Source organism: Thermus neutrinimicus, assembly GCF_022760955.1.
Classification (GTDB): Bacteria; Deinococcota; Deinococci; order Deinococcales; family Thermaceae; genus Thermus; species Thermus neutrinimicus.
The window spans coordinates 1-42565 of sequence record NZ_JAKTNU010000016.1 but is presented as its reverse complement, the minus strand read 5'-3'; the positions used below and the strand labels follow the sequence as shown (position 1 = coordinate 42565).

The following is a 42565-nucleotide window of genomic DNA, read 5'->3' as shown; positions in this document are numbered from 1 at the left end:
TCTTGGCTAAAATGCAAGCGGAGTCGGTCCCCCAGTCTCAGATGTATTGACCGATTACAGTGCCTTGACCCTACCCCCGGGGGGGTGTATAATCCCAGGAACGACGCGCATACCTTTGCCTACACCAAACCCCAAGCGTAAAGAAGGAGCCCCAAGATGACCTGGAAGGAAGCCTACCCGGATATCCCCCTAGGCCAGGACGCCTGCGGCATCATCGCCATGGCGGAGAAAAGCGGCAAGCCCTCCCACCGGATCGTGCGGAGGACCCTGGAAAGCCTTTACCGCATGGCCCATCGGGCAGGGGCCATCCGGGGAGAAGGGGATGGGACAGGCATCCAGACCGATATCCCCCGGGAGCTATGGGCCCGCCGCCTGGAGGAGGCGGGGCTGGAGCCGGAGCTGGCCTTTAATCCCCGCTTCTTCGTGGGGCACTTTTTCCTGCCCAAGGGCGAGGCGGGGCGCCTGGAGGAGTTCTACGAGCTCCTGAGGCGGGAAGGCCAGCCCCTTGGGGTGCGCCCGGTTCTCTTTCGCCGGGGGGAGGTGGTGAGCGAGGTGCTGGGCCCTGTGGGCCGGCGCACGGAGCCCATCTTCCTCCAGGTGGTGGGGCTTAGCCCCGATGGGGACGGCCCCTTGTGGGAGCTTGGCTTGAGGCTCGAGGCCAGCTTCCCCGTCCATGTGGTCTCCCTTTCCACCTACAGCGTGGTCTACAAGGTGCGGGGGGCGGCGGAGCTTCTAAAGCGTTACTACCCCGAGCTTTCCCGGCCCGAGTTCAAGAGCACCATCGCCCTTGGGCATAACCGCTACTCCACCAACACCCTCTCCACCTTCGAGCAGGTCCAGCCCTTTGGCCTACTGGGCCACAATGGGGAGATCAACACCATCGAGCGCCTCAGGCGGGAGCTGGATTACCTGGGCATCCCCCGCACCGGGGGCTCGGACTCCCAGGACCTGAACCGCATGCTGGAGGGGCTCATCTACCGCTATGGGCTTTCCCTGCCCGAGGCCATGGACCTGGTCTTCCCCCCTGTGCTCGGGGAGGTGAAGGGGCTGGCTCCCGAGCTTCAGGACCTCTACCTGGCCCTGCGCCAGCGCTTTGGCCCCCTGGCCCAGGGGCCCGCCGCCATCGTGAGCCGCCACCGGGATGAGGCGGTCTTTGCCACCGACGCCATGGGCCTAAGGCCCCTTTGGCAGTTTGAAACGCCTTACGAGGTCGTTTTCTCCTCCGAACGGGGTGTTTTCAACGCCGAGGAGTTCGTGAGCGAGCCCAAGCCCTTGGCTCCCGGGGAGAAGGTCTACCTGCGCCTGACCCCGGAGGGCCCCCGGGTCCTGCCCTTTGACCGCCACCAGCGTCTGGTGTTGGAGCGCATTGCCGCCCGCACCCCGGTGGCGGGGTACCGGGTGCACCTTTCGGGACCCATCCGCCAGGCCCCGCCCTCCGTGGCCGGGGGGAGCGAACCCCAGGTGGAGGAGAAGCCCGCGCCGCCCCCCTTGGGCCTGGAGCGGGCCTTCGGCTGGGACCGGTGGGATGGGGCCTACCTCGAGGCCCTGGCCAGGACCGGCAACGAGCCCATCGGCTCCCTGGGCTACGACGGCCCCCTGGCAGCCTTGAACCCGGAGAAGCCCAACCTCTCCGAGTTCTTCAAGGAAACCGTGGCGGTGGTGACCAACCCGGCCATCGACCGGGAGCGGGAGATCGAGCACTTTTCCACCCGCACCCTTCTGGGCCGGCGTCCCCTTCCCGACGGGCGGGGTGGGGGAAGGGTGGAGGAGCTTCTTTTGCCCATAGTCCTGGAAGAGGACCAGGGCCTGGCGGAAAGCTTTGGCACCCTGACCCTAAGCGAGGTGAGGTCCCGCTTCCAGACCGCCACCCTTGTGCCCCAGTTCGCCGTGGAAGAGGGGCTTCTTTTGGGGCTTAAGCGCCTGGAGGAGGAGGCGGTTAAGGCGGTGGAGGAAGGGGCCGAGGTCCTCATCCTCTCCGACCGGGAGGCCTTCCAGGGGGGGATCTGGATCGATATCGGCCTGGCGGTGGCGGCGGTGAACCGGGCCCTCATGAAGCGGGATGCCGAGGGGATCGCCCTAAGGCGGCGCACCTCCATCCTGGTGCACTCCGGGGGGGTGAGGAACCTCCACGACGTGGCCTTCCTGTTGGGCCTGGGGGCGGAGGCGGTGGCTCCCTGGCTTCTTGAGGAGAAGGCCCGGGCCCTGGAGGGGAGGAAGGGGGTGGCGGGCGTCCTCGAGGCCCTGCGCAAGGGCCTGGAGAAGGTCATCTCCACCATGGGCATCCACGAGCTTCGGGGTTACGGGAAGATCTTCAGCGCCATCGGGCTTAAACCGGAGCTTGCCGAGTACTTCGGCACCCGGAACTTCCTGGGTTCGGAATCCGGAGGGTATGGCTTTTTGGAGCTGGAGCGCACCCTTTTGGAGCGGGAGGGCTTCTTCCGGGCGGAGAAGGTCATGCCCGCCAAGGACTTCCGCTTCAATCCCAGGATCTACAAGGCGGCTCAGGAGGTGGCCAGCGGCCAGGCCCCTTATAGCCACTTCCAGGAAAAGGTCCGCTCCCTGGAACGGGAAAGCCCGGTGGCGGCCAGGCAGCTTCTGGAGGTGCGCTTCCCCGAGAGGAGCGAGGTTTCCCCCGAGGAGGTGGACCTTTCCGTGGGGGGCCACTCCCTGCCCTTCCTCATCAGCGCCATGAGCTTCGGTTCCCAAGGGGAGGCCTCCTTCCGCGCCTATGTGGAGGCGGCCAAGCGCCTCAACATGCTCTGCATCAACGGGGAGGGTGGGGAGATCCCCGACATGCTGGGGAAGTACACCCACTGGCGCGGCCAGCAGGTGGCCTCGGGCCGGTTTGGCGTCCACGCCTACATGCTGAACTCCGCCACGGTCATCGAGATCAAGATCGGCCAGGGGGCCAAGCCGGGGGAGGGAGGGCACCTGCCGGGGAAGAAGGTGTCCCCCAAGGTGGCCGCCGCCCGTAACGCCGTGCCCGGGGTGGACCTCATCAGCCCTTCCAACAACCACGACCTCTACTCCATCGAGGACCTGGCCCAGCTCATCGAGGAGCTGAAGACGGTAAATCCCAAGGCCCTGGTCTCCGTGAAGGTGCCCGTCATCCCCGGGATCGGCACCATCGCCGTGGGGATCGCCAAGGCGGGGGCGGATGTCATCACCCTATCGGGGTTTGAGGGGGGAACGGGGGCGGCTAGGCTCCACGCCCTTAAGTACGCGGGGCTTCCCGTGGAGATCGGGGTGCGGCGGGCCCACCGGGCCTTGGTGCGGGCCGGGCTGCGCGACCGGGTGGAGATCTGGGCGGATGGCGGCCTTAAGACCGCCTACGATGTGCTCCGCATGGTCCTTTTGGGAGCGGACCGGGTGGGCATGGCCACCATGGCCATGGTGGCCATCGGCTGCACCATCTGCCGGGGATGCCAGCTGGATACCTGCCACGTGGGCATCACCACCCAGATCGAGACGGTGGAGGAGGCTTTGGCCCACGGGCTAAAGCGCTTCGTGCCCCAGGACCTGGACCGGGCGGTGGAACAGCTCACCCGCTTCTTTGAGGCCAAGGGGGAGGCCCTGCGCCAGCTGGTGGCCGCCTTGGGAGCCCGGTCCCTCAGGGAGCTTCGGGGCCGGGTGGACCTCCTCTACCAGCGGGACCATTTAGAGGAGCTGGATCTTTCCTACTTCTTCCTGCCCGTGGAGGAGCCCGAGTGGCTTAAGGACACCTCTGCCCATGTGCTCAGGAAGCCCCTAAACCAGCTCACCCGCACCATCACCGAGGTGGTTATGGGAGCCTATGGGCAGGGAAGCCGCAGGCTGGTCTTCCAGGAGGGGCCGGTCAACTCCACGGACCGGGCCCTAGGGGCTCACCTGGCAGGGGAGATCGCCAGAAGGCGCCTTTACGGCAAGGGCTTTGACGCCGAGGTGGAGCTCCGCTTCGACGCGGGAAGTGTGGCCGGGAATGGCCTGGCGGCCTTTAACCTCGAGGGCATGAAGGTGGTGGTGGAGGGGGGTGCCCAGGATGGGGTGGCCAAGAGCGCCTTCGGGGGAACCGTGGCTATCCTCAAGGGGCGGAACCCCTACGGGGCCTACGTGGATGGCTCCGTGGGCAAGAGCTTCGCCTATGGGGCCATCGGGGGCCTCCTCATCGTGGAGGGGGTGGCGGATAGCCGCTTCTGCATCCGGCTTTCCGGGGCGGACGTCATCCTGGGTGGGGAGCCGGAAAGGCCCCTGAGGGATGAGCTCGGCAACCTGGCCGCCCGGGCCCAGGCCAAGGGGTTTGCCTTTGAGTACATGACCCGGGGGCGGGCTTTGGTCCTGGGGGACCCTGGGCCCTGGATCTGCTCGGGTATGACCGGGGGGCGGGTCTACCTCCGCCACTGGCCGGAGATGGGCCTCACGGAGGAGGCCATGAAGCGCCGCCTGGCCAAGGGGGCCAAGGTGGCGGTGAAGCCCCTGGACCTGAGGGGGGTGGAGGATGTGCGGGAGCTTCTTTCCGCCTACATCCAGGTCCTCAAGGAGGCCAAGCGGGAGGAGAAGGCGGCCCGCCTGGAGAAGCTTTTGGAGGATCCCGCCCAGCACTTCCGCATGGTGGAGCCCGTGAGCCAGCAGGTGGAGCAGGGGGTGAGCACGGAGTAGGGCCCTTGGCCGCGCGCTCACCGGCCCTACCGTCCCGCTGAGCCTGGGGTCCTCCTTTCCTCCCCGGGCTCTGGACTTACTGGCCCTGGGAAGGTACATTTGTCCCGTGGACCCCGGGGCCCTTCTGAACCTCCTCAAGCGCCGCACCGGTTTCACCGAGGGGCATGCGGCCATGCTCCGGGAGCTGGGGGACCTCATGGTTCCCTTGGCTCCCGAGGTGGCCTTGGCCTTCTACGACTACCTGGGGCGGGACGAGGAGCTTGGGGGGATTCTTCATGCGGTACCCGGAAGGGTGGAACGGCTTTACGGCACCTTTGCCCGCTGGTATGCCGAGCTTTTCTCTGGCGCCTACGACCGGGCCTATGCGGAAGGGCGTAGGCGGATCGGACTGGTGCACGCCAGGCTTGGCATCGGCCCCCGGGCCATGATCCCTGCCATGGGCATCGTGCAGGAGCTCTCCCTCGAGCACCTGCGCACCGCCCTCCGTGGGCCGGAGGTCTACGGCGCGGTGGAGGCCTTTGAGAAGATCATTGCCATAGAGATCGCCCTTATTGAGGAAAGCTACCTCGAGGCCCTTGCCTTGGGTCTCTCCCTAGGCCACCGGGACCTGAAGGAAGCCTTGGCCCAAGGGGCGGCCGCCCTTTTGCAGGCAGGCCATTCCTAGGGTTCCCGGGCCAGGTCGTTGAAGCGCACGTGGGCGGCGTGGAACTGGAGCTCCACGGTGCCGGTGGGGCCGTTGCGCTGTTTGCCCACGATGATCTCCGCGATCCCCGCCTTTTCGGAGTGGGGGTTATAGTACTCGTCCCGGTAGATGAACATCACCAGGTCAGCGTCCTGCTCGATGCTGCCTGATTCCCTTAGATCCGACAGCATGGGCCGCTTGTTGGGCCTGGCTTCCACTGCCCGGGAAAGCTGGCTTAGAGCGATCACGGGCACGTTGAGCTCCCGGGCGAGGGCCTTGAGCCCTCGGGAGATGGCCGCGATCTCCTGTTGCCGGTTTTCCCCCTGCCTGCCGGCCCCGGGGCCGGACATGAGCTGGAGGTAATCGATGATGAGAAGGCCCACCTCGTGCTGGCTCCTGAGCCTTCTGGCCCGGGCCCTAAGCTCCATCAGGGTGAGGTCTGGGGTGTCGTCGATGTAGATGGGAGCCTCGGAAAGCCTTCCCGCCACGTCCACCAGGCGGGAGAAGTCCCGGTCCGTGAGCTGGCCCAGGCGTACCCGGTTCATGTCGATGCGGGCTTCCGAGCACATAAGGCGCAGGGTGAGCTGGGAAGCGGGCATCTCCAGGGAGTAGATGCCCACCCCTATGCCCTCCTTCAAGGCGGCGTTCTGGGCGATGGTGAGGGCGAAGGCGGTCTTTCCCATGGCGGGGCGGGCGGCGATGATGTTCAAGGAGCCCGGGGCCAGGGTGCCGATGAGCTGGTCCAGCTCTTTGAAGCCGGTACGGACCCCGGAAACCTCACCCTTGTTCTGGAAAAGGGATTCGATGTGCTCAAAGGTTTCGTGGACCAGCTCCCGTATGGGGCGGGCCTCGGTTTCCGTCTGGGTGAGGGCCACCTCGAGGATCTTCTTGCCCGCGGTGTCCAGGATCTCGTCCAGGCTGCCCGCTTCCTCGTAGGCCAGGCGCATGGCCTCGCCTGCCGCCTGGATGAGCTTTCTTAGGGTCCACTTCTCCGCCACGATGCGGGCGTAGTGCTCCGCGTAGGCGGCGGTGGGGGTGGCCTCGGAAAGCTGGACCAGGTAGCTTACCCCTCCCAGGGCTTCCAGTTCCCCTCGGCGGGAAAGCTCCTCCGCCAGGGTCACCAGGTCCACGGGCTTGCCCTGGGACCTCAGGGCCTGCATGGCGGCGTAGATCTTGCGGTGGCCCTCCGCGTAAAAGGCTTCGGGAGAGGGGAGGAGGCCTTCCAGCTCGTCCAGCACGTCTGAATCCAGGAGAATGGCCCCCAGGACGCTCTGTTCCGCCTCGAGGTTGTGGGGGGGAATACGGCCTTCCATACCCATAGGCCTTACCAGGCTACGCCCACCCCCCCGGGTTTTGCCAGGGGGCTATCCCTAAGGGAAGCCTTGGCTTCCCAAGGCCTGGGTGGCGGGGTCATCCCTCGCCATGGGTTTCTCACCTTTTTCCTTTAGGGTGGGGGTGTGCGGTGGCTTCTTGTCCTTGCCTGGGTGGTCCTTACCTCTTGCCGGAGCCAGGCTTTACCCGAGCCCCTTGCCAGCCTGGAAAGGGGCGTGACGGAAGAGGTGCGCCAGGTGGCCCTGGGAGGGGAAGGGTATGCCCGGATGCTTTCCGGCTGGCTTCTTGTGGGCCGGGAGGAGGTGCCCTTGGCGGAGCGGGCGGAGTACGCCTGGCGCTATGCCCTCTTCCTGGAGGGGGTGCGGGCCTTTGAGCCGGGCTGGGATGCGAAGGCCGCCTGGCGCAAGGCGGCTTCCCTCCTTCAGCAGGCCCAAGACCCCCGCGCCTTTTCCGCCTGGGAACGGCTCCTTCCGGAAAGGGAAGCCGTGGAGGCCCTCCTTTCCCTGGGGGAGGGGGAGAGGCTTTGGCTGGCCCTTTTCCGGGGAAGGGCCTACGAGGCTCTTTTGCAGGTCCTTCCCCTCGAGGCGCGTCCCGACCTTCGGGCCCAGGCGCTTTTCCGGTTAGGGCGCTATCGGGAGGCCTTGCCCTTTTACCAGGAGTGGGCCAAAGGGGACCCCAGGGGGTACCTGGGCCTGGGCTATACCCTTTGGCGGCTTGGGCGAAGGGGGGAGGCCTTGGAGGCCCTGGCCCGCTACCACCACCCGGAAAGCCGCTACGCCCAGGGGCGGATCCTGGAGGAGATGGGAAGGGTCCTCGAGGCGGTGGAGGCCTACCGGCAAAGCACCCCCCAAGGGGTCTGGCGGGCCAGTGGGCTTTTGGAACGGCAGGGGTTTAGGAGGGAAGCCCTGGCCCTCTATCTGGACCTGGCCCGGGGCACGAGCCCGTATGCGGACGACGCTGCCCTTAGGGCCTACTTTCTGGCGGGGGAGCTTGGCCTAGCCGAGTCCCGTAGAGAAGCCCTGGATCTGGTGCGGGGAGGCCTAGGCCTTCTCCTGGGGAAGGAGCCGCCCCCTCCGCCTCCGGCTCCCCCTTCCTCGCCGCCTCCCGAGGCTTCCCTTGTGGAGGCCCTGGCGGCTTCCGGAAAGGAGGCCTGGGCCCGGGGGGTGGTGCGGTATGCCCTTTGGCAAAGGCCTGAGGGCTGGCCGGCCCTGGTGCCCCTCCTCTACCGGCTGGGGGCTTATCGGGAGGGGATCCGCTTTGCCTGGCCCACCGCCTTGGCCTACCCCCGTCCTTACCGGGAATGGGTGGAGGGTTATGCCGGTAAGGAGGGCCTTGACCCCAACCTGCTTTACGCCCTCCTCCACGTGGAAAGCCGGTTTGACCCCCGGGCGGTGAGCCCCACAGGGGCCTTGGGCTTGGGCCAGTTCCTAAGGAGCACCTGGGGGGATGTGGCCCGCATGCTGGGGGAATCTCCCGCGGATCCCTTTGACCCCGAGGCCAGCATCCGCTATGCCGCCCGCTACCTGCGCTGGCTTCTGGGCAGGTGTGCCGCCTACGGGGGCTTAGAGCAGGTGGCCTGCGCCGTTACCGCCTACAACGGGGGCATCGGCTACACCCTAAGGGGCATCACCCGGGAGGGGGACCTTTACGCCTTCCTCCGCTTCCAGGAACGGGACGAGCCCCGGGAGTACCTGGCCCAGGTGCTCGCCGCCTACGCGGCCTACCGGGCTATTCCTTAGCCTGGCGCAGGCCCCTTTCCGTCCAGGCAATAAGGGGCTTGAGGGCGAAGGGGGCGAAGAGGGTGGTGAAGACCACCATGAAGAGGACGATGGCGTACTCCTCCTCGTTGACGGCCCCTGCCGCAAGCCCCAAGGCCGCCACGATCAATCCCACTTCTCCCCGGGGAGACATGCCCACTCCCACGGTGAGGGCAGAGCGCACCCCTTGGGTGAGGGCTCCTAGGAAGCCTCCCAGGACCTTACCCAGGATGGCGATGACCGTGACCACGCTGCCCGCCACCAGGGTGGCGGGAGAGATGAGGGCCGCGAGTTCCAGCCGTACCCCCACCATGGCGAAGAAGATGGGGGCCAGGAAGCTTTCTATGGCCAGCACGGGCTCTTCCAGCCGGTACTTCTCCCGCACCTCGGAAAGGAGCATCCCTCCCAGGAAGGCCCCCACGATGGGGGCCAGGCCAATGGAGGCGGCCAAGGCGGCCATGCCGATTCCCAAGGCCAGGGCGAAGCCCATGGGGCTCCCCATGGGGAGTTTTTCTAAGGGCAGGCGGGAGAAGAGGGGTGAGAGGGCCACGGCCAGGCCCACGAAGGCTACGGATAGGAGGATCAGCTGGAGGATGGCCCCCATCTGTACCTCCCCGGTCCTGGCTACCCCGTTCACCACCGCCAGGACGATAAGGCCCAGGACGTCGTCAATGACGGCCGCTCCCAGGATCACCCGGGCGTAGGGGCGGGAAAGGACCCCAAGCTCCTGTAGCACCCTGGCGGTGATGCCCACGCTGGTGGCCACCAAGGCGGTGCCCAAGAACAAGGAGGGCAGGGTGGCGAAGCCGATCTGGAGGCCGAAAAGGTATCCCCCGAGGAAGGGGAAAGCTACCCCCAGCACCGCCACCAAGAAGGCTTCCTTACCCACCGCGAGGATATCCTTAAGCCGGGTTTCCAGCCCCACCATGAAGAGGAGGAAGATGGCCCCGAGCTCGGCGATGAACTCCAGGATCTCTCCCTCGTGCACCCACCCCAGGATGGCGGGGCCCATGAGAACGCCCGCCAGTACCTCCCCGATGACCACAGGTTGGTTGAGGCGCTTGAAGAGGAAGGCCACCACTTGGGTGGCGAGGACGAGGTAAAAAACTTCTAGGATGTGCTGGGCTCCGTGCATCACCGCCTCCTCAGGATGAGCTTGAGGAAGTCGCTTCGGGTGAGGATGCCCACCACCCTATTGCCTTGGTCCACCACCGGCAGGTGGCGTACCTCGCTGGTGAGGAGGGTTTCCAAAGCCTTTCCCACCGAATCCTCGGGATGCAGCCGGGGGATATCCGTGCGCATAACCGCTTTTACCGGGGTTTTCTGGTAGCGCCGGTAGATATCCTCCAAAAAATCCCCGTCCACCCACTCCCCGAAAAGCTGCAGGGCTTCCACATCGGAGAAGGGGATGTTCTCGGGGTGGGGGAGGAGCTCTTCCACCTGGAGTAGCCCCAGCAGATGCCCCTCTTGGTCCACCACCGGAAGGCTACCATAGCGTTTCTCCAGGATGTACCGGGCGGCCTCCTCGAGGGTGGCCTCTGGCCCGATGGTGTCGGGGTTTGGGGTCATGAGTTCGTCTACCTTCATGGGCTAAAGTTTACCAGCGCCGCCACCTAGGGGCAAAGCGCCGGGCCATGAAGGCGCCGAAAAGGAACCCCCCCAGGTGGGCCCACCAGGCCACCCCAGGAAGGCCCAAAAGCCCCTGCAGGAGCTGAAGAAAGGCCCAGTATCCTATGTAGAACCCCGCGGGGAAGGTGACGAAGAGGGGGAAGATGAGGAGGATCACGGAGACCACGTAGGCCCTGGGAAAGAGGACATAATACGCCCCCAACACCGCCGAAACCGCCCCGCTGGCCCCGATCATGGGGATGGGGGAGCTGAGGGAGAAAAGCCCCTGCGCCAAGGCAGCGGCCAGCCCCCCCAGGAGGTAGAAAACGAGGAAGCGCCCGTGGCCCATGCGGTCCTCCACGTTGTCCCCGAAGACCCAGAGGAACCACATATTGGAGAGGATATGAAAAAAACCCCCGTGGAGGAACATGCTGGTAAGTAGGCGATACCCTTGCCCGAGGGGATCCTGGAAGAAGAGGGCAGGGACAAAGCCGTAGGCCTGGGCGGACCACTCCAGACCCACGGAGAGTTGCCACAGGAAGACCAGGGCGTTGGCTAACACCAGCCCCTTCACCACGAAGGCGGGCCTGCGGGCGTGGTTGATGTCGTAGAGGGGAAACACCTAAGGCCTCCCGTGTTCTTGGTGGCGGTAGGGTACGGGCACGTACTGGACGCTGGGCTTTCCCCCCTGGGCCTGGGGGTAGAGGTCCATGAGCTCGTAGACCTCGCGGGGCATCTCCGTGCTCACGGGAAGGCCCATCTCCCGGGCCTGGGCCACGTCTATGGGATAGTCGTGGGTCCAGGTGCCTTGGGAGAGGAGGGTGGCCACCTCCTCCGCTTTCTCCTCGGGCATGCGTTTGAGAAGCAGGTTTTTCACCGTGGCCTTCACCTGCTTGAGGGCCTTTTCCGCCACGTCCGCCAAGATCAGGGTCTGGTCGTCGATCTCCTGGATGGGCTTCCTCTCCAGCACCTTGAGGATGCTGGCCGCCGGATACTGGCCGAGCTGGGGGTCCACGGGGCCCAGGACGGCGTTTTCGTCCATGACGATCTCGTCGGCGGCCAGGGCGATAAGGGTTCCCCCGGACATGGCGTAATGGGGCACGAAGACGGTGACCTTGGCGGGGTGGCGCAAGAGGGCCTCGGCGATCTGCTCCGCCGCCAGGACCAGGCCCCCTGGGGTGTGGAGGATGAGGTCTATGGGCACGTTCTTGTCCGTGAGGCGGATGGCCCTCAGGACCTGCTCCGAGTCGTCGATGTTGATGAAGCGGCTGATGGGGATGCCCAAAAAGCTCACGGCTTCCTGGCGGTGGATGAGGGTGATGACCCGGCTTTGCCGCTTCCGCTCTAGCTCTGCGATCTTCCGGGCCCTGGCCCCGAGGAGCATCTGCTGCTGCAGATAGGGGGTGAGGGCGGAAAGGATAAAGAAGAGCCAGAAAAGCTGGAAGAAGATTTCCATGGGAAGAGCATATAGCAGGGAAAGAGCCTGGGCCAGGCCTAATGGGAGCGGGCGGGGCGGCGGGGCTTTGGGGCCTCGCGCAGAAGGAGCCGGCCAAGCTCAGGGGCGAAGCGAATGAGGAGGGCCCCCAAGGGGACGGATAGGAGCACCAAGAGCACCGCTACTTGGGCCACCAAGGGATAGCCTTGCGCCTGGGCCAGGGCACCCAGGACCAGGTTGAACTCTCCACGGGGTACCAGGTAAAGGGCGCTATAGAGCCGGCGCTTGCGGGAAAGCCCTGCCCGGGCACCCCCCAGGTAGTTAAGGGGAAGCTTGACCAAAAGGCCTAGAAGGGCCAGGATCACCACCGCCGGGGCCAGGCCTTGGAAAAGGTCCCGGGCGCTAGCCCCCACCACCAGGAAGAAAAGGGCCACCCCAAGGTCTCGCACCGGACCGAAGAGCCGTTCAAACCGCTCGCGAAGTCCCAAGGAGGCGGCCAGGCTTCCCGCCAAGAAGGCGCCAAGCCCCACCGAGGCCCCGGCCATCTGGAAAAGCAGGGCTGTCCCCGTGGTAAAGGCTGCCCCCAGGAGGAGGACCAGCTCGTCGGAGAGTCCCTCCATGACTTTCGCCAGGTGGGGGCCAAGGAGACGGGCCAAGCCCAGGTACACCACCGCCAGCAGTAGGCTGAGGAGGAAGCCGTGGAGCCCCTGGCCCCCCAGAAGGGCCAGGAGGACCAGGATCACCAGGTCCTCGAGGACGGAAACCCCCAGGACCACCTCGCTTTCGGGGTTGGCCGCCCGGCGCAGGTCGATGATCAGCTTGACGATCACCGCGCTGGAGCTTACGTAGATGGCCCCGGCCAGCAGGGCGGCGCCGCGGAGGTCTAGCCCTGCCAAAAGCCCCAGCAGGAAGCCCAAGGGTAGGGCTAAGGCATCGTAAAAACCCGCCTGGACAGCCTTTCCGGATAACCCCCTAAGCCGGTCGGGACCGAACTCCATCCCCACGGAGAAAAGGAGGAGGAGGAGGCCTAGAGAGGGTAGGGGTTCCAGGTCCTCTACGGGCAGGCGTTGCCCCACCAGCAACCCCGTGAGGAGGTAGATGGGCAGAGGGGGAAAGCCAAAGCGGTGGACCAAGGCTGCTCCCAGGGCTAAAAGCCCTGCGGCCAGGGCAAAGGCTTCCACGGAAGGGTGCATCAGAGGGTCCTCTTCAGGGCTTCCACCGCCTCGCGGTTTCCCGCCACCACCAGGGTGTCCCCTGTTTCCAGGAGGGTGTCGGGGCTGGGGTTAGGGATGAGGGGAGCCCCGGGGCGGTCCACAGCCAGGAGGTGGGCCCCAGGGGGCAGGGCGAGCTCCCCCACCCGCTTGCCCACCAGCTTGGATCCGGGAAGGACCTTGATCCACTCAATGACCTTCTGCCCAAGCTTGCTCTGGGTGTCCCCCACCGCCTCGGGGTGGAAGAGCACCCCAGCCAGGATGGCCCCAAGCTCCCGGGCCTCCTCGTCGGTGAGGTCCAGGGCCATGGTGGGCTCGTCCTCCTCCCCCGCCTCGAAGTACTGCACCTCCCGCTTGCCCGAGTGGTGGACCACGATGACGATTCGGTCGCCGCTTTGCACCGTGATGGTGTACTTCCGCCCCACGCCGGGAAGAACCGCTTCCTCCACCCTCATGGTCGCCTCCTGGGGGAAAACTGCACCGCCAGGGTCCGCCCGGCCACCAGGGCTAGGATGCCCAGGGTCCAGAAGAAAAGGTCCAAGCCCGAGAGCTTCTCGGCGAAAAGTAGGAGGAGAAGCTCCCGCAGGGCCAAGGCCACGCCGATCTCCAGGAGGACCTCGAGGCGCACCCTTTCCAACTCAAAGTACTCCACGAAGACCCGTACCAGCTCCAGAACGATGACCAGGCTCAGGACGTTGGTGACCAGCTCCTTAAGGCCCAGGCGCACCGTGGGCTCGCTCAAGGTGAGGCCCAGCTCCATGAAGGTGCGCCCCACCCCCACAAAGAGACCGATGAGAAGGGCCACCACCACCAGGTTGAAGACCAGGCGGGTGGCCCGGCGGTAGAGGGAAAGGAGTAGGTCCTGGCTCATTTCAGAGAAGGAGGTTAAATACCCGCTCCGCCCGCTCATGGTGTTCGGTCTGGGGGTTCTTAAGCCTAGGGTCTAGCTCCTTGAGAACCCGGGCGTAGGCCACCACCAAAGCTCCAGCCACCTCGGGAAGCAGGGTGCGGACGTCCTCGGAGATCTCCAGGTCCAAGGGAGGCAAGGAGGCTAGGGCGTCCAGCACGGGCTTGAGCTCCAAGGCGGAAGGCCCAGGGTTGGTGGGGCCTTTACCCCTCCTGCACGGGGATTTTCACAGGGGGCTCGGGCGGGCGCGTCTCCCGGGGGATTCGCACCTCCAGCACCCCTTTGCGCAGCTTGGCCTCGATACCTTCCTTCTTGGCGTCCTTGGGGAGGAGGTAGGAGCGGTAGATGCGCCCGTAGACGATCTCGGAAAGGTGCTTGGTGCGCTTTTCCTCCCTTTTTTCCCCTTCCACCACCAGCTGGTCCCCTTCCAGGCGCACCTCCAGGTTCTCGGGGCCCAGGCCCGGGACCTCCACCCGCAACAGGTAGTGGTCCTCGTGCTCGGAAAGCTCCGAGAGGGGCTCGAGGGTTTCGCCCTCCTCCTTGAAAACCTTCTCTAGGGCCTCCTCAAAGGCTTTGCGCACCCGGTTCCTACCGAAGGGCCAAAGTTTCTCCAGCATCTTAACCTCCTCTTAAGAAAGATGTGGGGCCCCGCCCTCAGGCGAGGCCCCAGGTACTTAGCGCACGTTCCCGGTTTCCAGTTTCCTTGCCCTCAGGTCCAGGAGGCTGTACTCGCCCTCGGAAAGGTCGCCCGGCACCACCACCCAGCTTGCCCCCAGCATCTCGTGCTTCTGGCCCCTGCCGGCGGTGATCACCAGGAGGGGGTTGTGGGTCTTCACCAGGTGGGCCACCTCGTGGGACCCCCCTTCCCCAAGGCCCTTGTGGTAGGGGTTGGTGTAGAAGAGGAAGATCTTGGGGTAGTCCTTAAGGTCCCAGAGGGTCTTCAAGTGGTACTCCGCCACCCAGGAGGGGTAGCGCAGGGCCTCCTCCTCCTCGGGCTCGCCGTCCTCGGCGATCTCCCCCCCGACGCCCGCCACCAGGTAGGGGCCCTTCCAGAAGGTGAAGGTCTCGTGGACGTTGCGCATCTCGGGCCGCACCAGCTCGATGTTAGCGGCCTCCCTGAGGTATTCCCAGATGGGGGCGTCCTGGGGGCCGGGGATGTAGGCGGTGGGGAGATGGGCCTCGGCGAGGATGCGGAAAAAGGCGGCGTAGTCGCGGCTTTTCGCCGTTTTGGGCATGAGGTTGCCCACCAGGGCGAGGGCGTCCGCCCCCGTTTCCGGGGCCAGCTTCACCAGCTTCTCCAGGGCCTCGAGGTCGCCCATGGGGTTAGAGGTGGCCAGGATGTACCGCGTGGTCCGCCGCATAGCTCACCTCCTATTCCACCTGCACCTGGATCTTCTTGGGCTTGCTTGCCTCGGCCTTGGGCACCGTGAGGTGGAGCACCCCGTGGCGGAAGCGGGCCTGAACCCGGGAGAGGTCAAAGGTGCTGGGCACGTTGAAGCTCCGGGCGAAGGTGCCGTAGGGGCCCTCGAGGCGGTGGTAGGCCACGCTTTCCCGCTTCTCAAAGGGCCGCTCCGCCTTCACGGACAAGACGCCTTCCTCGGCTACCACCTCCACCTTCTCCGGATCCACCCCGGGAAGGTAGACCAGCACGTGAAGGCCTGCCTCGTCCTCCATCACGTCCACCGGCGGGGCGTACACCCTGGGCCCCTGCTGGGGGGTGGCGCCGAAAGCCCTTGCCAAACGCTCCTGCAACTCCTCCAGCTCCCTAAAGGGATCAAACCGAACCATTCTCCTCACCTCCTTTCACCACCTCAGGAGCGCGGCCATACCCCCGCGCTCCAGAAGCTCTTTTTCCGCTTCGCCCCGTACGAACTCCAGCTTGGCGGCGTAGCCCGTGGCCAGCTCGGGCAGGACCACGGCCAGGGGTTTGGCCTCGGGGTTTTGGCAGTGGGCCAGGGCCCGGGCCTCGTCGGGGAAGAAGATCCCCTCGCAGGCGTACACGGTTTGGTCCAGGTGCCAGGGAAGCACCCAAAGCTCCACCCGGCCTTCCTGAACCCTTTCCAGGACTTCCGGGCCGAAGGCCACCTTGGGATAGGCTTCCTCCAGCTTCTTGAGTAGCTCTACCTCGCCCTTGCGCTCCATCTCCTCCAGGACAGGCTCCAGCCGCTTGAGTACCTGGCCGGGGCTGACCCCGGGATGGGGCAGGGAGGGAAGAAGGGCCACCACCTTTTCCTTAAGGCGTTTCGGCAGGTAGCCCAGGAAAAGCTTGGTGTGCTCCTCGGGGCCCATGAGGATGAGGCGGGTGAACCCGTGTTCCTCCGCAAGTTTCTCCAGCTCGTGGCTTAAGGTCTTGTAAAAACGTTCTTCCCAAGCGGCCAGGCGCTTGGCGAAGAGGTCCTGGCCTGCCCCGCCCCGGGAGATGCCCGCCAGGTTGAAGCGGCGCCCCGGGGCATCCAGGGAAAGCCGCCGCCAAGCCTCGGTGTCCAAGGCCAAGAAGGCGTCGCTCACCTCCTGGACTTCACCCAGGAAGATTTCAAAAACCCGCCAGCGCTCCTGGTCCAAATAGACCACCCCGTAGCGCTCGTACTCGTCCAGGGCGTAGATAAGGGGGAGGAGGAAGGGCTCGCCGTAGTGGGCCAGAGCCCCGTCCGTAAAGAAGCGGCTTTCCTTTTCCCCTAGGAAGGTGGTCTTAAGGCTGGAGACCAGGGGTAGCTCCACCTGGAGCAGGAGGGTTTCCAAGAGCTTGTCCTTGGCAAAGAAGACGGCGGTCTTGGCCTCTAGCACCTGGTTTTTCAGCACTTCCAGGACCTTGTCCGCCAGTTCCTGGGGCACGCCCAGGGCCTTCATGGCGTCCTTGGCCCTTAGGGCGTAGGCCCGGTTGGCGTTTTCCGGCTTGGCGGGGTTGATGTCCAGGTAGAGGGAGAGGATCGGTCCCTCTGCCATGGCCAGGGTCTCCTTCAGGCGCCGAATCTCTTCCTTTCCGATCATAAGCCACCTCCTAAGAGGGCCACGGCTTTGCGCACCGCTTCCTGGTTGAGCCTTTCCTCCTGGCCCAACCGGGTAAAGAGGGCCTCGAGGTCCGGCTCGGGGAAGGTGCTTTCCAGGTAGTAGGCCCGGTCAAACCCCTCCTCGGAAAGGAGGCGGAGAAGCGCCTCCCATCCCTCCTCCTCCACCTTGGGCATGGGGGGAAGGGAGGCCCCCAGGCGGCGCAGGGTTTCGGCGATGGCCTCGGCATGGGCCCGTTCCCTATGGGCCACCTCCTCCAGGAGGGCCCGGAGGTGGGGGTAGGGTATCCTTTCCGCCGCCCGCTCCGCCCGCAGGGCATCCAGAAGCTCATCCTGGTAGGCCTTTTGCAGGACTTCCACCACCCTCATGCCGCCTCCTTTCTCAGGCCTCAACCCGCTCGGAGGTGCGGAAGACCAGGCCTGCAGGACCCGTGTCCACCACCACGGTATCCCCCTCCTTCACCTCCCCGGCCAGGATCTTCACCGCCAGGGGGGTTTCCAGCTCCCGGGCGATCACCCGCTTCAGGGGCCTTGCCCCGAAGACGGGGTCATAGCCCCGCTCGGCCAGGTAGTCCTTGGCGGCCTCGGTGAGGGTGAGGGTGATGCGCTTTTCCGCCAAGCGGGCCCTGAGGCTTTGGAGCTGGATCTCCACGATCTCCCGGAGTTGCTCCCGGGTGAGGGGCCTGAAGACCACGATCTCATCCAGGCGGTTTAAGAACTCGGGGCGGAAGTGCTTTTGCAACACGGCGAAGACCTCCTCCCGGATGCGCTCGTAGGGCAAGCCCTTCTGGATGCCCTCGAGGATCAAGGGGCTTCCCAGGTTGGAGGTGAGGATGATCACCGTGTTGCGGAAGTCCACGGTGCGCCCGTGGGAGTCGGTGAGGCGGCCATCGTCCAGGATCTGCAGGAGGATGTTGAAGACGTCGGGGTGGGCCTTTTCGATCTCATCGAAGAGGATGACCGTGTAGGGACGGCGACGCACCGCCTCGGTGAGCTGCCCCCCCTCCTCGTAGCCCACGTAGCCGGGAGGAGCCCCGATGAGCCGGCTCACCGCGTGCTTTTCCATGTACTCCGTCATGTCGATGCGCACCATGGCCTCCTCGGTGTCAAAGAGGGTGGCGGCCAGGGTCTTGGCCAGCTCCGTCTTGCCCACCCCCGTGGGGCCCAGGAAGAGGAAGCTGCCGATGGGACGGTTCGGGTCCTTGAGGCCGGCCCGGGCCCGCCTGATGGCATCGGCCACGGCCCTAATGGCCTCCTCCTGCCCCACCACCCGCTTGTGGAGCTCCTCCTCAAGCCGGAGGAGCTTCTCCCTTTCCCCTTCCAGGAGCTTGGAGACGGGGATCCCGGTCCAGCGGGAGACGATCTCGGCGATGTCCTCCTCGGTCACCTCCAGGCGCACGAAGCGGGCGTTCTTGAGCCTCTCGGAGAGGGCCTCCACCTCGGCCTCGAGGCGGGGAAGCTCCCCGTAGCGGAGCTCCGCGGCCCGGTTCAGGTCGTACTGGCGCTCCGCCAGCTCGATCTCTCGCCGGACCTCGTCCAGGCGTTGCTGGGCCTCACGGAGTTTCTTCAAGACCTCCCGCTCCGCCTCCCACTCGGCCTTGAGCTTTTCGATCTCCTGGTTGAGGTGGGCAATCTCCCCCTCTATGGCCTTGAGCCTTTCTTGGGAGTCCGGGTCCTTCTCCTTCTTTAGGGCCTCCCGCTCGATCTCCAGCTGGAGCTTCTTCCGCTCCAAGGTGTCGATCTCCTCCGGGGCGCTCTCCAAGGCCATGCGCAGGCGGGCCGCCGCCTCGTCGATGAGGTCGATGGCCTTGTCGGGAAGGCGCCTTTCCGTGATGTAGCGGTGGGATAGGACCGCCGCCGCCACCAAAGCGGGGTCGGAGATCCTAACCCCGTGGTGCACCTCGTACTTCTCCTTGATGCCCCGGAGGATGGAGATGGTCTCCTCCACGCTGGGCTCGTCCACGAATACGGGCTGGAAGCGCCTTTCCAGGGCGGGATCCTTTTCGATCTCCCGGTACTCGTCCAGGGTGGTGGCGCCGATGAGCCGAAGCTCTCCCCGGGCTAGGGCTGGCTTCAGCATGTTGCCGGCGTCCACGGCCCCCTCGGCCTTGCCCGCCCCCACCACGGTGTGGAGCTCATCGATAAAGAGGATGATCTCCCCCTGGCTTTGCACCACCTCCTGGATCACCGCCTTCAGGCGCTCCTCAAACTCGCCCCGGTACTTGGCCCCGGCCAGGAGGGAGCCCATCTGCAAGGAGATGATGCGCTTGCCCTTGAGGCCTTCCGGCACATCCCCTTTGACGATGCGCTGGGCCAGCCCCTCCACGATGGCGGTCTTGCCCACCCCCGGTTCCCCGATGAGCACCGGGTTGTTCTTGGTGCGCCGAAGGAGGATCTGGACGGTGCGCCTGATCTCCTCATCCCGGCCAATAACGGGGTCCAGCTTGCCCTCAGCCGCCAGCTTGGTGAGGTCGATGCCGTATTGCTCCAGGGCGTTGTAGGTGCTTTCCGCGTGTTCCGTCTGCACGGTTTTACCTCCCCTAAGTTCCTGTAGAGCCTTCCTTAGGGAGCTTTCTTCGGGAATCCCCACCTGGAGGGAGGGCTCGGCCCTCGAGGCCTCCGCCAAGGCCAGGACCAGGGTGTCCAGGGCCAGGAAGCGGTCCTTGAGCTCCCCCATGAGGCCCTCGGCCCGGTCCAGGGCCCGGGCGAGCCTTTGGGAAAGGTACTGGCCCACCTCGGCCCCCTCCACCTTGGGCAGCCGCCCCAGTTCCCGCTCGGCACCTTCCCTGAGGGCCTTGGGGTTGGCCCCTGCCCTCTCCAGAAGCCGCCAGGCCAGGCCCGTGGGGTCCTTTAGGAGCACGGCCCAAAGATGGGGCAGGTCGATGGCCTGGTGCTTCATCTCCCGGGCCAGGACCTGGGCCTGGGCCAGGGCCTCGCGGGCAGCTTGGGTCCAGCGTTCCAGGTTCATACCCCTATTCCTCCCACTGACTTAATCATATCGCTTGATAATTTCAATGTCAAGAGAGTTGCGTAGACTAAATGCGCTTCCCCAACCCTACGTCCAGGGGAGGTTTGCTCGGCGGGGAGATGGCAACGCTCTTTGTCCTGATTATAGGGGAAAAGGGCGGGAGGGATGTCCCGGCCTTTGGCCTTGCTTGGGGTGGTTGGGAGGGGGAAAGTCCCTTGGAGGGCCTAGCGGCGTTCCAGGATCTCCACCACCAAGGCTGCCCCCACCAGGTTGGCCCCCAGGTCGCGGCGGATGCGTTCCGCCTTGGCCATGCGCAGGAGGTCTTCTTCCCGGAAGTACCAGACGCCTTCCACCTCCAAGGGCTCCACGAAGCCGATCTCCACGTAGGCCCGCACCACTCCCAGGGAAAGGCCGTAGTCCGCCAGGGCCTCCAGGGATAGATAGGGGCTACGCGCGAGCATGGCGCACCTCCTTGAGCTTCCGCCAAAGCCCCTCCTCCTCAGGCGTGAGGTCCTCGGGGATCACCACCCGCACCTCCAGGTAGAGGTCCCCCCGGCCATGGGGCCCGGGAAAGCCCTTCCCCTTAAGCCTTAGCCTCCTTCCCGCCTGGGTTTTGGGGGGAATGGTGACCTCCACGGGGCCTTCCAGGGTGGGGGCCCGCACCTTGCCACCCACCACGGCGATGGGGGCGGGAACGTCTAGGGTGGCGTGGAGGTCCTGGCCCTCGAGGCGGAAGACCGGGTGGGGCACAAGGCGCACGGAAAGGAGCAGGTCCCCCGGGGGCTCCCCAGGCCCTCCCAGGCCCGCCAGGCGGATGAGGCTTCCCTCCTGCACCCCCGGGGGGATCCTCACGGAAACCCGCCTTCCCCCCACCTCCACCACCTTTTCGCCTCCCCGGAAGGCCTCCTCGAGGGTGAGGGGAAGCTCGGCCCTGAGGTCGCGGCCTTTCCTTGGCCTCCTCCGCCCCATGCCCCCAAAGAGGCCGCCGCCGAAGAGCTCCTGGAAGAAATCGGAGAAGTCCTCCACCTCAAACCCGGAGAAGTCGTACCCCCCAGGGGGCGGGGGCGGGGGTGGGGTAGCGGTGCCGTAGGTGTCGTAGACCCGGCGCTTCTCCGGGTCGGAGAGGACGGCATAGGCCTCGTTGATCTCCTTGAAGCGCTCCTCGGCCTCGGGGCTTTTGTTCACGTCGGGGTGGTACTGGCGGGCCAGGCGCTTGTAGGCGCGCTTGATCTCCTCCTGCGTGGCGTTTCTCGGTACCCCCAGGATGGCGTAGTAGTCCTTCATGGCCTATTCCACGCCCTCCTCTTCCGGGCTTTTTTCCTCGCCCACGGCCACCCGGGCCGGGCGCACCAAGGCCTCGCCCAGGCGGAAGCCCCTTTGGAAGACCCGGGCCACCTTGCCGGGCTCCCCGGGGAGGAGGCCGATGGCCTCATGGTAGCGGGGGTCAAAGGCCTCCCCCTCCCCGGGCACCTCCTCGATGCCAAGGCCCGCCAGGATGCGGAAGAAGCCTTCCCGCACCGCCTTAACCCCCTTGAGGATGCTCTCCGGGTTGGCCTCGGCAAATTCCAAGGCCCGCTCCAGGTCGTCCAGGACAGGGAGAAGGGCCCTGACCGCCCTGAGGACCCCCTCCCGTTCCTTAAGCCTAAGCTCCTCCTCCACGCGCTTGCGGTAGTTGTCAAAGTCGGCGAGGAGGCGCAGGTACCGGTCCTTCAGGGCTCGGAGCTCCTCCTCCATGGCCAGCAGGCGTTCTGGGGCCAGGGCCTCCTCGCCCGCCCCCTGGAGGCCTTGCTCCACCTGGGCGGCCTGTTCCTTTGGGATTTCCTCGCGTTCCTTCTCCATGCTTCCTCCGAGAGGGTAAGGGGAAGCCCTTGCCCCGGCAGGGGCCAGGGCAGGGGGGTTTAGTCGGCGGGCTTGTAGTCGGCGTCGATCACGTCGTCAGGGCCACGGCTGGAACCCCCGGTGGTCCCGGCGGTGGCGGCCTTCTCGTAGGCCTCCACTGCCTTCAGAAGCTCCTCGGTGGCCGCCTTCAGCTCGGGGTCGGAGGCATCCCTCTCCGAAAGCTCCTTGGCCCGGGCGATGGCCGCCTCGAGGCGGGCCTTGGCCTCGGGGGTGCCTTGCTTTTCCTGGAGGATTCTCTCCGCCTGGACGCGGGTGGAGTCCAGGGTGTTCTTGAGCTCGGCGTGCTCGCGGCGGCGCCGGTCCTCCTCCGCGTGGCGCTGGGCCTCCTCGATCATCCGCTGGATCTCCTCCTCGGAGAGGGTGGTGGTGTTCTGGATGGTGATGGAGGCCTCCTTGCCCGTGGACTTCTCCTTGGCGGTCACGTGGAGGATGCCGTTGGCGTCGATGTCAAAGCACACCTCGATCTGGGGAACCCCCGCGGGCATGGGGGGGATGCCCTCGAGGCGGAAACGGCCTAGGCTCTTGTTGTCCGCAGCCATGGGGCGCTCGCCCTGGAGGACGTGGATCTCCACCGCGGTCTGGTTGTGCTCCGCGGTGGTGAAGATCTCGCACCGGCGGGTGGGAATGGTGGTGTTCCGGGGGATGAGGACGGTCATCACCCCGCCCTTGGTCTCCACCCCCAGGGAGAGGGGGGTGACGTCCAGGAGAACCACATCCCGCACCTCCCCCATGAGGACCCCTGCCTGGATGGCCGCCCCCATGGCCACCACCTCGTCGGGGTTCACGGAGCGGTTGGGCTCCTTGCCCAAGAGCTCCTTCACCACCCTCTGCACCGCGGGCACCCGGGTGGCCCCGCCCACCAGGATCACCTCGTCGATCTGGGCCGGGGTCAGGCCGGCGTCCTTCAGGGCCTGCTCCACCGGGCCCCTAAGGCGCTTCAGCAAGGGCTCGATGAGCTCCTCAAACTTGGCCCGGGTGAGCTTCTTCTCCAGGTGCAAGGGCGTCTTGCTGGCGGGGTCCAGGGCGATGAAGGGAAGGCTGATGGTGGTCTCGAAGGTGCTGGAAAGCTCGATCTTGGCCTTCTCCGCCGCCTCGATGAGGCGCTGGAGGGCCTGGCGGTCCGCCTTGAGGTCCACCCCGTACTCCCGCTTGAACTCCTCGGCCAGCCAGTTCACGATGGCGTGGTCCATGTCGCTGCCGCCCAGGTGGGTGTCCCCGGAGGTGGACTTCACCTCAAAGACCCCCTCGCCGATCTCCAGCACCGTCACGTCAAAGGTGCCGCCCCCCAGGTCAAAGACCAAGACGGTCTCGTTGCCCTTCTTGTCCAGGCCGTAGGCCAAAGCGGCGGCGGTGGGCTCGTTGATGATGCGCAGCACCTCGAGGCCCGCGATCCGCCCGGCGTTGGCCGTGGCCTCCCGCTGGGCGTTGTTGAAGTAGGCGGGCACGGTGATCACCGCCTTGGTGATCCTTTCCCCCAGCTTCTTGGAGGCGTCCTCCACCAGCTTGCGGAGGACCATGGCGCTGATCTCCTCGGGGGTGTAGAGCTTGCCCTTGATCTCCACCCGCACCCCGCCGTCAGGCCCGGGGACCACCTTGTAAGGGACCCGCTTGGCCTCCTCCTGGACCTCCTCAAAACGGCGGCCGATGAACCGCTTGATCTCAAAGACGGTGCCCTCGGGGTTCAGGACCGCCTGGCGCTTGGCCATGCGGCCCACCAGGGTTTCGCCGTCGCGGAAGGCCACCACGCTGGGGGTGGTCCTCTCGCCCTCCGCGTTCTCCAAGACCACGGGCTTGCCGCCCTCCATGATGGCGATCACGCTGTTGGTGGTGCCCAGGTCAATGCCCACTGCCTTAGCCATAGCTACACCTCTCATCCCAAGCATAGACCATGCCACATGGATAAGTCAAGAGAGTTGAGCATGTCTGTATCATGGTGCCCTGGGCTACCCGGATTTCCCTCAGGCCGTGTACCCTAAGAGAAGACATGTCCCGGCTTCCCTTGAATTTCCTGGTCTTTGTTTTGGGCCTGCTCCTCTTGGCCTGGGCCTTCAGCCTGGCGGGCACCGCGGGGAATCCCGGGGGCGGGGTGAACTACACCACCTTCCTCGAGGACCTGCAGGCGGGCCGGGTGAAGGAGGTGGTGGTGCGTGCCGGGGATACCCGCATCCAGGGCACCCTCACCGATGGCTCCACCTTCACCACCCACGCCGCCAGCCCCCCGGACAACCAGACCCTCGAAGCCTGGATGCGCAAGGGGGTCAACGTGCGGGTGGAGCCTCCCCCGGGTCAAAGCCCCTTGGGTTTCCTCTGGCCCCTCCTCCTGGTGGGCCTTCTGGTGGGCGCCCTCTTCTACTTCTCCCGTAGCGGGCGCGCCGGGCCTTCGGACTCCGCCTTCAGCTTCACCAAGAGCCGGGCCAAGGTGCTCACCGAGGCCCCCAAGGTGACCTTCAAGGATGTGGCTGGGGCGGAGGAGGCCAAGGAGGAGCTCAAGGAGATCGTGGAGTTCCTGAAGAACCCGGCCCGCTTCCACGAGATGGGGGCCAGGATTCCCAAGGGGGTCCTTTTGGTGGGCCCCCCGGGGGTGGGGAAGACCCATATCGCCCGGGCGGTGGCTGGGGAGGCCAAGGTGCCCTTCATCACCGCAAGCGGCTCCGACTTCGTGGAGATGTTCGTGGGGGTAGGGGCGGCCCGGGTGCGGGACCTCTTTGAGACCGCCAAGCGCCACGCCCCTTGCATCGTCTTCATCGACGAGATCGACGCCGTGGGCCGCCGGCGCGGGGCAGGGGTTGGGGGCGGCAACGACGAGAGGGAGCAGACCCTGAACCAGCTTTTGGTGGAGATGGATGGGTTCGAAAAGGATTCCACCATCATCGTCATGGCCGCCACCAACCGGCCCGATGTCCTGGACCCCGCCCTTTTGCGCCCGGGGCGCTTTGACCGCCAGGTGGCCATAGACGCTCCTGACGTGAGGGGCAGGGAGCAGATCCTCCGCATCCACGCCCGGGGCAAGCCCTTGGCCGAGGATGTGGACCTGGCCCTTTTGGCCAAGCGCACCCCGGGCTTCGTGGGGGCGGATCTGGAAAACCTCCTGAACGAGGCGGCCCTCCTGGCAGCCCGGGAAGGCCGGAAGAAGATCACCATGAAGGACCTCGAGGAGGCGGCCGACCGGGTGATGATGGGGCCAGCCAAGAAGAGCCTGGTCCTTACCCCCCGGGACCGCAGGATCACCGCCTACCACGAGGCGGGGCATGCCCTGGCTGCCCACTTCCTGGAGCACGCGGACGGAGTGCACAAGGTGACCATCGTGCCCAGGGGGCGGGCTTTGGGCTTCATGATGCCGAGGCGGGAGGACATGCTCCACTGGAGCCGGAAACGCCTCCTGGACCAGATCGCCGTGGCCTTGGCCGGGCGGGCGGCGGAGGAGCTCGTCTTTGAGGACGTGACCACGGGGGCGGAAAACGATTTCCGCCAGGCCACGGAGTTGGCCCGGCGCATGATCACCGAATGGGGCATGCACCCGGAGTTCGGGCCGGTGGCCTATGCCGTGCGGGAGGACACCTACCTGGGCGGCTACGACGTGCGCCAGTACTCTGAGGAAACCGCCAAGCGCATAGACGAGGCGGTGCGTGGCCTCATCGAGGAGCAGTACGGGCGGGTGAAGAACCTCCTCCAGGAGAAACGGGAGATCCTGGAGCGGGTGGCGGAAACCCTCTTGGAGCGGGAAACCCTCACCGCCGAGGAGTTCCAGAAGGTGGTGGAGGGCCTGCCCTTGGAGGAGGAGGAGGGCGCTCCCCAGGAGCGCCCGGAAAAGGAACCCCCCCGGGTGGTGCCCAAGGTCAAACCAGGGGGAGCCTTAGGCGGGGCCTGAGGAAAGGGATAAACCCGGGGGGCTTTAGCCCCCCGGGGGAAGGGAATAGCTTACTTCTTGACCTGTTCCTTGAGGGCCTTGCCCGGCTTGAAGGCGGGATACTGGGTGGCGGGGATCTTGATCTTCTCCTTGGTGCCGGGCTTCACGCCAGTGCGGGCCTTGCGCTTGCGCACCTCAAAGGTGCCGAAGCCGGTGAGCTGGACCTTGTTCCCCCCCGCGAGGGCTTCTTCCACCTTGGAGAGGAACGCGTCCACCGCCGCCTTCACGTCCTTCTTCTTGAGGCCCGTGGCGGCAGCCACCTGATCCACCAGATCCGCTTTGGTGACCGTTTTCTTTGCTGCCATTCTTCACCTCCCTCCTCTTTTCCCTTCCGCAAGGACTATAGCACGCTTGAATACAACCACGCAATACTCCGACCTATTTGTATACCTGTGTATAGTAATGTATGATAACGGAAGTATTGGCTCTAGCGGTACCGGGGTGGCAGAAGTTCCCTTACCCGGGCCTCTATCTCCCGGGTCAAGCTTTCCAGCTCCTGGTGGGTAAACCGGGAAAGCCTTGGAACCAGTATGGGTTTCCCGTAGATCACCCGGATGGGTCTGCGCAAACGGAATAGCTTTCGGCCCACGGGCCAGGCCTGGTCAGTGCCCACCACGGCCACCGGTACCACGGGACTGCCGGTGCGTAGGGCGATGGCCGCCACTCCGGTCTTGAAGGGCTGGAGTTTGCCCGTGCGGCTTCGGGTTCCTTCCGGGAAGATGCCGAAGGCCATGCCCCGCTCCAGGGCGCGGATGGCCCCCTTGATGGCGGAGAGGTCGCTTTGGCCCCGCTCCACGGGGATGGCGTAAAGCCGGGGTAGGAGCCAGGAGAGGAAGGGCAGGCGGAAGACCTCGGCCCGGGCCAGAAAGCTCACCGGGCGTCTCACCCCGGCCCCCACGGCGATGGGATCCAGGATGGAAAGGTGGTTGGCTGCCAGGATCACGGAACCCTCCCGGGGGACGTTTTCCGCTCCCTCCACCCGGTAGCCGAAAAGAAGGTGCAGGAGAGACCGGGCCAGGTACCAAGCGGCCCGGTAGACGGGGTTTGGTCGCTGGGCCTCCACGGGCTCCAGTTTACGGGTCCAGCCTGCGGAGGGCCTTGCCCGCCTCGAGGTGGGCCAGGCGCAGGGGTTCCGGCAGGCGGAAACGGGTGGGAAGTCCCTTCACGAAGGCCAAGGCCTCCTCCAGGCCCACCCGGTGGCCCGGGGAGATGAAAAGGGGCTTGACTCCCTGGCGGCTGCGGTAGGCGTAGCCCAGGGGGCGGCCTTCCGGGGAGAGAAGCCTTACCGCGCTGCCCGCCTCCTGGGGCAAGGGAGCCTCGAGGCGGCCGTGGAGCAGGCTCTTGGCCACCCCGATGCTGGGGAGGTCCAGGTGCACCCCCAGGTGGCTGGCGATGCCCAGGCCCCGGGGGTGGGCGATGCCCTGGCCATCCACCAAAAGGGCCTCGGGGGGATCGCCCAGGGCATGTATGGCCTGGAGATAGGCAGGGGCCTCCCGGAAGGAGAGGAAGCCGGGAATGTAGGGGAAAAGGGCTTCCTCGGGCACCACCCCCAACCCCACGGCCATAGGGCCCTTCTCCAGGTGGTAAAGCACCGCCACCGCCACCAGGGGCTTCCCCCTTTTGTGGGAAGCGTCTAGGGCGGCGATCCGCTGGACGCCTTGAAGGCTTCCCTCCAGGAGCACCCTTTCCGCCAGGCTCCTTTGCAGGGCCATGGCCGCCTGGAGGTCCTCCGGCTTAGGGAAGGGCGTCATGGGCGTTTAGGTGGCTTCCCGCAGGCGCTCCAGCACCTCGGGGTCGGAGGGGTCCACCCCGTAGAGGAGGGCCAGGTAGTAGGCGGTCCAGGCCAGCCGGTACCAGAGGGCCAGGGCCTGGGCCAGGCGGCCACCTGAGGGGGCAGGCACCTCGGCGATGGCGTCCACCCGGGTTTCCAGGATCTCCTTGGCCAGGCGTACCGCCTCCCCTTCCCCCAAAAGAAGGGCGGCCAAGGGGTCTCCTTGTTCGTGGCGCGCCTCGAGGCCCGTGAGGAAAAACTCCAGGGCGCTATGGGGTGGGGTGAGGGCCAGGCTTTTCCCGATGCGGGCAAAGAGGCTCTGCCCGGCCTCCTCTAGGGGGCGGTAAAAAGGGGCGTAGAGGAGGGGGATTCGCTCCACCAGGGTGTAGGCCAGGAACTTGGCGGGGTTCTCCTCGAGGGGGATCTCCGGGGTGAGGCGTTTTCGCTCCTCCAGTAGGGCCCTATCCACCTCCATGAGGGCTTCCTCCTGCCCCGTGGCCAGGAGGAGGAAGCGCAGGTAGCGGTAAGGGTTCAGGGGGCTAGGGTACAGGTAGACCTCCCCTCCGGGGCGGAGGCCCAGCCTGACCACCTGCACCCGTTCCGTCTCCGCCAGAAGGGAAAGGGCCGCGGCCTCTCCCAGGTCGTACCCGCCTTCCAGCACGAACAGGGTCCCCTCCTCCGTCCAGTCGGGGAGGCCGGAGAGCCCGGCGGCGAAGTGGCCCTCCCCATAGCCCAAGGCGGCGTAGGGCGCGGGGTAGGACCGGGTGGGCACGGGCCCCGAACCCACCAGGTCGCGAAGCTCCAGGGCCAGGCCTCGTCGGTCCGAAAGATAGGTTTCCTCGCGGTCCAGGTCGCGCATACCCCTTATGCTAACCCTGGTGCGGCCTTTTAGTCCCAGGCCGGTGCAGCGTCCCTGGGGGGGAGATGCCCTGGGCTTCGGCCCAGGGGTGGGAGAGGTGTGGCTGGCGGAGGAGCCCCTTCTCCTGAAGATCCTGGACCCAGCGGAATGGCTTTCCGTGCAGGTCCATCCGCCCCATGCCTACGCCCTAGAGAAGGAAGGGAGGCCGGGCAAATATGAGGCCTGGTACGTGCTCGCCCCAGGGGAGGTGGTCTACGGTTTCTCCCGGCGGGTGAGCCTCCAAGAGGTCAGGGATGCGGTGACCAGGGGGAACCTGGACCGAATCCTAAACCGGGTTCCCGTGGTCCCGGGCCAGGTGCTCTACCTGCCCGCCGGGGTGGTTCATGCCTTGGGCCCCGGGGTCCAGGTTTATGAGGTGCAGACGCCCTCGGACCTCACCTACCGGCTTTACGATTACGGCCGCCCCCGGGAGCTTCACCTGGAAAAGGCCCTCGAGGTGGCCATTCTGGAGCCCACCCCGTTACCTCCGGTCCAGCCCGAGCCGGTGGAAGGGGGAGAGCGCCTCCTCAGGACACCCTATTTCCACCTTTATCGCTATCCCTTGTGGGGAGTTCTTCACCTAAAGCCCCAGGCTCCCCTTCTCCTCACCCTCCTGGAAGGAGAGGCCCGGGTGGAGGGCATCCCCTTGGTGCCCCCGGCCACCTTCCTTTTGGAACCGGGAGAAGGGATCCGGGTGGAAGGGGAAGGGTTTTTCCTCGGGGCGAGCCCTAAAGGGTCCTAAGAAGGGCTTCCACCTTAGGGGAGGGTTTTTCCCCAAGCTCTTCCCAAAGCTTCTTCCGGTAATGCTCCAAAAACCTTCGGGCCCGGACCCGTTGCCCCCGGGATAGACAGGATTCCACCAGGGGGATGAGGGCTTCCTCGTCCAGGGGGTCCAGCTCCAAGAGTCGCTCCAGGAAGCGGGGCTCCCCCTTCCTGAGGAAAAGGGCTCGCACCCGATGGAAGACCTCCTCCCGCTTGTGGTCCAGATGGGGGTGGTCCAGGCCCGGGAAGAGGGGTTCCCGGTAAAGCTCCAAGACCCTTTCGGCCTCACCCCGTTCCAAGGCTTCCTCCAGGGCGAAGAGGTCCGCTTCCACCCGCATCAATCCCTCCTCCCCCAGGTAGGTGGGGACCCCCCAGGGTTCCAGGAGTTTGCGCAGGCGGGCAAGCCACACGTAAAGGTTGTTCAAGGCGGCTTCCTCGGAAAGGTCCGGCCAAAGGGCAAAGGCCACCTCCTCCCGGGGAAGGCCGAGGAGCAAGAGGGCGAAGACCTCCTTGGCCTTCCCCCTTAGCTCCACAGGCCCCAAGGGGTTTTGCACCCGGAAGCCTCCCATAACCTGGACCTTCAAGGGAGGTACCTCGGGGAGCCTCGAGGCGATGGCTTCCTTCCAGCCCAGGCGCAGGACCTGCAAAAGGGGATAGGCCCGGGAAAGCTCGGGCCGCTTGCGGGGAAGGCTTTCCAGGGGAAGGAGGCCGGGGAGGATGCCTTCCTTGGCGTCGGTGAGGGCGAGGAGGGCTTCCAAATCCCCCTCTTCTCCCAGGAGGCGGTAGCGGGCGGAGTACCAGAGGAGCCTTTCCTCCCGGCTTTCGGGATAGGGGGGAAGGAGGCTCGGATCCCTGAGCAGGAGGGCCCGGGTGAGGCTTGGGAAAAAGCCGGAAAGCCCCTCGAGGAGCCCTGGATCCCTCTTTAGCTCCGCCAGAAGGGCCCGTCCCCTTTCCACCAGGTAGGGTGTTTCCCACAGCTCCGCCTGGGCCACGTGGCGGGTAAGGGCCTCGGCATCCCCTTCCAGGTGGGCGAGGAGCATCCTGGCCTCCAGGGAGGCCAGGGGATGGCCGGGGGTTCGGGCCGCCCTTTCCAGGTGGGCGCGGGCCTTTTCCCTTTCCCCCAGGAGGAGGTAAAGCCAGCCCAGGTCCCTGAGGTGGCCCGGGATGTTCTGGGGCAGGTGTCCCTCCATGAGCCTTAAGGCTTCCTCCAGGGCCTGGATCCTTTCGCGGATGCTTCCCTGTAGTTCAAAGCGCAGGAGTGACAGGTTGGAAAGAGGGGCGATGCGGTAGGGGCTTTCCGGGGGCAGGTAGCGCAAGGCCTCCTCCAGGAGATGGGCGGCTTCCTCCGGCCTGCCCTCCGCAAAGGGTACCCGGGCCGCGTCGTTGAGGAAGCGCCCGGCCAGCTCCGGGCTTACCTGGGGGAGCAAGCCTAGGCCCTCTTCCAGGTAGACGCGGGCCCGGGAAAGGTCCTTCCCCAAAAGGGTTTCGGAGAAATAGTAGGCCAGGTGTCCTAAAGCAATGAGGGCCAGGGCCGGGTCCTCCTTGGCCCTCGAGGCCGCGAGCTCCTCCAAAAGGGATAGGCCCTCCCTCCTTCCGCACTGGGCCAGGGCCTCCCCCAGGCGCAAGTGGGCTCTGGGGCCTCCTTGACGGAGGAGGTCTTCCCACTCCAGGAGCCTTTCCGCGGGGATGGGGAGGGTAATGGGCTGTTCCAGGAGGTCCAGAAGCGCTTCCTCCAGGCCCACCTCCCAGTAGGCCTCGGCCAAAAGGGCAGGGGGAAGCCTCTTCCCTGCCTGGCGTACCGCCTGCCGCACCTCCTCGAGGAGGCTTCTTTTGGCCATCTCCTTGAGGAGGGGGTGAAGGCTGTAGCCCTCAGGCAGGCGCTTTAGAAGCCCTTTTTGGAAGAGGCTTTCCGTTTCCGGGCGGGCAAGGGCAAAGGGTAGGTGGGGCAGGGCCGCCAGCAGGAGACCTTCTTGGAACTCCTCTGGAGACAGGCTCTCCTCCAATCCCTGGATGAGGGCCGTGGGCTCGGGGGGGCTTCCCGTGAGGGCGGAAAGGAAAAGGGGAAGGGGCCATCCCCCTGTGGCCCGGTGGGCTTCCTCATAGCCCTCCTTGCCAGCGAAGAGGAGCCTGGCTTCCTCCAGGGTAAAGGCCAGGTCCACCGCCTTCAGGTGCACGAGCCTTCCCTCCGCCAAGAGCTTGGGGAGCTCGGGATAGGGGAGGGGTTTTCGGCTGGCCAGGACCAGGAGGCAGGGGAGGGTGCGGAGGAGGGGGGAGAGATCCTCCGTCCCCGCCAGGTCCTCCAGGATGACCAGGGTGGGTTCAGCCCGAAGGGCCTCCACCACCCCTCCCCAGGGCACCTCCTGGGGCAAGACCAGGGCCTTGGCCAGGAGGACCCGGGGTTCGCCCAGAAGGGTGCTGGCCCAGAGGGTGCGAAGGCCCAGTTGGGCGGCCAGCTGCCCGGCCAGGACGCTTTTTCCGTAGCCGGCGGGGGCCTCGAGGTAAACGGCAAAGCCAGGTTCTTCGGGTAGCAGTTCCAGGAGCCTTTTCCGTTCCAGATACACCGGGCTTTGCCACGCCAGGGCCATGCTTGGATTCCATTGTAATCGGGGATCGCCCTTGACCAAAGCCCCCCGTTCCCCCGAGACTGGGGGGCATGGACCGGCCTCACCTGGACCTAGGCCCCTGTGGTCCCTTGCGGGGAAGCGTGCGGGTTCCCGGGGATAAGTCCGTCACCCACCGGGGGCTCATGCTCCTGGCCCTGAGCCAGGGGGAGGGCAGGCTTTTCCATCCCCTGAAGGCTGGGGACACCCTGTCCACCGCCCGGGTCCTGAGGGCCTTGGGGGCGGAGATCCTCGAGGAGGGCCCCCACCTCCGGGTGCGGGGACAGGGGCTACGCTTGAAGGAGCCGGAGGATGTGCTGGACTGCGGCAACGCCGGGACCCTGATGCGCCTGATCCTGGGGATCCTTGCGGGGCAGGAGGGCCTTTTTGCGGTCCTGACGGGAGATGCTTCCTTGCGCCGCCGTCCCATGGGCCGGGTGGCCGAGCCCTTAAGGGCCATGGGGGCTTCCATAGAGGGAAGGGAAGGGGGGAGAAAGGCCCCCTTGGCGGTGCGGGGCAAGGGCTTAAAGGGGATTTCCTACACCCTTCCCGTTCCCAGCGCCCAGGTGAAAAGCGCCCTCCTCCTGGCAGGGCTTTTCGCCGAGGGGGTCACGGAGGTGGTGGAGCCCCTTCCCACCCGGGACCATACGGAAAGGCTCTTCCGCCACTTCGGGCTTCCCTTGGAAAGGGAGGGCCCGCGCATCCGCACCCAAAGGGCCGAGCCCTTTCCTGCCAAGGACCTCACCGTGCCTGGGGATTTCTCCTCCGCCGCCTTTTTCCTGGTGGCCGCCCTCCTCACCCCGGGTTCCGAGGTCACCGTGGAGGGCGTGGGCTTAAACCCCACCCGCACGGGCCTTCTCCAGGTGCTCCGGGAGATGGGGGCGGACCTGGAGTGGCAGGTGCTGGAGGGGGAGGCGGGGGAGCCCGTGGGCTGGATACGGGCCCGGTATAGCCCCCTAAAGGGGGTCTCCGTGGATCCGGGGCTGATCCCCCTCATGGTGGACGAGGTGCCCATCCTGGCCGCCGCTGCTTCCTGGGCAGAAGGGGAGACCCATATTCCAGGCCTTTCCGAGCTCAGGGTGAAGGAGTCCGACCGCATCGCCGCCATTGCCCATAATCTCAGGGCCCTGGGGGTTGGGGTGGAGGAGGGACCGGACTGGCTGAGGATTCAAGGGGGTGGGGTGAGGCCGGGGGAGGTGGAGCCCTTCCACGACCACCGCATCGCCATGGCCTTCGCCGTGGCAGCCTTGCCCGTGGGGGTTAGGGTTTGGGAGCCCCATTGGGCGGAGATCTCCTACCCCGGGTTTTTCCAGGACCTGAAGCGGCTATGCGGGGCATCGTGACCATTGACGGGCCCTCCGCCTCGGGAAAGAGCTCCGTGGCCCAAAAGGTGGCGGAGGCCTTGGGTGTGCCCTACCTGAGTAGCGGCCTCCTCTACCGCGCCGCCGCCTACCTGGCCCAGAGGGTGGGGGTGGACCCAGGGGATGAGGCGGGCATTCTGGCGCTTTTAGAAACTTTCCGGGTGCGTTTGCTCCCCGAGGCCCAGGGCAACCGGGTGGTGGCTGAGAGGGCAGGCGCTCTGGAGGACCTGACCCCAAACCTGCACACCCCCGAGGTGGACCGTGCGGTTTCCCAGGTGGCCCGCCACCCTGGGGTGCGGGCCTGGGTGAACGAAAGGCTTAGGGAGGTGCCCCCGCCCTTCGTGGCCGAGGGGCGGGATATGGGGACGGCGGTCTTTCCCCAGGCGCCCCACAAGTTCTACCTCACGGCCACCCCGGAGGTGCGGGCCAGGCGGCGCACCCTGGAGCGGCCTCAGGATTACGGGGAGGTGCTGAGGGAGCTCATCCGGCGGGACGAGCTGGACCGGGCCCAAAGCGCCCCGGCTCCCGAGGCCGTGGTGATCGATACCAGCGGGATGACCCTCGAGGAGGTGGTGGCCCGGGTGCTCTCCCACATCCAGGACTGACCATGGTTCCCGGAGCCAAGGAAAGGCCGGTACAGGAGTTTCTCAACGTCCTCCTCTTCCGCCCCTTGGCCCACCTGGTGGTCCTCCTCCTGTTCCGTACCCGCCTTAGGCCTCACCACCTGGTTTTCCTCCACACCATCCTGGTCCTCCTCGCCGCCCGGTTGATCCATCTGGGCCAGGATCTACCCGCAGCCCTTCTCCTCCAGCTAAAAACCATTTTGGATAACGCCGATGGCCAGCTGGCGCGCCTGAGGGGGGAGGTTACGGAGCTTGGGCGTTACCTGGACACGGAGCTGGACCTTCTGGGGAACCTCTTCCTCTTCCTGGCCTTGGGGGCGCGTACCGGGGCCTGGGAACTGGCCTTTGTAGCCTTTGGGGTTTTCACCCTGGTCCAGTCCTACGACTTCAATCTGGAAAGGCTGTACCGGGAAGCCCGGGGTCTTCCCCTACCCGCTGGGGAGGGGGATCCTCCCACGTCCCTTCTCGCCTTCCTGCGGGGGGTGTACCGCCTTTTCTTCCTCCCCCAGGATTGGGGTATCAGGGCCTTGGAGGGCTTTTTGCTTGGCCGGTTTCGCCTTGTGCCTGAGCGCTTTTGGGACGAATGGGCCTTGGCGGGGGTGGTGAACCTGGGCCTCACTAGCCAGCTTTTCTTCCTGGGGGTCTTTCTGCTTTACCAAAAGCCTGAGGCCTACCTCACCTTCGTGCTCCTTCAGGGCCTGTATCTTGTCCTTTGGTATCTATGGAGGGTTCTCCGCGCCATCCCATCCCCACGGTAGGGGCCTTGGTGGAGCAAGGGGGCAGGGTGCTTCTGGTGCGCACGGAGAAGTGGCGGGGGTTATGGGGGGTACCCGGGGGTAAGGTGGAGTGGGGGGAGAGCCTCGAGGAGGCCTTAAGGCGGGAGTTCTGGGAAGAGGTGGGGCTCGGCCTTAGGGAGGTGCGCTTCGCCCTGGTGCAGGAGGCCATCTATAGCCCGGAGTTTTACCAGCCCACCCACATGCTCCTCTTCAACTACTTTGCCCTAGGAGAAGGGGAGGTACGGCCGGGCGAGGAGATCCTGGAGTGGGCCTGGTTAAAGCCAGAAGAGGGCTTTGCCCTTCCGCTAAATAGCTTCACCCGGGTTTTGCTGGAAACCTACCTGGCGGCAAGGGGGAAGGGATGAGGGTTGCTTTGGTCACCGGGAGCGCCAAGGGCATTGGCCGGGCCATCCTCCTGGCCCTGGCCAAGGAGGGCTTTCACGTGGCGGTGCACTACCGCACCTCGGAGGGCCTGGCGGAGGCTACCCGCCTCGAGGCGGAGGCCCTGGGGGTCAAGGCCATCAAGGTGCGGGCTGACCTCACCCGGGAGGAGGAGGTCTTAGCCCTGGTGGAGGAAGTGCGCTACCACCTGGGGGGGGTTGGTGTCCTGGTGAACAACGTGGGGGACTACCTCTACAAGCCCATAGAGGAGGTTTCCCTGGAGGAGTGGCGGTGGATCCTGGACTCCAACCTCACCAGCACCTTCCTCCTCACCCAAAAGCTCCTTCCCCTCATGGTGGCCCAGGGGTATGGGCGCATTGTGAACCTGGGCTACGCCGGGGCCCAGAACCTCTTGGCCCGGCCCCACATCACCCCCTACGCCATCGCCAAAACCGGGGTGATTCTCTACACCAAGGCCATCGCCAAGCGCTTCGCCCAGGCGGGGATCACCGCCAACGTGGTGGCCCCGGGGGTGGCGGAAAACTCCGTGTCCAAACCCCTTCAGGAGATCCCCATGGCCCGCCTGGCCCTGCTTGAGGAGATCGCCCGGGCGGTGCTCTTCTTCGTGCGGGAGCCCTACGTGACCGGGCAGGTCCTGGAGGTGGCCGGGGGGTGGAACCTCTAAGGCCACCCTGGGTGTAGGCCCGGGGTTGATCTTTGGACCATGCATGAAAGGGGACACCCGAATGCCCATTGGGTTCCTGGGGATTATGCACCGAAACCTAACCCTTTAGCTTCCCCCAGAGCGGGTGCGCCTATACCCTCCCGGGAGGAGGTGCATGGGAGAGCCCCTTGAGTTTATGGGCACCAACGTCCTGCGCCCGGGGACGTATGGGGGGTAAGGGCGGAAAATCCTATCGCATGATAGCTTAGGGGCTATGGACGGGAACGCTCCCGACCCCAAGTACTGGGAAAAGATGCGCCTAGTGGCCGAGGTCTTAAAGGCGGTGGAAGGCCCCATCTACATCGCCACCCATGTGGACCCCGATGGGGACGCCATCGGCAGCTCCTTGGGACTATACCGGGCCTTAAAGGCCCTGGGGAAGGAGGCCCACTGGGTGGCCGAGCCCCCTAGGTTCCTGCGCTTTTTGCCCAAGGAGGAGGAGTACTCGGACCCCGTGGAAAAGCTTCCCGTGGGGGCCACCCTGGTGGCCCTGGATAGCGCCGAGCCCAGCCGGGTGGTGGGGGCGCCGGTGGAGGGGTTTGTGATCAACATCGACCATCACGGGACCAATCCCCGCTTTGGCCACATTGCGGTGGTGGATCCCTCTAAGGCGGCCACCGCCCAGATGGTGAAGGACCTCATAGATCTCCTGGGGGTGGAGTGGACGGCGGAGATTGCCACCCCCGTGCTCACCGGGATCCTCACCGACACCGGTAACTTCCGCTTCGCCAACACCACCCCCGAGGTCCTGCGGGTGGCGGCGGAGTTGGTGGGGTACGGGGTGAAGCTGGCCGAGCTTACGGATAGGCTTCAGTTCCGCCCCCCCTCCTACTTCCGCCTCATGGGGCAGGTGCTTTCCACCGTGGCCTTCCACTTCGGGGGGCTTCTCGTCACCGCCCACCTTCCCGAGGATGCCAAGCGGGACGAGGAGGACTCCGACGACTTCGTGGGCCTCATCCGTTACGTGGAGGGGAGTGTGGTCTCCGTCTTCCTGCGCAAACGGGAGGAGGGGGTTAAGGTGTCCATCCGTTCCCGGGGTGGGGTTTCCGCCCAGAACATCGCCGTGAGGCTCGGGGGTGGGGGGCATGTGCCCGCGGCTGGGGCTACCTTGAAGGGCGTTGACCTGGACCGGGCCTACGAGCAGGTCCTCGAGGCGGTGGCGGAGGAGCTTCGGCGGGCGGGCTACCTCTAAGGCCTAGGCGGGCGCCAAAGGAAGGCGGGGCCTCCCAGGCCCTCTGGGGTTACCTCCTCTCCAAGGCTCCCGGTAGACCTCCAGGGGGCTGGTTTCCCCGTCCACCAGCCAGCTTTCCGGTATGCCCCCTTGGGCGTAAAGGGCCAACCTCCTTCCCTCCGAGTCCCTGGTGGTATACGCCACCTCCTGCCCTCGGGCTCGGGGAAGGACTGGACGCAGAAGTCCTCGCGGGGCTTTGGGAGGGCGATGTCCGGTTGGGGAACCGGGTAGGGGTTGAGGAGGATGGGGTTCTGCACCGAGACGATGGCCCGGTCCCCGTAGAGCCTTTCCCAGGCCTTGGCCAGGTAGGATACCCGCCCCCCATGTCCGCTGCCGATGGGGGCCATCTCGTGAGCCTCCCCGTCTAGGAGTTCAAGCCGCACCCCTTCCGGCGCCTCCCTCAGGAGGGCTTCAAACTCCGCCTAGCGGATGCGGTGGCGGGTCATGTTCTCCCAGTTTACCGGGGCCTAGGCCCCGTACTTGAGAAGCCTTCCCGCATGGGCGAGGAGGAGGGGCATGAGCTCCACTCCCCTCAGCTGCCCTAGGCTTCCCTTTTGGGCCTCGGACTCGGTAAAGCGTCGGGCGGCGTCCTGGCGCAGGTGAGGGGCCTTGAGGAGGAGGGGCACGGGGTGCCAGGAGTGGGCCTTGAGGAGGGCGGGGGTGGAGTGGTCCCCGGTGAGGGCCAGGACGTCGGGCTTTAGGGCAAGGATTTCCGGAAGAAGGGCGTCAAAGCGCTCGATCTCCGCCACCTTACCCCAGAAGTCCCCGTCCTCGCCCTTGGCGTCGGTCTTCTTGAAGTGGAGGTAGAAGAAGTCGTACTGCTCCCAGTTTTCCCTCAGGGCCTTAAGCTTTCCCTCGTGGGCGTCCCCTTCCCCCTCCACGGGCAGGACCACCATGCCCACCAGGCTGGCCAGCCCCTTGTACATGGGGTAGCTGGCGATGGCCGCGGCCCTTACCCCGTAGACCTCCGCCATGCTGGGGAAGGAGGGCCGCCTCGAGGCCCCACGAAAAAGGGCTCCGTTGATCTTGGGTTCCCCCTTGAGCACCTCCTGGATGCGCTCCGAAAGGAGGTTTACGATCCGGGCGGTTTTCCTGGAGGCCTCGTCCAAGGCCTCGGCCCTTAAGGGAGGAAGCCCTACCTTCTGGGGGTCGGTGTCCGTGACCCCATCCCCCAATCCCTCCCCCCGGAGGACCACCAGAAAGCGGTGTTCGCTTTCCGTGTGGAAGTAGACCTCCACGTCCTCAATGCGGGGGATGGCCTCCTGCAGGCGGGCCACCGCCCGCTGGTTCTCCTGGGTGCTGGGACGGCCCGCCCGGCGGTCCAGGACCCTGCCCCCTGGCCCAAAGGTGGCGAAGTTCCCCCTCAGGGCCACATCCCCATCCCGGAAATCCACCCCGAGGCCCAGGGCGCTTAAGGCTCCCCGGCCCACCTGGTAGCGGAAGGGATCGTAGCCGAAAAGGGCCAGATGCCCGGGGCCGGAGCCCGGGGTAAGGCCGGGATAAACGGGGGTGAGAAGGCCTAGGGCGCTTTCCTCCGCCAAGCGGTCTAGGTTCGGGGTCTTGGCGGCCTCCAGCTCCGTGGCCCCCCCAGGTTCCAGGGGGAGCCCCCCCACTCCGTCCAGGACCACCAGGAGGATTTTGGCCTCGCTTTTTTGCTGTAGCTCTTTGAGCAAGGGGAAGAGGTCCATGCCGCCATTTTATGGGCAAAAGACCCCTGGCTTGCCCGGGGGCCAGGGGTCTTTGCAGGGCTATTGGGTTGCCCGGTCGGCGTCCACCAACCCGTGGCCAAAGAGTTGCCGGCTCCCTATGTCCTCGGCGGTGGCCTTCAGGTGGGCCCGCACCTGGCCAGGGGTCCAGTCCTTGTGGAGGGCCTTCACCAAACCGGCCACCGCGGCCACATGGGGGCTGGCCATGGAGGTACCGGCATACCAGGCGTAGCCGGGAAGGTTTTCATTGACGATGACGGAGGAAAGGATCAGGTGGTAGCGCCACCCGGGGGGGCGCTGGTTGCTGGGCCAGAAGCACCAGCTTCGGCCATTCTCGTCCAGACCGCAGTCACCCCCAGGCGCGGAAAGGTCCACGGCGGCCCCGTAATTGGAGTAGAAGGCCAGTATGTCCTGGCCGGGCACGGCATTTAGGGTTTCGTTGGTGGGGTAAGGGTACTGCCAAAGGGGAGTGGCGGTGCCCGTGGCGGAAACGGAGATCACCGTGGGCAGGTCGGAGGGGATGTGGACGATGTAGCCGTTGGCGTTTTGAGCGCTATTCCCCGCTGAGGCCACGATCACCGTGCCCATGCGGTTGGCGTACTTCATCACCCGGTCCCAGGCCACCATGGCAGCCACATCGTCCTTGTTGCGGGTGTCCAGGGTACCGCCCAGGCTCATGTTGATGACGTCGTAGCCCTTCTGGGCGGCGTCGATGATGGCCGCAAAGATGGGGCCGTCAAAGGCACCCACGTCGTCGTACTCCTCGTCGCCCTCGGTGAAGTGAATGCGGTCAAACACCTTGTAGGCGGCGATCCTCAGCCCCGGGGCCACCCCCACCACCCGGCCGCCGCCGAAGGCGGCAGCCACGGTTCCGGACACATGGGTGCCGTGGGCTTCGTAGAGGACCGAGGGGGCTGGGGTACAAAGGTTGTTGGGGTCAAAGTGGTCAAAGTCAATCCAGAGGGTGTACTTGGGGTAGCTGGGGGTGTTGTTGGGGCCCGCGGTTTCGTAGCAGTAGTTGGTGGCCACGAAGTCCACGATCTGGCCCACTAGGTCGGGGTGGTTGTCCATAACCCCGGTATCCAGCACCGCCACCGTGGCCCGGGCCTGGACCTCGAGGGGCACCCTCTGCCACACCACAGGAGCGCCGATCCGCCTGATGTCCCACTGGTACTTGTAGAGGTTGTCGGCGGCCGTGGGGGCCCCATAGGTTTCCTCTTGGAAAAGGATGCGTTCCGTCTTGGGCAGGGAGTAGTACCGCTCGGGGCCCACTGCCAGCACCTGGGGGTTCCTGGCCAGCCGGCTTACGGCTGCCCGGTCGGCCACCACCGTGAGGGCACCGATGGGCTCCAGGGTCTTAAGCACCCGGGCCCCGGCGGCTTGGGCCAAGGCCTGGGCGTTAGGGGGAAGGGTTTCTGACCGGAAGACCACCAGGTAGCGCTCCTGGGGCGAGGCGCCTTGCACGGAAAGGCTGGTGGTCCCGCTTGGAGCTTGCTGCTGGCAGGCGAATAGTCCTAGGGCCAAACTGGCTAAAAGCGCATACCCAACCCTACGCATACGCACCTCCTACTGATGCTCCCGTAGTCTATTCCTCCAGGTTGCCTTTGGCAAGTAAGATGGGCGGGTATGGCGAAGGAGAAGGGCCTAACCCCGCAAAGCCAAGATTTCAGCGAATGGTACCTCGAGGTCATCCAGAAGGCGGAGCTTGCCGATTACGGACCGGTCCGGGGCACCATCGTGGTGCGCCCCTACGGCTACGCCCTGTGGGAGAACATCCAGGGGGTTTTGGACCGCATGTTCAAGGAGACCGGCCACCAAAACGCCTACTTCCCCCTCTTCATCCCCATGAGTTTCCTGCAAAAGGAGGCGGAGCACGTGGAGGGGTTTTCTCCCGAGCTGGCCGTGGTCACCCATGCCGGGGGTGAGGAGCTGGAGGAGCCTTTGGCGGTGCGCCCCACCTCGGAAACCGTGATCGGGTACATGTGGTCCAAGTGGATCAAAAGCTATAGGGATCTGCCCCAGCTTCTCAACCAGTGGGGCAACGTGGTGCGCTGGGAGCTTCGTACCCGGCCCTTCCTACGCACCAGCGAGTTTTTGTGGCAGGAGGGGCACACCGCCCACGCCACCCGGGAGGAAGCCGAGGAAGAGGTGCGCAGGATGCTTTCCCTCTACGCTAAGCTGGCCCGGGAGTATGCGGCCATTCCCGTGGTGGAGGGCATGAAGACGGAAAAGGAGAAGTTTGCCGGGGCCGTCTACACCACCACCATCGAGGCCCTGATGCGGGACGGCAAGGCCCTGCAGTCGGGTACCAGCCACTACCTGGGGGAGAACTTTGCCCGGGCCTTTGACATCAAGTTCCAGGATAAAGACCTCCAGGTGAAGTACGTGCACACCACCAGCTGGGGGCTTTCCTGGCGCTTCATCGGGGCCATCATCATGACCCACGGGGATGACCAGGGGCTCATCCTGCCCCCCCGCCTGGCTCCCATCCAGGTGGTGATCGTGCCCATCTACCGGGAGGAAAGCCGGGAGAGGGTGCTGGAGGCGGCCTTTGACCTGAAGGGGCGCCTTCTTCAGGCGGGGCTTCGCGCGCACCTGGACGACCGGGACCAGTACACCCCCGGGTACAAGTTCCACGAGTGGGAGCTTAAGGGGGTCCCCTTCCGCATCGAGCTTGGGCCCAAGGACCTCGAGGCGGGAGAGGCGGTGTTGGCCAGCCGCCTGGGGGGAAAGGAACGCCTCCCTTTGGAGGGCCTCCCCGCCGTGCTACCCGAGAAGCTGGATGCCTTCCACCAGGCCCTTTACCAACGGGCTTTGGATTTCCGGGAGGCCCACACCCGCAAGGTGGATACCTACGAGGAGTTCAAGGAGGCGGTGCAAAGGGGCTTTGCCCTGGCCTTCCACTGTGGGGACCGGGCCTGCGAGAAGGCCATCCAGGAGGAAACCGCCGCCACCACCCGTTGCGTGCCCTTTGAGGCGGAGGCAGAGGAAGGGGTGTGCGTGCGCTGTGGGCGGAAGAGCGCCTACGGCAAGCGGGTGTTCTTTGCCAAAGCCTATTAGCGCCCATGAGGGTCCTGGGGCGGAGGGTTTACTGGCGCTGGTTCGGGGAGGTTTTCCTCGAGGGGGGGTTGAGGCTTCGCATGACCGGGGACGCGGCCAAATGGCTACGCCCCGGGGACCCGGTAAAGCTGGCCACGGAGTTCCGTGGATCCCTTCTGGATTTTGACGAGTACGCCCTTAAGGGGGCTTTCCCCGTGTGGCCCTTGTTTTCTAGGACATTGGACCATGTGAGGGAAAGCCCCTTAGGGGGTGAGGTCTACCGCTACCGCCTACGGGCGCGGGAGGCCATGTACGAAACCGATTTCGAGGCCATCGCCGAGTTGGAGCAGGGACACGCGACCTCTAGACTATACGGCCCTTTTCTGTTAGCATAAGGCACGAGGAGGGAACGGTGAAAAAAACCAAATCCCTGCCACCCCAGGTGAAGTTCCAGATAGCCCTGGAGGTTCTTAAGGGCGAGAAGAGTGCCGACAAGATAGCCTAACGGCTGGCGGAGATTGCTCGGGGCCCAAGATAGCCTGGCGGCTGACATGGCCTCCACCCCAACACCGTTTACAAATACCGCGGTCACGGGCGAAGCCCGTACCTTGCTGAGCTGTTGAGCAAGGGGGCATCTCTCTTCTCCGACGACACCCAGGAGAAGGAGTACGAGATGCTTTGCCCGGAGGGCAAACAGATGGGGGAGGATCCGGGAACTGGGTCAGCCCGTCAGGGCTATCTTGGGGTTGTCCTTCTGGCCGGGGACCGGGCTGACCTGAGGGCCTTCCTTCTCCGGGAGCGAACGCAAGAGCCCTTTGAACTCTAGAACCTACGCTTCGCGTGACGTACACCGACTTCACCCTCCTTCCCTACCGGGGGGGTAGGGTCAGGTTCTTGCCCATCCTGGGTCAGGCGCAGGCTACCTTGCCCACGCCACGAGGGTGGTTCTGGCCTGGGGGGTATATCCCTCCCCTACGGCGGCGGTGGACCGGGCGGCCCTGGAGGTGTGGGAGCGGGCCAAGGCCTACATCCAGGAGAGGAGGGGAGGCCTGCCGCGGGCCATTGTGCACCACGACCAGGGGGGAGCTTTCTTGAGCCACGAATGGGTGGGGCAGCTTTTGCTGGGGGATGGGCAGCGGGGGAACCCGGTGATGGAGTCGTTTTTCTCGCGGGGCAAGGTACGGGCTTTGCCCGTGACCAAGTGGGAGAACAGGGACCTGTTTTTGGCGGTTCCTTTGGGGTGCAGGGGCCCCAAAGCGGCCAAGGACCTGACGGAGCTGAGGGAGGTGATAAGTGCCCTCCCACTAAAAAACCACCTCTACTCCCCCTAACGCCCGCAAGGCCAAC

At 65.7% G+C, this 42565-nt stretch carries 39 protein-coding genes and 3 pseudogenes; 15 read left to right on the top strand and 27 right to left on the bottom strand.

From position 1 onward, the window contains the following. Nucleotides 1-156: 156 nt before the first annotated feature. Both L0C59_RS09305 and L0C59_RS09300 read left to right on the top strand, forming a co-directional pair. Nucleotides 157-4635, top strand: coding sequence for a glutamate synthase-related protein (locus tag L0C59_RS09305; RefSeq protein WP_243091085.1), 4479 nt, complete (start codon nt 157-159; stop codon nt 4633-4635). Nucleotides 4636-4741: 106 nt separating this feature from the next. Then, on the top strand, nt 4742-5299 hold the full coding sequence (locus L0C59_RS09300) for a protoglobin domain-containing protein (protein WP_243091084.1): 558 nt from the start codon (nt 4742-4744) through the stop codon (nt 5297-5299). Here L0C59_RS09300 and dnaB read toward each other — a convergent pair. Further along, nucleotides 5296-6630 carry a replicative DNA helicase gene (gene dnaB, locus L0C59_RS09295; protein WP_243091083.1) on the bottom strand — a complete coding sequence of 445 codons (1335 nt, stop codon included), beginning with the start codon at nt 6628-6630 and terminating at the stop codon, nt 5296-5298. The two genes, L0C59_RS09300 and dnaB, sit on opposite strands and share 4 nt — an antisense overlap. Before the next feature lie 144 nt (nt 6631-6774). Here dnaB and L0C59_RS09290 point away from each other — a divergent pair, with 144 nt between their 5' ends. Next, complete coding sequence (locus tag L0C59_RS09290; protein ID WP_243091082.1) at nt 6775-8388, top strand: transglycosylase SLT domain-containing protein; 1614 nt, start codon at nt 6775-6777, stop codon at nt 8386-8388. Here L0C59_RS09290 and L0C59_RS09285 read toward each other — a convergent pair. The 18 genes and pseudogenes from L0C59_RS09285 to dnaK all read right to left on the bottom strand — a co-directional run bounded on the left by L0C59_RS09285 (nt 8378) and on the right by dnaK (nt 23298). Next, nucleotides 8378-9541, bottom strand: a complete 1164-nt coding sequence (locus L0C59_RS09285; protein ID WP_243091081.1) for a cation:proton antiporter — start codon at nt 9539-9541, stop codon at nt 8378-8380. The genes L0C59_RS09290 and L0C59_RS09285 overlap by 11 nt on opposite strands. Continuing rightward, nucleotides 9541-9993: a CBS domain-containing protein gene (locus L0C59_RS09280; protein WP_243091080.1), complete on the bottom strand. Its 453-nt coding sequence runs from the start codon at nt 9991-9993 to the stop codon at nt 9541-9543. Before L0C59_RS09280 ends, L0C59_RS09285 begins: the two co-directional genes overlap by 1 nt. Before the next feature lie 10 nt (nt 9994-10003). Next, complete coding sequence (locus L0C59_RS09275) at nt 10004-10636, bottom strand: rhomboid family intramembrane serine protease (RefSeq protein WP_243091079.1); 633 nt, start codon at nt 10634-10636, stop codon at nt 10004-10006. Then, nucleotides 10637-11470: an SDH family Clp fold serine proteinase gene (locus L0C59_RS09270; RefSeq protein ID WP_243091078.1), complete on the bottom strand. Its 834-nt coding sequence runs from the start codon at nt 11468-11470 to the stop codon at nt 10637-10639. Between the two features lie 38 nt (nt 11471-11508). Continuing rightward, nucleotides 11509-12642, bottom strand: coding sequence for a cation:proton antiporter (locus tag L0C59_RS09265; protein WP_243091077.1), 1134 nt, complete (start codon nt 12640-12642; stop codon nt 11509-11511). After that, nucleotides 12642-13115, bottom strand: coding sequence for a cation:proton antiporter regulatory subunit (locus tag L0C59_RS09260; RefSeq protein ID WP_243091076.1), 474 nt, complete (start codon nt 13113-13115; stop codon nt 12642-12644). Before L0C59_RS09260 ends, L0C59_RS09265 begins: the two co-directional genes overlap by 1 nt. Further along, complete coding sequence (locus L0C59_RS09255) at nt 13112-13531, bottom strand: phosphate-starvation-inducible PsiE family protein (RefSeq protein WP_243091075.1); 420 nt, start codon at nt 13529-13531, stop codon at nt 13112-13114. The genes L0C59_RS09260 and L0C59_RS09255 overlap by 4 nt, the downstream gene beginning before the upstream one ends. 1 nt (nt 13532) lies before the next feature. Next, nucleotides 13533-13748, bottom strand: a pseudogene (locus L0C59_RS09250) (DUF1931 family protein); the annotation flags it as partial. 22 nt (nt 13749-13770) lie between these two features. Beyond that, a complete protein-coding gene (locus L0C59_RS09245; RefSeq protein ID WP_243091073.1) occupies nt 13771-14184 on the bottom strand; it encodes an Hsp20/alpha crystallin family protein in 414 nt (137 codons plus the stop codon). 57 nt (nt 14185-14241) lie between these two features. Beyond that, complete coding sequence (locus L0C59_RS09240; protein WP_243091072.1) at nt 14242-14928, bottom strand: metallophosphoesterase family protein; 687 nt, start codon at nt 14926-14928, stop codon at nt 14242-14244. A 10-nt stretch (nt 14929-14938) separates the two neighbouring features. Further along, a complete protein-coding gene (locus L0C59_RS09235; RefSeq protein WP_243091086.1) occupies nt 14939-15355 on the bottom strand; it encodes an Hsp20/alpha crystallin family protein in 417 nt (138 codons plus the stop codon). Nucleotides 15356-15370: 15 nt separating this feature from the next. Continuing rightward, nucleotides 15371-16555 (bottom strand): VLRF1 family aeRF1-type release factor, encoded by a 1185-nt coding sequence (locus tag L0C59_RS09230; RefSeq protein ID WP_243091071.1) that lies wholly within the window; start codon nt 16553-16555, stop codon nt 15371-15373. Then, nucleotides 16552-16941: a ferritin-like domain-containing protein gene (locus tag L0C59_RS09225; RefSeq protein ID WP_243091070.1), complete on the bottom strand. Its 390-nt coding sequence runs from the start codon at nt 16939-16941 to the stop codon at nt 16552-16554. Before L0C59_RS09225 ends, L0C59_RS09230 begins: the two co-directional genes overlap by 4 nt. A 13-nt stretch (nt 16942-16954) precedes the next feature. After that, nucleotides 16955-19540, bottom strand: a complete 2586-nt coding sequence (clpB, locus tag L0C59_RS09220) for an ATP-dependent chaperone ClpB (RefSeq protein WP_243091069.1) — start codon at nt 19538-19540, stop codon at nt 16955-16957. A 224-nt stretch (nt 19541-19764) separates the two neighbouring features. After that, a complete protein-coding gene (locus L0C59_RS09215) occupies nt 19765-20001 on the bottom strand; it encodes a chaperone modulator CbpM (protein WP_243091068.1) in 237 nt (78 codons plus the stop codon). Next, the gene (locus L0C59_RS09210; RefSeq protein WP_243091067.1) at nt 19988-20824 is read right to left on the bottom strand and encodes a DnaJ C-terminal domain-containing protein; all 837 of its coding nucleotides are present in this window, start codon (nt 20822-20824) and stop codon (nt 19988-19990) included. Before L0C59_RS09210 ends, L0C59_RS09215 begins: the two co-directional genes overlap by 14 nt. Nucleotides 20825-20827: 3 nt before the next feature. Then, on the bottom strand, nt 20828-21379 hold the full coding sequence (locus L0C59_RS09205) for a nucleotide exchange factor GrpE (RefSeq protein WP_243091066.1): 552 nt from the start codon (nt 21377-21379) through the stop codon (nt 20828-20830). A 59-nt stretch (nt 21380-21438) separates the two neighbouring features. Beyond that, a complete protein-coding gene (gene dnaK, locus L0C59_RS09200) occupies nt 21439-23298 on the bottom strand; it encodes a molecular chaperone DnaK (protein WP_243091065.1) in 1860 nt (619 codons plus the stop codon). A 125-nt stretch (nt 23299-23423) separates the two neighbouring features. Here dnaK and ftsH point away from each other — a divergent pair, with 125 nt between their 5' ends. Then, nucleotides 23424-25307: an ATP-dependent zinc metalloprotease FtsH gene (gene ftsH / locus L0C59_RS09195; protein ID WP_243091064.1), complete on the top strand. Its 1884-nt coding sequence runs from the start codon at nt 23424-23426 to the stop codon at nt 25305-25307. A gap of 50 nt (nt 25308-25357) precedes the next feature. Here ftsH and L0C59_RS09190 read toward each other — a convergent pair whose 3' ends face one another. The 4 genes from L0C59_RS09190 to L0C59_RS09175 all read right to left on the bottom strand — a co-directional run bounded on the left by L0C59_RS09190 (nt 25358) and on the right by L0C59_RS09175 (nt 27976). Further along, entirely contained in the window at nt 25358-25651 is a 294-nt protein-coding gene (locus tag L0C59_RS09190; RefSeq protein ID WP_243091063.1) for an HU family DNA-binding protein, read from the bottom strand. Between the two features lie 122 nt (nt 25652-25773). Beyond that, nucleotides 25774-26409, bottom strand: a complete 636-nt coding sequence (locus L0C59_RS09185) for a lysophospholipid acyltransferase family protein (protein ID WP_243091062.1) — start codon at nt 26407-26409, stop codon at nt 25774-25776. Between the two features lie 10 nt (nt 26410-26419). Further along, entirely contained in the window at nt 26420-27097 is a 678-nt protein-coding gene (locus L0C59_RS09180) for an endonuclease V (RefSeq protein WP_243091061.1), read from the bottom strand. 6 nt (nt 27098-27103) lie between these two features. Continuing rightward, nucleotides 27104-27976, bottom strand: coding sequence for an SIS domain-containing protein (locus L0C59_RS09175; RefSeq protein WP_243091060.1), 873 nt, complete (start codon nt 27974-27976; stop codon nt 27104-27106). Nucleotides 27977-27983: 7 nt separating this feature from the next. Between L0C59_RS09175 and L0C59_RS09170 the strand changes: the two genes are divergently transcribed. Then, a complete protein-coding gene (locus tag L0C59_RS09170) occupies nt 27984-28757 on the top strand; it encodes a class I mannose-6-phosphate isomerase (RefSeq protein WP_279232642.1) in 774 nt (257 codons plus the stop codon). Here L0C59_RS09170 and L0C59_RS09165 read toward each other — a convergent pair. After that, nucleotides 28744-31362 carry an AfsR/SARP family transcriptional regulator gene (locus L0C59_RS09165; protein ID WP_243091058.1) on the bottom strand — a complete coding sequence of 873 codons (2619 nt, stop codon included), beginning with the start codon at nt 31360-31362 and terminating at the stop codon, nt 28744-28746. The two genes, L0C59_RS09170 and L0C59_RS09165, sit on opposite strands and share 14 nt — an antisense overlap. A 68-nt stretch (nt 31363-31430) precedes the next feature. Here L0C59_RS09165 and aroA point away from each other — a divergent pair, with 68 nt between their 5' ends. The 6 genes from aroA to L0C59_RS09135 all read left to right on the top strand — a co-directional run bounded on the left by aroA (nt 31431) and on the right by L0C59_RS09135 (nt 36434). Then, nucleotides 31431-32720 carry a 3-phosphoshikimate 1-carboxyvinyltransferase gene (gene aroA, locus L0C59_RS09160; protein ID WP_243091057.1) on the top strand — a complete coding sequence of 430 codons (1290 nt, stop codon included), beginning with the start codon at nt 31431-31433 and terminating at the stop codon, nt 32718-32720. Further along, complete coding sequence (cmk, locus tag L0C59_RS09155; RefSeq protein WP_243091056.1) at nt 32705-33343, top strand: (d)CMP kinase; 639 nt, start codon at nt 32705-32707, stop codon at nt 33341-33343. The genes aroA and cmk overlap by 16 nt, the downstream gene beginning before the upstream one ends. A 2-nt stretch (nt 33344-33345) precedes the next feature. Next, nucleotides 33346-34119 carry a CDP-alcohol phosphatidyltransferase family protein gene (locus tag L0C59_RS09150; RefSeq protein WP_243091055.1) on the top strand — a complete coding sequence of 258 codons (774 nt, stop codon included), beginning with the start codon at nt 33346-33348 and terminating at the stop codon, nt 34117-34119. Further along, nucleotides 34083-34502, top strand: coding sequence for an NUDIX domain-containing protein (locus tag L0C59_RS09145; RefSeq protein ID WP_243091054.1), 420 nt, complete (start codon nt 34083-34085; stop codon nt 34500-34502). Before L0C59_RS09150 ends, L0C59_RS09145 begins: the two co-directional genes overlap by 37 nt. After that, nucleotides 34499-35203: a bifunctional dihydropteridine reductase/dihydrofolate reductase TmpR gene (gene tmpR, locus L0C59_RS09140; protein ID WP_243091053.1), complete on the top strand. Its 705-nt coding sequence runs from the start codon at nt 34499-34501 to the stop codon at nt 35201-35203. Before L0C59_RS09145 ends, tmpR begins: the two co-directional genes overlap by 4 nt. Nucleotides 35204-35456: 253 nt before the next feature. Next, nucleotides 35457-36434 carry a DHH family phosphoesterase gene (locus L0C59_RS09135; RefSeq protein ID WP_243091052.1) on the top strand — a complete coding sequence of 326 codons (978 nt, stop codon included), beginning with the start codon at nt 35457-35459 and terminating at the stop codon, nt 36432-36434. Here L0C59_RS09135 and L0C59_RS11210 read toward each other — a convergent pair. The 3 genes and pseudogenes from L0C59_RS11210 to L0C59_RS09120 form a co-directional block, all read right to left on the bottom strand. Beyond that, a pseudogene (locus tag L0C59_RS11210) lies at nt 36431-36880 on the bottom strand (Uma2 family endonuclease); the annotation flags it as partial. The gene L0C59_RS09135 and the pseudogene L0C59_RS11210 overlap by 4 nt on opposite strands. A gap of 60 nt (nt 36881-36940) precedes the next feature. Further along, a complete protein-coding gene (locus L0C59_RS09125; protein WP_243091051.1) occupies nt 36941-38161 on the bottom strand; it encodes a 2,3-bisphosphoglycerate-independent phosphoglycerate mutase in 1221 nt (406 codons plus the stop codon). Nucleotides 38162-38221: 60 nt separating this feature from the next. Further along, a complete protein-coding gene (locus L0C59_RS09120) occupies nt 38222-39736 on the bottom strand; it encodes a S8 family peptidase (RefSeq protein WP_243091050.1) in 1515 nt (504 codons plus the stop codon). A gap of 69 nt (nt 39737-39805) precedes the next feature. Between L0C59_RS09120 and proS the strand changes: the two genes are divergently transcribed. The 4 genes and pseudogenes from proS (at nt 39806) to L0C59_RS09100 (ending at nt 42549) form a co-directional block, all read left to right on the top strand. Next, a complete protein-coding gene (proS, locus tag L0C59_RS09115; RefSeq protein WP_243091049.1) occupies nt 39806-41239 on the top strand; it encodes a proline--tRNA ligase in 1434 nt (477 codons plus the stop codon). A gap of 5 nt (nt 41240-41244) precedes the next feature. After that, a pseudogene (locus tag L0C59_RS09110) lies at nt 41245-41583 on the top strand (ABC transporter ATP-binding protein); the annotation flags it as partial. A gap of 254 nt (nt 41584-41837) precedes the next feature. After that, complete coding sequence (locus tag L0C59_RS09105) at nt 41838-42044, top strand: hypothetical protein (RefSeq protein ID WP_243091047.1); 207 nt, start codon at nt 41838-41840, stop codon at nt 42042-42044. Nucleotides 42045-42159: 115 nt separating this feature from the next. Next, nucleotides 42160-42549, top strand: a complete 390-nt coding sequence (locus L0C59_RS09100) for a hypothetical protein (protein ID WP_243091046.1) — start codon at nt 42160-42162, stop codon at nt 42547-42549. Nucleotides 42550-42565 lie beyond the last annotated feature (16 nt).

Coding starts and splice junctions, on each gene's coding strand:
- tmpR (WP_243091053.1), top strand. CDS start 34,499: ATGAGGGTTGCTTTGGTCACCGGGAGCGCCAAGGGCATTGGCCGGGCC.
- L0C59_RS09305 (WP_243091085.1), top strand. CDS start 157: ATGACCTGGAAGGAAGCCTACCCGGATATCCCCCTAGGCCAGGACGCC.
- dnaB (WP_243091083.1), bottom strand. CDS start 6,630: ATGGAAGGCCGTATTCCCCCCCACAACCTCGAGGCGGAACAGAGCGTC.
- clpB (WP_243091069.1), bottom strand. CDS start 19,540: ATGAACCTGGAACGCTGGACCCAAGCTGCCCGCGAGGCCCTGGCCCAG.
- L0C59_RS09150 (WP_243091055.1), top strand. CDS start 33,346: ATGGTTCCCGGAGCCAAGGAAAGGCCGGTACAGGAGTTTCTCAACGTC.
- L0C59_RS09190 (WP_243091063.1), bottom strand. CDS start 25,651: ATGGCAGCAAAGAAAACGGTCACCAAAGCGGATCTGGTGGATCAGGTG.
- L0C59_RS09265 (WP_243091077.1), bottom strand. CDS start 12,642: ATGCACCCTTCCGTGGAAGCCTTTGCCCTGGCCGCAGGGCTTTTAGCC.
- L0C59_RS09225 (WP_243091070.1), bottom strand. CDS start 16,941: ATGAGGGTGGTGGAAGTCCTGCAAAAGGCCTACCAGGATGAGCTTCTG.
- L0C59_RS09230 (WP_243091071.1), bottom strand. CDS start 16,555: ATGATCGGAAAGGAAGAGATTCGGCGCCTGAAGGAGACCCTGGCCATG.
- L0C59_RS09145 (WP_243091054.1), top strand. CDS start 34,083: ATGGAGGGTTCTCCGCGCCATCCCATCCCCACGGTAGGGGCCTTGGTG.
- L0C59_RS09285 (WP_243091081.1), bottom strand. CDS start 9,541: ATGCACGGAGCCCAGCACATCCTAGAAGTTTTTTACCTCGTCCTCGCC.
- L0C59_RS09170 (WP_279232642.1), top strand. CDS start 27,984: ATGCTAACCCTGGTGCGGCCTTTTAGTCCCAGGCCGGTGCAGCGTCCC.
- L0C59_RS09255 (WP_243091075.1), bottom strand. CDS start 13,531: ATGAGCCAGGACCTACTCCTTTCCCTCTACCGCCGGGCCACCCGCCTG.
- cmk (WP_243091056.1), top strand. CDS start 32,705: ATGCGGGGCATCGTGACCATTGACGGGCCCTCCGCCTCGGGAAAGAGC.
- L0C59_RS09180 (WP_243091061.1), bottom strand. CDS start 27,097: ATGACGCCCTTCCCTAAGCCGGAGGACCTCCAGGCGGCCATGGCCCTG.
- L0C59_RS09210 (WP_243091067.1), bottom strand. CDS start 20,824: ATGAAGGACTACTACGCCATCCTGGGGGTACCGAGAAACGCCACGCAG.
- ftsH (WP_243091064.1), top strand. CDS start 23,424: ATGTCCCGGCTTCCCTTGAATTTCCTGGTCTTTGTTTTGGGCCTGCTC.
- L0C59_RS09125 (WP_243091051.1), bottom strand. CDS start 38,161: ATGGACCTCTTCCCCTTGCTCAAAGAGCTACAGCAAAAAAGCGAGGCC.
- aroA (WP_243091057.1), top strand. CDS start 31,431: ATGGACCGGCCTCACCTGGACCTAGGCCCCTGTGGTCCCTTGCGGGGA.
- L0C59_RS09240 (WP_243091072.1), bottom strand. CDS start 14,928: ATGCGGCGGACCACGCGGTACATCCTGGCCACCTCTAACCCCATGGGC.
- L0C59_RS09270 (WP_243091078.1), bottom strand. CDS start 11,470: ATGGAAATCTTCTTCCAGCTTTTCTGGCTCTTCTTTATCCTTTCCGCC.
- L0C59_RS09165 (WP_243091058.1), bottom strand. CDS start 31,362: ATGGCCCTGGCGTGGCAAAGCCCGGTGTATCTGGAACGGAAAAGGCTC.
- L0C59_RS09175 (WP_243091060.1), bottom strand. CDS start 27,976: ATGCGCGACCTGGACCGCGAGGAAACCTATCTTTCGGACCGACGAGGC.
- L0C59_RS09120 (WP_243091050.1), bottom strand. CDS start 39,736: ATGCGTAGGGTTGGGTATGCGCTTTTAGCCAGTTTGGCCCTAGGACTA.
- L0C59_RS09205 (WP_243091066.1), bottom strand. CDS start 21,379: ATGGAGAAGGAACGCGAGGAAATCCCAAAGGAACAGGCCGCCCAGGTG.
- L0C59_RS09245 (WP_243091073.1), bottom strand. CDS start 14,184: ATGCTGGAGAAACTTTGGCCCTTCGGTAGGAACCGGGTGCGCAAAGCC.
- dnaK (WP_243091065.1), bottom strand. CDS start 23,298: ATGGCTAAGGCAGTGGGCATTGACCTGGGCACCACCAACAGCGTGATC.
- L0C59_RS09215 (WP_243091068.1), bottom strand. CDS start 20,001: ATGCTCGCGCGTAGCCCCTATCTATCCCTGGAGGCCCTGGCGGACTAC.
- proS (WP_243091049.1), top strand. CDS start 39,806: ATGGCGAAGGAGAAGGGCCTAACCCCGCAAAGCCAAGATTTCAGCGAA.
- L0C59_RS09280 (WP_243091080.1), bottom strand. CDS start 9,993: ATGAAGGTAGACGAACTCATGACCCCAAACCCCGACACCATCGGGCCA.
- L0C59_RS09260 (WP_243091076.1), bottom strand. CDS start 13,115: ATGAGGGTGGAGGAAGCGGTTCTTCCCGGCGTGGGGCGGAAGTACACC.
- L0C59_RS09135 (WP_243091052.1), top strand. CDS start 35,457: ATGGACGGGAACGCTCCCGACCCCAAGTACTGGGAAAAGATGCGCCTA.
- L0C59_RS09235 (WP_243091086.1), bottom strand. CDS start 15,355: ATGGTTCGGTTTGATCCCTTTAGGGAGCTGGAGGAGTTGCAGGAGCGT.